The organism is Sphingomonas sp. M1A8_2b (assembly GCF_053345535.1).
On sequence record NZ_JBKFAH010000001.1, the window covers coordinates 1,244,075 to 1,299,642 of the forward strand.

Annotated in this window: 54 protein-coding genes and 1 tRNA gene (2 of these 55 running past the window's edge); 26 read left to right on the forward strand and 29 right to left on the reverse strand. The window is 65.7% G+C overall.

Annotated elements, in window-relative coordinates; genetic code table 11:
- The 3 genes from gcvPA to ACLBWL_RS05760 all read left to right on the forward strand — a co-directional run.
- A protein-coding gene (gene gcvPA, locus ACLBWL_RS05750) for an aminomethyl-transferring glycine dehydrogenase subunit GcvPA (protein WP_447791028.1) crosses the window boundary here: on the forward strand, positions 1–29 show its 3' end. 1,330 nt of this gene lie to the left of the window's left edge; only the last 29 of its 1,359 coding nucleotides appear in the window; its start codon lies beyond the left edge, outside the window; it ends in the stop codon at positions 27–29.
- Entirely contained in the window at positions 26–1,687 is a 1,662-nt protein-coding gene (gcvPB, locus tag ACLBWL_RS05755) for an aminomethyl-transferring glycine dehydrogenase subunit GcvPB (protein ID WP_447791030.1), read from the forward strand. Before gcvPA ends, gcvPB begins: the two co-directional genes overlap by 4 nt.
- A gap of 229 nt (positions 1,688–1,916) precedes the next feature.
- On the forward strand, positions 1,917–2,429 hold the full coding sequence (locus tag ACLBWL_RS05760) for a CcdC protein domain-containing protein (RefSeq protein ID WP_447791032.1): 513 nt from the start codon (positions 1,917–1,919) through the stop codon (positions 2,427–2,429).
- 156 nt (positions 2,430–2,585) lie between these two features.
- On the opposite strand, the gene ACLBWL_RS05765 is transcribed toward ACLBWL_RS05760, so the two are convergent.
- Entirely contained in the window at positions 2,586–3,479 is an 894-nt protein-coding gene (locus ACLBWL_RS05765; protein WP_447791033.1) for a DMT family transporter, read from the reverse strand.
- A gap of 85 nt (positions 3,480–3,564) precedes the next feature.
- Here ACLBWL_RS05765 and ACLBWL_RS05770 point away from each other — a divergent pair, with 85 nt between their 5' ends.
- Together ACLBWL_RS05770 and ACLBWL_RS05775 are read left to right on the forward strand one after the other, a co-directional pair.
- A complete protein-coding gene (locus tag ACLBWL_RS05770; RefSeq protein WP_447791035.1) occupies positions 3,565–5,100 on the forward strand; it encodes an aminoacyl--tRNA ligase-related protein in 1,536 nt (511 codons plus the stop codon).
- A 187-nt stretch (positions 5,101–5,287) separates the two neighbouring features.
- Positions 5,288–5,647 (forward strand): VOC family protein, encoded by a 360-nt coding sequence (locus tag ACLBWL_RS05775; protein ID WP_447791036.1) that lies wholly within the window; start codon positions 5,288–5,290, stop codon positions 5,645–5,647.
- A gap of 543 nt (positions 5,648–6,190) precedes the next feature.
- On the opposite strand, the gene ACLBWL_RS05780 is transcribed toward ACLBWL_RS05775, so the two are convergent.
- A complete protein-coding gene (locus ACLBWL_RS05780; protein WP_447791038.1) occupies positions 6,191–7,261 on the reverse strand; it encodes a PA0069 family radical SAM protein in 1,071 nt (356 codons plus the stop codon).
- A gap of 43 nt (positions 7,262–7,304) precedes the next feature.
- Entirely contained in the window at positions 7,305–8,000 is a 696-nt protein-coding gene (locus ACLBWL_RS05785; RefSeq protein WP_447791040.1) for an outer membrane protein, read from the reverse strand.
- A gap of 170 nt (positions 8,001–8,170) precedes the next feature.
- Here ACLBWL_RS05785 and ACLBWL_RS05790 point away from each other — a divergent pair, with 170 nt between their 5' ends.
- The gene (locus ACLBWL_RS05790) at positions 8,171–8,368 is read left to right on the forward strand and encodes a hypothetical protein (protein ID WP_082470946.1); all 198 of its coding nucleotides are present in this window, start codon (positions 8,171–8,173) and stop codon (positions 8,366–8,368) included.
- A gap of 426 nt (positions 8,369–8,794) precedes the next feature.
- Here the strand turns inward: ACLBWL_RS05790 and ihfB are convergent, their stop codons facing one another.
- Positions 8,795–9,073: an integration host factor subunit beta gene (ihfB, locus tag ACLBWL_RS05795; RefSeq protein ID WP_447791042.1), complete on the reverse strand. Its 279-nt coding sequence runs from the start codon at positions 9,071–9,073 to the stop codon at positions 8,795–8,797.
- Between the two features lie 160 nt (positions 9,074–9,233).
- Positions 9,234–10,952, reverse strand: a complete 1,719-nt coding sequence (gene rpsA / locus ACLBWL_RS05800; protein WP_056060414.1) for a 30S ribosomal protein S1 — start codon at positions 10,950–10,952, stop codon at positions 9,234–9,236.
- Positions 10,953–11,227: 275 nt separating this feature from the next.
- Between rpsA and ACLBWL_RS05805 the strand changes: the two genes are divergently transcribed.
- Positions 11,228–11,485, forward strand: a complete 258-nt coding sequence (locus ACLBWL_RS05805; RefSeq protein WP_056486791.1) for a SemiSWEET family transporter — start codon at positions 11,228–11,230, stop codon at positions 11,483–11,485.
- Positions 11,486–11,770: 285 nt separating this feature from the next.
- On the opposite strand, the gene cmk is transcribed toward ACLBWL_RS05805, so the two are convergent.
- Both cmk and aroA read right to left on the reverse strand, forming a co-directional pair.
- Positions 11,771–12,409, reverse strand: a complete 639-nt coding sequence (gene cmk / locus ACLBWL_RS05810) for a (d)CMP kinase (RefSeq protein WP_332755246.1) — start codon at positions 12,407–12,409, stop codon at positions 11,771–11,773.
- Between the two features lies 1 nt (position 12,410).
- Entirely contained in the window at positions 12,411–13,745 is a 1,335-nt protein-coding gene (gene aroA, locus ACLBWL_RS05815; protein ID WP_447791045.1) for a 3-phosphoshikimate 1-carboxyvinyltransferase, read from the reverse strand.
- Positions 13,746–13,844: 99 nt separating this feature from the next.
- Between aroA and ACLBWL_RS05820 the strand changes: the two genes are divergently transcribed.
- Together ACLBWL_RS05820 and ACLBWL_RS05825 are read left to right on the forward strand one after the other, a co-directional pair.
- Entirely contained in the window at positions 13,845–14,171 is a 327-nt protein-coding gene (locus ACLBWL_RS05820; protein ID WP_031395784.1) for a TIGR02300 family protein, read from the forward strand.
- 82 nt (positions 14,172–14,253) lie between these two features.
- Positions 14,254–14,329: transfer RNA gene (locus ACLBWL_RS05825), tRNA-Ala, on the forward strand.
- Positions 14,330–14,474: 145 nt separating this feature from the next.
- Here the strand turns inward: ACLBWL_RS05825 and ACLBWL_RS05830 are convergent.
- From ACLBWL_RS05830 to ACLBWL_RS05840, 3 genes are all read right to left on the reverse strand, one after another.
- Positions 14,475–16,268, reverse strand: coding sequence for an autotransporter domain-containing protein (locus ACLBWL_RS05830; protein WP_447791048.1), 1,794 nt, complete (start codon positions 16,266–16,268; stop codon positions 14,475–14,477).
- A 107-nt stretch (positions 16,269–16,375) separates the two neighbouring features.
- A complete protein-coding gene (locus tag ACLBWL_RS05835; protein ID WP_447791050.1) occupies positions 16,376–17,374 on the reverse strand; it encodes an anion permease in 999 nt (332 codons plus the stop codon).
- A 168-nt stretch (positions 17,375–17,542) separates the two neighbouring features.
- Positions 17,543–18,661, reverse strand: coding sequence for a DUF47 family protein (locus ACLBWL_RS05840; protein ID WP_447792018.1), 1,119 nt, complete (start codon positions 18,659–18,661; stop codon positions 17,543–17,545).
- A gap of 195 nt (positions 18,662–18,856) precedes the next feature.
- On the opposite strand from ACLBWL_RS05840, the gene ACLBWL_RS05845 reads away from it, so the two are divergent.
- Positions 18,857–19,021: a hypothetical protein gene (locus ACLBWL_RS05845; protein WP_165899569.1), complete on the forward strand. Its 165-nt coding sequence runs from the start codon at positions 18,857–18,859 to the stop codon at positions 19,019–19,021.
- Here ACLBWL_RS05845 and ACLBWL_RS05850 read toward each other — a convergent pair.
- Positions 19,011–20,336 carry an MFS transporter gene (locus ACLBWL_RS05850; RefSeq protein WP_447791052.1) on the reverse strand — a complete coding sequence of 442 codons (1,326 nt, stop codon included), beginning with the start codon at positions 20,334–20,336 and terminating at the stop codon, positions 19,011–19,013. The two genes, ACLBWL_RS05845 and ACLBWL_RS05850, sit on opposite strands and share 11 nt — an antisense overlap.
- 114 nt (positions 20,337–20,450) lie before the next feature.
- On the opposite strand from ACLBWL_RS05850, the gene pgsA reads away from it, so the two are divergent.
- The 3 genes from pgsA to ACLBWL_RS05865 are packed head-to-tail and all read left to right on the forward strand — an operon-like array spanning position 20,451 to position 21,708.
- Entirely contained in the window at positions 20,451–21,002 is a 552-nt protein-coding gene (pgsA, locus tag ACLBWL_RS05855) for a CDP-diacylglycerol--glycerol-3-phosphate 3-phosphatidyltransferase (RefSeq protein ID WP_447791054.1), read from the forward strand.
- 2 nt (positions 21,003–21,004) lie between these two features.
- Complete coding sequence (moaD, locus tag ACLBWL_RS05860) at positions 21,005–21,262, forward strand: molybdopterin converting factor subunit 1 (RefSeq protein ID WP_447791056.1); 258 nt, start codon at positions 21,005–21,007, stop codon at positions 21,260–21,262.
- Positions 21,259–21,708 (forward strand): molybdenum cofactor biosynthesis protein MoaE, encoded by a 450-nt coding sequence (locus tag ACLBWL_RS05865; protein ID WP_447791058.1) that lies wholly within the window; start codon positions 21,259–21,261, stop codon positions 21,706–21,708. The genes moaD and ACLBWL_RS05865 overlap by 4 nt, the downstream gene beginning before the upstream one ends.
- Before the next feature lie 211 nt (positions 21,709–21,919).
- Here the strand turns inward: ACLBWL_RS05865 and ACLBWL_RS05870 are convergent, their stop codons facing one another.
- The 3 genes from ACLBWL_RS05870 to ACLBWL_RS05880 all read right to left on the reverse strand — a co-directional run bounded on the left by ACLBWL_RS05870 (position 21,920) and on the right by ACLBWL_RS05880 (position 24,317).
- Complete coding sequence (locus tag ACLBWL_RS05870) at positions 21,920–22,552, reverse strand: fasciclin domain-containing protein (RefSeq protein WP_447791060.1); 633 nt, start codon at positions 22,550–22,552, stop codon at positions 21,920–21,922.
- Between the two features lie 137 nt (positions 22,553–22,689).
- Complete coding sequence (locus tag ACLBWL_RS05875; RefSeq protein WP_447791062.1) at positions 22,690–23,325, reverse strand: fasciclin domain-containing protein; 636 nt, start codon at positions 23,323–23,325, stop codon at positions 22,690–22,692.
- A gap of 89 nt (positions 23,326–23,414) precedes the next feature.
- Positions 23,415–24,317 carry a hydrogen peroxide-inducible genes activator gene (locus tag ACLBWL_RS05880; protein WP_447791064.1) on the reverse strand — a complete coding sequence of 301 codons (903 nt, stop codon included), beginning with the start codon at positions 24,315–24,317 and terminating at the stop codon, positions 23,415–23,417.
- A gap of 147 nt (positions 24,318–24,464) precedes the next feature.
- Between ACLBWL_RS05880 and ACLBWL_RS05885 the strand changes: the two genes are divergently transcribed.
- Positions 24,465–25,010, forward strand: a complete 546-nt coding sequence (locus ACLBWL_RS05885) for a peroxiredoxin (protein ID WP_132738959.1) — start codon at positions 24,465–24,467, stop codon at positions 25,008–25,010.
- A 46-nt stretch (positions 25,011–25,056) separates the two neighbouring features.
- Entirely contained in the window at positions 25,057–25,575 is a 519-nt protein-coding gene (locus ACLBWL_RS05890; protein WP_056051403.1) for a carboxymuconolactone decarboxylase family protein, read from the forward strand.
- 119 nt (positions 25,576–25,694) lie between these two features.
- Here the strand turns inward: ACLBWL_RS05890 and ACLBWL_RS05895 are convergent, their stop codons facing one another.
- Entirely contained in the window at positions 25,695–26,462 is a 768-nt protein-coding gene (locus tag ACLBWL_RS05895; protein ID WP_447791067.1) for a sulfite exporter TauE/SafE family protein, read from the reverse strand.
- A 174-nt stretch (positions 26,463–26,636) separates the two neighbouring features.
- On the opposite strand from ACLBWL_RS05895, the gene epsC reads away from it, so the two are divergent.
- Positions 26,637–27,329: a serine O-acetyltransferase EpsC gene (gene epsC, locus ACLBWL_RS05900; RefSeq protein ID WP_447791069.1), complete on the forward strand. Its 693-nt coding sequence runs from the start codon at positions 26,637–26,639 to the stop codon at positions 27,327–27,329.
- Positions 27,330–27,342: 13 nt separating this feature from the next.
- Positions 27,343–27,681, forward strand: coding sequence for a DUF2794 domain-containing protein (locus ACLBWL_RS05905; protein ID WP_056051400.1), 339 nt, complete (start codon positions 27,343–27,345; stop codon positions 27,679–27,681).
- Positions 27,682–27,813: 132 nt separating this feature from the next.
- Here the strand turns inward: ACLBWL_RS05905 and pncB are convergent, their stop codons facing one another.
- Positions 27,814–29,118, reverse strand: coding sequence for a nicotinate phosphoribosyltransferase (gene pncB / locus ACLBWL_RS05910; RefSeq protein ID WP_447791071.1), 1,305 nt, complete (start codon positions 29,116–29,118; stop codon positions 27,814–27,816).
- 82 nt (positions 29,119–29,200) lie between these two features.
- Here pncB and ACLBWL_RS05915 point away from each other — a divergent pair, with 82 nt between their 5' ends.
- The gene (locus ACLBWL_RS05915; RefSeq protein ID WP_447791072.1) at positions 29,201–29,809 is read left to right on the forward strand and encodes a cysteine hydrolase family protein; all 609 of its coding nucleotides are present in this window, start codon (positions 29,201–29,203) and stop codon (positions 29,807–29,809) included.
- 87 nt (positions 29,810–29,896) lie between these two features.
- On the opposite strand, the gene ACLBWL_RS05920 is transcribed toward ACLBWL_RS05915, so the two are convergent.
- Complete coding sequence (locus tag ACLBWL_RS05920; protein WP_447791074.1) at positions 29,897–31,192, reverse strand: glycoside hydrolase family 130 protein; 1,296 nt, start codon at positions 31,190–31,192, stop codon at positions 29,897–29,899.
- 52 nt (positions 31,193–31,244) lie between these two features.
- Between ACLBWL_RS05920 and ACLBWL_RS05925 the strand changes: the two genes are divergently transcribed.
- Positions 31,245–31,580: a hypothetical protein gene (locus tag ACLBWL_RS05925; RefSeq protein WP_447791076.1), complete on the forward strand. Its 336-nt coding sequence runs from the start codon at positions 31,245–31,247 to the stop codon at positions 31,578–31,580.
- Between the two features lie 49 nt (positions 31,581–31,629).
- On the forward strand, positions 31,630–32,136 hold the full coding sequence (locus tag ACLBWL_RS05930) for a Spy/CpxP family protein refolding chaperone (protein ID WP_447791078.1): 507 nt from the start codon (positions 31,630–31,632) through the stop codon (positions 32,134–32,136).
- A 47-nt stretch (positions 32,137–32,183) separates the two neighbouring features.
- Here ACLBWL_RS05930 and ACLBWL_RS05935 read toward each other — a convergent pair whose 3' ends face one another.
- From ACLBWL_RS05935 to rpoB, 5 genes are all read right to left on the reverse strand, one after another.
- The gene (locus ACLBWL_RS05935; protein WP_447791079.1) at positions 32,184–32,972 is read right to left on the reverse strand and encodes an EF-hand domain-containing protein; all 789 of its coding nucleotides are present in this window, start codon (positions 32,970–32,972) and stop codon (positions 32,184–32,186) included.
- Between the two features lie 90 nt (positions 32,973–33,062).
- Positions 33,063–34,442: a sensor histidine kinase gene (locus ACLBWL_RS05940; RefSeq protein WP_447791081.1), complete on the reverse strand. Its 1,380-nt coding sequence runs from the start codon at positions 34,440–34,442 to the stop codon at positions 33,063–33,065.
- The gene (locus tag ACLBWL_RS05945) at positions 34,439–35,161 is read right to left on the reverse strand and encodes a response regulator (RefSeq protein ID WP_447791083.1); all 723 of its coding nucleotides are present in this window, start codon (positions 35,159–35,161) and stop codon (positions 34,439–34,441) included. Before ACLBWL_RS05945 ends, ACLBWL_RS05940 begins: the two co-directional genes overlap by 4 nt.
- 250 nt (positions 35,162–35,411) lie before the next feature.
- Positions 35,412–39,698, reverse strand: coding sequence for a DNA-directed RNA polymerase subunit beta' (rpoC, locus tag ACLBWL_RS05950; protein ID WP_447791085.1), 4,287 nt, complete (start codon positions 39,696–39,698; stop codon positions 35,412–35,414).
- 130 nt (positions 39,699–39,828) lie between these two features.
- On the reverse strand, positions 39,829–43,983 hold the full coding sequence (rpoB, locus tag ACLBWL_RS05955; protein WP_056051380.1) for a DNA-directed RNA polymerase subunit beta: 4,155 nt from the start codon (positions 43,981–43,983) through the stop codon (positions 39,829–39,831).
- 379 nt (positions 43,984–44,362) lie between these two features.
- Between rpoB and ACLBWL_RS05960 the strand changes: the two genes are divergently transcribed.
- Positions 44,363–44,860, forward strand: a complete 498-nt coding sequence (locus ACLBWL_RS05960) for a hemerythrin domain-containing protein (protein ID WP_447791087.1) — start codon at positions 44,363–44,365, stop codon at positions 44,858–44,860.
- Positions 44,861–45,058: 198 nt separating this feature from the next.
- Here the strand turns inward: ACLBWL_RS05960 and ACLBWL_RS05965 are convergent, their stop codons facing one another.
- On the reverse strand, positions 45,059–45,805 hold the full coding sequence (locus ACLBWL_RS05965) for a M15 family metallopeptidase (protein WP_447791089.1): 747 nt from the start codon (positions 45,803–45,805) through the stop codon (positions 45,059–45,061).
- 47 nt (positions 45,806–45,852) lie between these two features.
- On the opposite strand from ACLBWL_RS05965, the gene ACLBWL_RS05970 reads away from it, so the two are divergent.
- The 4 genes from ACLBWL_RS05970 (at position 45,853) to ACLBWL_RS05985 (ending at position 48,772) form a co-directional block, all read left to right on the forward strand.
- On the forward strand, positions 45,853–46,572 hold the full coding sequence (locus ACLBWL_RS05970; protein ID WP_447791091.1) for an RluA family pseudouridine synthase: 720 nt from the start codon (positions 45,853–45,855) through the stop codon (positions 46,570–46,572).
- 15 nt (positions 46,573–46,587) lie between these two features.
- Positions 46,588–47,013, forward strand: coding sequence for an alternative ribosome rescue aminoacyl-tRNA hydrolase ArfB (arfB, locus tag ACLBWL_RS05975; protein WP_093399511.1), 426 nt, complete (start codon positions 46,588–46,590; stop codon positions 47,011–47,013).
- 47 nt (positions 47,014–47,060) lie between these two features.
- Complete coding sequence (locus ACLBWL_RS05980; RefSeq protein WP_447792020.1) at positions 47,061–47,549, forward strand: GAF domain-containing protein; 489 nt, start codon at positions 47,061–47,063, stop codon at positions 47,547–47,549.
- A 119-nt stretch (positions 47,550–47,668) separates the two neighbouring features.
- Entirely contained in the window at positions 47,669–48,772 is a 1,104-nt protein-coding gene (locus ACLBWL_RS05985) for an RcnB family protein (protein WP_447791093.1), read from the forward strand.
- A gap of 13 nt (positions 48,773–48,785) precedes the next feature.
- Here ACLBWL_RS05985 and ACLBWL_RS05990 read toward each other — a convergent pair whose 3' ends face one another.
- The 5 genes from ACLBWL_RS05990 to ACLBWL_RS06010 form a co-directional block, all read right to left on the reverse strand.
- Positions 48,786–50,213, reverse strand: coding sequence for a hypothetical protein (locus ACLBWL_RS05990; protein ID WP_447791095.1), 1,428 nt, complete (start codon positions 50,211–50,213; stop codon positions 48,786–48,788).
- Positions 50,214–50,979: 766 nt separating this feature from the next.
- Positions 50,980–52,374 carry a dihydrolipoyl dehydrogenase gene (gene lpdA, locus ACLBWL_RS05995; RefSeq protein ID WP_447791097.1) on the reverse strand — a complete coding sequence of 465 codons (1,395 nt, stop codon included), beginning with the start codon at positions 52,372–52,374 and terminating at the stop codon, positions 50,980–50,982.
- A gap of 16 nt (positions 52,375–52,390) precedes the next feature.
- Entirely contained in the window at positions 52,391–52,780 is a 390-nt protein-coding gene (locus ACLBWL_RS06000) for an acyl-CoA thioesterase (protein WP_447791099.1), read from the reverse strand.
- Positions 52,781–52,784: 4 nt separating this feature from the next.
- Positions 52,785–53,027: a hypothetical protein gene (locus ACLBWL_RS06005; RefSeq protein ID WP_447791101.1), complete on the reverse strand. Its 243-nt coding sequence runs from the start codon at positions 53,025–53,027 to the stop codon at positions 52,785–52,787.
- A gap of 10 nt (positions 53,028–53,037) precedes the next feature.
- Complete coding sequence (locus tag ACLBWL_RS06010; protein ID WP_447791103.1) at positions 53,038–54,381, reverse strand: pyruvate dehydrogenase complex dihydrolipoamide acetyltransferase; 1,344 nt, start codon at positions 54,379–54,381, stop codon at positions 53,038–53,040.
- Between the two features lie 122 nt (positions 54,382–54,503).
- Here ACLBWL_RS06010 and ACLBWL_RS06015 point away from each other — a divergent pair, with 122 nt between their 5' ends.
- Positions 54,504–54,959, forward strand: a complete 456-nt coding sequence (locus ACLBWL_RS06015; protein WP_447791105.1) for a universal stress protein — start codon at positions 54,504–54,506, stop codon at positions 54,957–54,959.
- Here the strand turns inward: ACLBWL_RS06015 and ACLBWL_RS06020 are convergent.
- Positions 54,952–55,568, reverse strand: the 3' portion of a protein-coding gene (locus tag ACLBWL_RS06020; RefSeq protein ID WP_447791107.1) for a PAS domain-containing protein. The gene runs 151 nt beyond the window's last position; only the last 617 of its 768 coding nucleotides appear in the window; the start codon falls outside the window, past its right edge; the stop codon is at positions 54,952–54,954. The two genes, ACLBWL_RS06015 and ACLBWL_RS06020, sit on opposite strands and share 8 nt — an antisense overlap.

A 55,568-nucleotide genomic window follows, 5' to 3' on the forward strand; every position in this document is an offset into this window, starting at 1 on the left:
CGTCCGCTTTGCAGGAGATACTGGCATGAGCATCAACCAGAGCGGCTGGCGCCCGACCTCGCCCGAGGCGAACACGGGCAACGTCCCCGCCAGCGTCACCGGCAACAAGGCGCTGATGCTGGAAGAAGCGCTGATCTTCGAGATCGGCGATACCCACACCACCGGCGTAGACTTCGCTGCTCCCTCTCCCCTACGGGGAGAGGGCCGGGGTGAGGGGCAGCCCAGCAATGCTGCGCCCGGTACGACCCCTCACCCAACCCTCTCCCCGCAGGGGAGAGGGCTATCGCGCCTCGGCAACCTGTCGCGCACCGCACCGATCGGCCTCCCCGGTCTCTCCGAACCCGAAACCGTCCGCCACTACACCCGCCTCTCGCGCCAAAACTACGGCATCGACCTCGGCTTCTTCCCGCTCGGTTCGTGCACGATGAAGCACAACCCGCGCCTCAACGAGAAGATGGCGCGGCTCCCCGGTTTCTCCGACGTCCACCCGCTCCAGCCGGTCGACACCGTGCAGGGCGCATTGGAAGTCATCCACCAACTCGCGCACTGGCTCGTCACGCTCACCGGCATGACCTCGGTCGCGATGAGCCCCAAGGCCGGCGCGCACGGCGAACTCTGCGGCATCCTCGCGATCCGCGCCGCCCTCGAAGCCAAGGGCGAAGGCGCGCGGAAGATCATCCTCGTTCCCGAGAGCGCGCACGGCACCAACCCCGCCACCGCGGCGTTCGCCGGCTATAGCGTCGAGGACATCCCCGCCACCGCCGAAGGTCGCGTCGACACCGCCGCGCTGAAGGCCCGGCTCGGCCCCGACGTCGCCGGCGTGATGATCACCAACCCCAACACGTGTGGACTGTTCGAGCGCGACATGCGCGAGATCTCCGACGCGGTGCACGCGGCGGGCGGCTTCGTCTATTGCGACGGCGCGAACTTCAACGCGATCGTCGGCCGCGTCCGGCCAGGCGATCTCGGCATCGACGCGATGCATATCAACTTGCACAAGACCTTCTCAACGCCGCACGGCGGCGGCGGTCCGGGCTCGGGTCCGGTGGTGTTCTCGGCAGCGTTAACCCCGTACGCGCCGCTCCCGTTCGTCGAGAAGCAGGGCGACCAGTTCGTCCTGATCGAAGAAGAAAACGCCGATGAGCACCACGCAGGCAGCTTCGGCCGCATGGTCGCGTTCCACGGCCAGATGGGCATGTTCACGCGCGCACTGACCTACATCCTCAGTCACGGCGCGGACGGCCTGCGCCAGGTGTCCGAGGATGCGGTGCTCAACGCGAACTACATCCTGCGCAGCCTCGACGACACGCTCGACGCACCGTTCGGCCCCTCGGGTCCGTGCATGCATGAGGCGCTGTTCTCGGACTCGGGCCTCGCCGCCGGTTTCTCGACGATCGACATCGCGAAGGGCCTGATCGACGAGGGCTTCCACCCGATGACGATGTATTTCCCGCTCGTCGTCCACGGCGCGATGCTGGTCGAACCGACCGAGACCGAGTCGAAGGCGGCGCTCGACCAGTTCATCGCCGCGCTCCGCTCGGTCGCCGAACGCGCGAAAGCCGGCGACCAGAGCCTCAAGACCGCGCCCCACTTCGCCCCCCGCGCGCGCCTCGACGAGACGCTCGCGGCGCGGAAGCCGGTACTGGTCTGGAAGGACCCGGCCCCACTGGCGCAGGCGGCGGAGTAGGGGAACGGATGTGGTGTGAAACTCACACCTGAAAAAGAATACCGCCCCGGCGAAGGCCGGGGTCCAATTGGGCGACGCTGCTAACGGATGGCGGCATGTCGTTATTGCCACCTGTCCAATTGGGCCCCGGCCTCCGCCGGGGTGGCATTTCAAATATGGCGCCGCCTCTTTACCCTGGCTGTATTGCTGTCATACTACACCGATTGGGGTTGTGGGGCAGGGGTGAGCAATGCAGGCGCACGAAGCACAAGGCTGGATCAGCTACGCGATTACGGCCGTCATCATCGGCATCGTCTTCGCGGTCCGCTGGCGCCGCATGAGCGTGGTGAAACCGCTCAAGCTCGAACGCCTCTGGGTCTTCCCCGCACTCTACGCCGTCGCGGCGCTCTACATGTTCACGATGTACCCGCCGCAAGGCCTCGCCTGGTTGTTCTGCGCGCTCGCGCTCATGATGGGCGCAGCACTCGGCTGGCAGCGCGGCAAGATGATGCGGATCACGATCGACCCTGACACCCACGCGCTCAACACGACGTCGTCGCCGGCGGCCGTTCTCTTCCTCGTCGCGATCGTCGCGGTCCGCACCGGCGCTCGCGCGGTGCTCGGCGACGGCCACGCGCTTCACCTGAACGCCTTCGCGATCACCGACATGCTCGTCGCGCTCGCGCTAGGCCTGTTCACCACCCAACGCATCGAAATGTACCTCCGCGCCAAGCGGATGCTCGAAACGGCGCGCGTCCGCTAACCCGCCGCTACCGTACGATCCTCCCCCGCCAGGGGGAGGTGGCTGGCCCTTGCCAGACGGAGGGGGAGGAAAGGGCAACGTCGGTTGTGTGTTCCTCCCCCTCCGTCACCTTCGGCGACACCTCCCCCTAGCGGGGGAGGATCGAGAGCGCCGCCGTCAAGCGATCGCCTGCTCGGTCTCTTCCCGCCGCCGCACATGCTCGCGCCACACGATATACAACCCGCTCGCGACGATGATCGGCGCCCCGACCCAGGTCGCCTCCGCCGGCAGCGTGTCGAACACCAGCCACCCCAGCAGCGTCACCCAAAGCAAGCTCGAGTAATCCATCGGCACCACCACCGACACCGGCCCGAGGCGCAACGACGTCGTCATCGCGATCTGCGCCAGCCCGCCGAAGGTCCCGACGCTCGCCAGACACACCCACGCGACCAGATCATGCGACTGCGCCGCCCGCCCATAGAACACGGACAATGGGATCAACGACAGCGCCGAGAACCAGAACACCGTCGTCAGCGCGCTCTCGGTCTTGCCGATCTGCCGCAACAGGATCGACACGCTCGCCGTCCCGAACGCCCCGGCCAGCGCACACCCCGCACCCCATAACGGGAAATGATCCCCACCCGGTTGCGCGACGATCAACACCCCCGCGAACCCGGTCGCCACCGCTGCCCAGCGATGCCACCCGGTCGGCTCGCGCAACACCAGCGCGCCCAGGATCGTCGCGAACACCGGCACCGTGAACCCGATCGTCGTCGCCTCCGCGAGCGGCAACGCGACGATCCCGTTAAAGGTAAATGCCATCGCCGACAGCCCCACGATCGCGCGGACGATGTGCGCGGGCAGCCGCTTTGTAGCGATCGACGGCAAACCCGGCCCCGCAACGATCACCGCCGACACCAAGAGGCACGCCCCGAACTGTCGAAAGAACAGGATCTCCGGCACGCTGGCGCCGTGTCGCTCGGCAAGCTTGATCGCGGTGTTCATCAGCGCGAAGATCACGACCGACAGCAACCGCATGCCGATGGCGGGAAGGATGCGGTCGGTTGGCATGCGCGCCCCCTACGCAAACCACCGCCGCATCGCCACCCCGCAACTCACACGTGACGAACCCCCGCGCACCCGCTATCCGCACCCCATGATAAAGCGCGCACTCCCCGTCACCCGCGAGGCGGATTTCTCCGCCTGGTACCAGGCCGTCATCTCCGAGGCCGATCTCGCCGAGGAATCCGGCGTCCGCGGCTGCATGGTCATCCGCCCCTGGGGCTACGGCATCTGGGAGCGCATCCAGCGCCTGCTCGACGACCGGATCAAGGCGACCGGCCACGAGAACTGCTATTTCCCGCTCTTCATCCCGCTCTCCTACTTCGAGAAGGAGGCCGAGCACGTCGACGGGTTCGCCAAGGAAATGGCCGTCGTCACCCACCACCGCCTCAAGGCTGATGGCTATGGCCGCCTGATCCCCGACCCCGACGCCAAGCTGGAGGAGCCGCTGGTCGTGCGCCCGACCTCCGAGATGGTCATCGGCGCCGCGTTCGCGCGCTGGGTCCAGTCGTGGCGCGACCTGCCGGTGCTGATCAACCAATGGGCCAACGTCGTCCGCTGGGAAATGCGCACCCGCATGTTCCTGCGCACCAGCGAGTTCCTCTGGCAGGAAGGCCACACCGCGCACGCCACCGCCGACGAAGCGCGCGACGAGACGCTCAAGATGCTCGAAGTCTATCGCGATTTCGCGGAGGAATGCCTCGGTATCCACGTCATCGCCGGCGAAAAGCCCGAGAACGAGCGCTTCCCCGGCGCCGTCGCGACCTATTCGATCGAGGCGATGATGCAGGACGGCAAGGCGCTGCAAGCCGGCACCTCGCACTTCCTCGGCACCAACTTCGCGTCGGCGCAGAACATCCGCTTCCAGAATGCGGGCGGCGAGTTCGAGCTGTGCAACACGACCAGCTGGGGCGTGTCGACGCGGATGATCGGCGCGGTCATCATGGTCCACGGCGACGACGACGGCCTGCGAGTGCCACCGCTGATCGCGCCGTGGCAGATCGTGATCGTCCCGATGTTGCGCGACGTCCCCAAGGACGCGGCGATCGTCGACTATTGCAAGTCGCTCCAGGCCGAGCTCGCCAAGCAGTCGGCGCTCGGCGAACCGGTCCGCGCACTGCTCGACCTCAAGCCCGCCAAGGCCGCGACCAAGCGCTGGAGCTGGGTCAAGAAAGGCGCGCCGATCGTGATCGAGGTCGGCGGCCGCGACATGGCCGGCGGCAACGTCACCGTGATCCGCCGCGACCGCCTCTACCGCGAGGACGGCAAGCTGAACAGCAATGCCGTCGCGCGCGACACGTTCGTCGGGGAGGTTTCGGGGATGCTGGCGGAAGTGCAGGCGACGCTCCACGTCGAATCGATGAACCGCGTAAAGGGCAACATCGTCCCCGCCGACGACTTTGCCGCGGTCGAAGCGCATTTCGCCGACGGCATGAAGAACCCCGGCTGGGTCGACGTCCGCTGGTCGAAGCCGACCGGGCCTGCGCTCGACAAGGTCGTCGAGCGGTTGAAGGCGCTCAAACTCACGATCCGCAACGCGCCGATGGGCCAGACCGGCTGCGACGACGGCGCGTGCATCTTCACCGGCGAACCCGCGGTCGAACGCATCCTGATCGGCCGCGCGTACTAGGCGCGCCGATCCGCGGCGGTCGGCGTCAGGCCCAAGGTTCGCCCCGAGTCAGGGGCTGGGTGCCGGACCGGCCCGGATACCCAGCGCCACGGAGCAACCGAAACGGACCGGTCTGTCGGCTGCGTCGCGGTTCCCCGTCTGGTATCGTCGCATCGGCTTTGGGCGGTGCGACCTTTGGGGGGCAGGCATGGGCGTGACGGGGATCGGCGGGTTCTTCTTCCGGGCAAAGGACCCGGAGGCGATCCGCGCCTGGTATGTCGAGCATCTCGGCGTTGGCTCGGTGCCGTACGGGTCATGGGAGACGCAGGCAGGGCCAAGCGTCTTTGCGCCGTTCGCGGTCGACGCCGACTATTTCCCCACGGATCGCCTTTGGATGCTCAACCTGCGCGTCAACGACCTCGACGGCCTGATTGCGACGCTCCACGCGGCGGGTATCGCGGTGATCACCGATCCCGAGTGGGACATGCCCGGCTTCGGCCGCTTCGCCCGCATCCATGATCCGGAAGGCAACCCGATCGAACTCTGGCAACCCGACGATCCTTCATAAGGAAGACGCGCTCAGCCTCGGTCGGTTGAGCGGCGGTGCCACTAGCCGATCGGTCGAGAAAGTGGCGACTGCACGTGCGCGGAGTTCGACCCCCTCCGCATTAGCCCACTCACCGTTTCGCGATTGATCTGCTGTCTGGCCTGCAGGAGGATCGTCGCACGCGCTGCGTTCTTGTGGCAGCTGGGACAGATCGACATTCGACCATTCACCATTGCGAGCGTGCTACAGCGATGATCGCTCTCCGGCCGGTGCCCCGTGTTTCCCCGCGAAGGCGGGGATCCAGACTGGGCTCCCGCCTTCGCGGGAGAACAAGGAGGAGGAGCGTAACTACCGCGTTGGACCGCGTGCAGGTCCGATCGCGATAGTGCCGATAAATTTCGAGTGCCACCGTTCCGCAAACCAGACTTTTTCGTCTCTACGGCACCTGGATGTCGACCAAAGCCCGCCGGACCGTAGCCGAAGGGGTCCGCCATGACGAGAACAGATCAGACGGCACGCGCTGAAACCCAGCCACCGCGCCCTCGCGCACCGATCTCCGGCTCGTCAAAACAACTCCCCCTGCGGCCCCGGCGGCGCCCGGAACAGGTCGTTGCGGAGTGCGATCCGCTCCTGGTTCAGCCCGTGCTTCGCGCACGCGATCCGGAACCGCGTTCCCAGCAATTCCGCCCATGGCCCTTGGCCTCGCATCCGCGTGAAGAAGTTCGGATCATTGTCCTTGCCCCCGCGTAGCGACGCGATCGTTGCCATCACTTTCCCCGCGCGGTCTGGGAAATGTTCGTCGAGCCACGCCCGGAACAGTGGTGCCACCTCGTGCGGTAACCGCACCGGGATGAAGAACGCACGGCTTGCGCCTGCCTCGGCAGCGTGTGCGATCAGATGTTCGATCTCGTGATCGGTGATCGCGGGAATGACCGGTGCGATCGACACGTACACCGGCACGCCTGCATCGGCCAGTTTGCGCACCGCCGCCAGCCGTCGCTCGGGATGGGGCGCGCGCGGTTCGATGGTCGACGCCACCTTGGGATCAAGCGACGTGATCGACATCGCCACCGCCGCCAGTCCCTTCGCCGCCATCGGTGCCAGCAGATCGAGATCGCGTACGACGCGGTCGGATTTGGTCGTGATCGTCAGTGGATGATCGGTTTCCGCCAGCACCTCGATGATACCGCGCGTGATCCGCCAGTCACTCTCGATCGGTTGATAGGGATCGGTGTTCGTCCCCAGCGCCATCGGCGCGCACACATAGCCGCGTTTCCCCAACTCCACCCGCAACAGCGCGGCCGCGGAAGGCTTGACGAACAGCTTGCTGTCGAAATCGAGCCCCGGTGACAGGTCGTGGAACGCGTGGCTCGGCCGCGCGAAACAATAGATGCAACCATGCTCGCAGCCCCGATACGGATTGATCGAGCGGTCGAACGGTACGTCAGGCGACGCGTTGCGGCTGATGATCGTGCGCGGCGTTTCGACTGTCACGGTCGTCTTCAGCCGCGGGGCGATCCCGTCGATCCCCTCGCGCATGTCGAGCCAGTCGCCATCCGCCTCGGTCTGCGGCAAATTGAACCGCCGACTTTCGTCATTGCGGGTAGCACCACGAACCGGGCGGGCCTGTTTCATTCGCTGAAACTAGACACCGCCCTGGAACATAGCAAGAACGATATTAGAAACGGAAGCCGATCCCGGCAACGACCTGGTGACGGCTGAAATCGAGGCTCGCCTTGTCCGACCCATCGACGACTTCGTAGCCGTTGTAGTCGGTATAGACGTATTCGAACTTGCCGTAGAAATTGTGCCCGAACCCGGCCTGGACGCCTGCACCGACGTGGAAGCCGCTCAGGTTGTCCGAAAGGCGGAAATTGTCCTCAGGGAAGGTCGGGTCGGTGTAGTTGAGGCGGATCTGGCCGTTCGAATAGCCGCCCTTTATGTAGGCTACCGTCGTCGGGTTGATCAGAAAGCCACCGCGCACACCGGCCGTCAGGTTGCGGCCGGGCTTCAGGCAGGTGTCGACGCCGTCGCCGCCGTCGAAGCACTGCTTGGCGCTCGACCCCTCGATACCGCCATACACGCCGAGCATGGTGCCGCCGTTGACGACCATATCGTAGCCGACCTCACCGCCATAGGTGACGCCGCTCTTGCCTTCGCTCAGGCGGGCCGAGTCTTCGCCGGCTTCGACGTTCAGTTCGGTGATGACGCGGTCGTAGCCGATCCGCGGCTCGATGCGCAGGCCGCTGACGCCGTCGGCCTGGCCATAAGAGGTCGCAGCGTCGCTGGCGCCATTCGGCCCCATGTCGGACTGGGCGATAGCCGGCGCGGCCGGTGCGGCGGCGAGTGCCGCGATAAGCAGGTACTTGTACATTCGATAGGTCCCCTGTGAACCAGCCCCCTGGCCGATCCAACGGCGCTCTCTCTCCCCGGCGTGTGGTTTCGACGAGGTTAACCCAGCCCGGTTGCATCCATTTCCGATCCGTTTGGGCGGGCTCGGAATGAGCGCTCGCGAAGGGGCGCCAGAACGCCTAGGGCGGTAGCATGACGGAACAGATCACCACCGTGGAGCGAGCATTCGAACTGGCACGATCCGGCGCCTGCAGCTCGGTCAACGACCTGCGACAGCGCTTGCGCCGCGAGGGCTACGATGCGGTGCATCTTCACCTGCACGGCGCATCGATCAACAAACAGCTGGTCGACCTTATGCACGCCGCAAAAGGATCGTCGGGCGCAGAGTGATGCGTGCGGCTGCCGGGTAAACCGCATCGCCGCAGTGGCGTCGCTGGCTTCGACCGACGGGCAGACATTGGTCAGGATGGTGCGGGCGGGGGGACTCGAACCCCCACGGGCCTAGGCCCAACGGATTTTCGTACCAGCTACGGTTTTCACCGCCGCCCGAGGACGTTTGTGGTCTGGACTATCCCTTCACCATGCTCCGGCGAAACCGGAGTGCAGGTGCTGCCCGTCTAGTCTCTACACCTTCCCACGAAACGCTCGCGGGCTTGGCTCGGGATTCCCATTTCACAGGCTTCCCCGAATTTGAGCAGTTCTACGCCGTGGGTTTCCCCGCGGGCACTCAAGCATGTCTAAGTCCGGTGCGTCTACCATTCCGCCACGCCCGCATCCGAGCTCGTCTTACGGCGACTGAACCGCGCCGCCAAGACCTCACACGTTGAGGCGAGCGCGCATTTCCTTGCCAGGCTTGAAATACGGCACGCGCTTGGCATCGACTGCCACGACCTCGCCGGTGCGCGGGTTGCGACCGGTACGGGCATCGCGCGCGCGCGTCGAAAAGGCCCCGAACCCGCGCAGCTCGACCCGACCATCATCGGCCAGCCGCTTAGAGATTTCATCGAAAAACGTGCTGACGATCAGCTCGACTTCGTTCGGTTGCAGGTCCGGATGCGCCTCGGCGATCTTGAGGACCAGTTCAGATCGAATCATTCGTTTTCCCGCTCATCTGGCAATGACGCTTATTGATGTAAGTCAACTTGCGAAGCGTTAGCACTAATTTGGGCGTAATCAAAAACCAAAGTACACCAGGCACAAAAAAGCCCGGCATGTACGGGACATGCCGGGCCAATTTATCGATAAGCCGTTGAGCTTACTTCTTCTCGGCGTCCGTGCGGGCCTTGAGAGCCTCGCCCAGGATGTTGCCCAGAGTCGCGCCGGAGTCCGACGAACCATACTGCGCAACGGCCTGCTTCTCTTCCGAGATCTGCATGGCCTTGATCGAGAAGGTCGGCTTCTTCGAACGATCGAAGCCGGTGACCATCGCGTCGAACTTCTGGCCGACCTGGAAACGCTCCGGACGCTGCTCGTCGCGATCGCGACCCAGATCCGTGCGCTTGATGAAGCCGGTCGCGCCATCGTCGCCCTGCTGCACTTCGAGGCCCGCGTCGCGGACTTCGAGAACGGTCACGGTGACGATCGCGTTCTTGTTCAGCTTGTCGCCTGCTGCTGCGATGCCGCCGGCCGATGGCCCGCCGCGCTCGAGCTGCTTCATGCCGAGCGAGATACGCTCCTTCTCGGCGTCGATGTCGAGCACGACGGCCTCGACGGTCTCACCCTTGCGATGCAGGTTGAGCGCGTCCTCGCCCGAAACACCCCATGCGATGTCGGACATGTGGACCATGCCGTCGACGTCGTTGTCGAGGCCGATGAACAGACCGAATTCGGTCGCGTTCTTGACTTCGCCTTCGACGGTCGAACCGATCGGATGAGCGGCAGCGAATGCCTCCCAAGGATTGGCCTGAGCCTGCTTGAGGCCGAGCGAGATGCGACGCTTCTCGGAATCGACTTCGAGGACCATGACGTCGACTTCCTGCGAGGTCGACACGATCTTGCCCGGGTGGACGTTCTTCTTGGTCCAGGACATTTCCGACACGTGGACGAGGCCTTCGATGCCCGCTTCCAGCTCGACGAACGCACCATATTCGGTGATGTTCGTGACGCGGCCGGTGAGCTTCGCGCCGACCGGGTACTTGACCATCGCGCCATCCCAGGGATCGCTCTCCAGCTGCTTCATGCCGAGGCTGATGCGCTGGGTGTCCTTGTTGATGCGGATGATCTGCACCTTGACGGTGTCGCCGATGTTCAGGACTTCGCTCGGGTGACCGACGCGCTTGTAGCTGAGATCGGTGACGTGCAGCAGGCCATCGATGCCGCCGAGATCAACGAACGCACCGTAATCGGTGATGTTCTTGACGACGCCGTCGATGATCTGGCCCTCGGCCAGGCTGAGGATCAGGCCCGAACGCTGCTCTGCGCGCGTCTCTTCGAGAACGGCGCGACGCGACACGACGATGTTGCCGCGCTTGCGGTCCATCTTCAGGATCTGGAACGGCTGCGGGATGTCCATCAGCGGGGTGACATCGCGCACGGGGCGGATATCGACCTGCGAGCCGGGCAGGAAGGCGACGGCGCCGTTCAGGTCGACGGTGAAGCCACCCTTCACGCGGCCGAAGATCACGCCTTCGACGCGGGTCGTCTTGGAGAATTCGGTTTCCAGCTTGTCCCATGCGGCTTCGCGGCGTGCGCGATCGCGGCTGAGCATCGCTTCGCCGTGGACGTTCTCGACGCGGTCGACATAGACTTCGACTTCGTCGCCGACCTTGAGGTCAGCCTTCTGGCCCGGCGCTGCGAATTCGCGAAGCGGCACGCGGCCTTCCGACTTCAGACCGACGTCGATGACGGCCATGTCGTTCTCGATGCCGGTCACGGTGCCATGCACCACGCGGCCCTCGAAGCTGTCGGCGTCGCCGAGCGTTTCGTTCAGCATCGCCGCGAAATCGTCGCGGGTCGGCATTACCTGGGTTGCCATAGAATTCAGTAATCCTAGTCTGTTTCCGGCCAAGCGGTTGGGTCCGCTGGTCTTGGCCTTCGTTGCCGCGACGACCGAACGCCGGCGCAGCATCCGGACGGCACGAAGCGCGGAGGACGTAGACGCTGAATGCGAAAACGGCGCGTGAGACTCGAGGGTCTCCGCGCCTTCCTCCACGAGCATCGCTCGCCGGACGGTTCCGTATAGCCGAAACCGGGTCTCGGAGCAAGTTCGCCGCTGCTTCGTTAGGGGCCGCTCACAACAGGAGCGAAGATTTGAACGAACGCGGCATTCTCGTGCTGGGCTGGGTCGCCACCGTGACGGCGATCGTGATGTACCTGTCGTACATCGACCAGATCATGCTGAACCTTGCGGGTCAGAAGGGATCGGTGGTCCAGCCTTTCGCGACGATGGTGAACTGCGCGTTGTGGGTGGGGTATGGGTTTCTGAAGGACAAGCGGGACTGGCCGATCGTTGTGGCGAACTTTCCGGGGGTGGTGTTCGGGGCGGTGGCGTTGGTTACTGCGCTTTAGGACTTGCTGATCTCCCCTCGCTGGAAGGGAGGGGCAGGGGATGGGTCGGTTTCCGCATAGGCTATCTGGGGTGACACAAGCTGGCCGACCCACCGCACAAACCCTCACCTTCCAGTGAGGGGAGTGAGATGTAGGGTGCCCTTTCCGTCACCTAAGAGAGCAACCACCCCGGCGAAGGCCGGGGCCCAATTGGGGGACGTTGCTAGCTGAGGATCGCCCTTCGTTACTACGGACGTTCCAATTGGGCCCCGGCCTTCGCCGGGGTGGTAGAGTAGGAGATGTGCTCTAAACCGAAGCCGCCCTCTTCGCCCGCTGCGCCTCGACTAACGCAACCGCTCTTTGCACCGAAGCCTCGATCGACAAAAAACTCGTATCCAGCAACGCGGCATCCGCCGCCATCACCAACGGCGCCGTAGACCGTCCACTATCCCGAGCATCCCGCGCGCGAATATCCGCCAGCACACGATCCTTGCTCGCAGTCCCGCCCCGAGCCTGCAACTCCGCATGTCGACGCTGCGCCCGGATATTCGGCGTAGCCTTCACGAAAAGCTTGGCATCCGCATCCGGCGCGATCACCGTGCCGATATCGCGTCCATCGAGGATCGCGCCACCCTCCTGCGCCGCGAACCGCTTCTGCCGGTGCAGCAACGCCGCGCGCACCAGCGGATGGGCCGACACCACAGACGCCAGCGCACCGATATCGTCGTCACGCAACGCCGGATCGCTCAACAGCGCATCGCTGAAATCGCACGCCGCGACCGCGTCGGCCTCGGTCTCCGGATCGAGCCCCATCCGCGCCACGCTCAATGCCACGGCCCGGTACAACAGCCCCGTATCGAGATACGGCAGCTTGTAATGCTTGGCCAAGGCGCGCGCGATCGTGCCCTTGCCCGATGCCGCCGGACCGTCGACTGCGATGATCATCTTAATTCCCCCGGCCGGTCAGCGCATCGAGCGACCGGAAGAACACGGGATAGCTCGTCGCCACCGGCAATACATCATCGATCGTGACGGGCTCAAGCGCGCCAAGTCCAGCCACGACCATGCTCATTGCGATGCGGTGGTCGAGTTTCGAGGCCACCCGAGCGCCACCGCGAATCGCCGCGCCACCCGAGCCGGTGATCGCCATGCCGTCCTCATACTCTTCGCAAGCCACGCCGCAGGCTTCGAGCGCGATCCGCATCGTCGTGATCCGGTCCGATTCCTTGACGCGCAGTTCGTGAGCGCCGCGCGCGACGGTCGTGCCGGTCGCGAAGGCGGCGGCGACGAACAGCACCGGATATTCGTCGATCATGCTCGGCGCGAGATCGGCCGGCACTTCGATCGCGGTCAGCGGCGCATGCCGTACCCTCAGGTCCGCGACCGGCTCGCCGCCGACGGTGCGCGGGTCGAGTTCGGTAATATCCGCGCCCATCATCCGCAAAGCCGTGACGATCCCGATCCGCGTCGGGTTCAGCCCGACATTGCGCACGACGATATCCGAGCCCGGCACGATCGACGCCGCCACCAGCCAGAACGCCGACGACGACGGATCGCCCGGCACGACGATATCCTGTGGCTTGAGGTCCGCTTCGCCAGTGATCGAAATGATGCGGCCCTGGTTCGTCTCCTCGACGGTCAGCTTCGCGCCGAACCCCGTCAGCATCCGCTCGCTATGATCGCGCGTCGCGACCGGCTCGATGACCCGCGTGATCCCCGGCGTGTTGAGCCCCGCCAGCAAAATCGCCGACTTCACCTGCGCCGATGCGACCGGCAGCGTATATTCGATCGGCACCGCCGGACACATCCCGCGCACCATCAACGGCAGCCGCCCGCCAGGAGAGGACGTAATGTCCGCCCCCATCTGCGACAGCGGCTCGATCACGCGCCCCATCGGCCTACCCGACAGCGACGCGTCGCCGGTAAAGGTGCAGGTGATCGGATGGCTCGACACCAGCCCCATCAGCAACCGCGTCGACGTCCCCGAATTGCCCATCTCCAGCGCGGTTTCGGGCTGGAGCAATCCGCCGACCCCGACGCCGTCCACGGTCCATATACCATCTTCGCCCCGCTCGATCGTCGCACCCATCGCGCGCATCGCGGCGGCGGTGGCGAGCACGTCCTCGCCCTCGAGCAGCCCCTCGATCCGGCTGGTGCCGGCCGCGAGGCTCGCGAACATCAGCGCGCGGTGGCTGATCGACTTGTCGCCGGGGACCGCGATCGAACCGGTCAAAGGACCGCGCGCGACGACGTCGAGCGGCAGGGGGAGGGGGTGTGCCATGGGGCCGGGCTTTTGACAGTGGCCTTGCGCTATGGCAAGGCGCGCCCACTTTGCGAGGGTATCCCCCCGCAATCCATTCATCCGAAAGGTTCTATCGGCATGATCAAGCCGGAATGGGGCACGAAGCGTTCGTGCCCGAAATGCGCGACGCGTTTCTACGACCTCGAAAAAGCCGACCCCGTGACCTGCATCGAATGCGGGTATGCGTGGGAGCCCGAGCCCATCCTGAAGTCGAAGCAGCCGCTGCCGTTCGAGGTCGCCAAGCCCGACACCAAGAAGCCCGACGCGGATCTCGAGGGTGACGAGGAAGAGGACATCGCCTCGATCACCGGCGAGGACGAAGAGCCATCGGCGGACGACGAAGTCGATCTCGGCGGCGACGACGACCTCGGCGTCGAGACGCCGCAGGACGAGCACGAGCGTTAAGTAGAATAAATTTGGCAGGCGGCATTTACGCCGCTTGCCAACCCGGGCGGGTCCGGTTAGTGACCCGCCTCCCAACGGGAATGGGGCCGTAGCTCAGCTGGGAGAGCGTTCGCATGGCATGCGAAAGGTCAGGGGTTCGATCCCCCTCGGCTCCACCATTTCCGTTGATGACCGCTCGACTGGACCGATGTCCCAGATAGCGCGATCGGGCCGGACGGCAACGTCGTTGGTCTATTGTCTTAGCCCGCCTCGAACGGTGTTCGGAATGCGGCACTCCACATCCCGAACACTGTCGCCACGCAGCTAGAACGCGGCTGATAGCCCTGCGAACGCCGACACGCTGTCGCGGTCGTCGCGCAGCGCGTAGCCGGCGACACCGGCGCGAAGCGACAATTGGCCCGCGACATTGCCGTCCACACCCATCGCGTAGCTCATGTAACTGCGATCGGCACGTTCCACCGTGCTCGTGAAGCTGATCGGAGCACCGGTCGGGGTCAGCGTCAGTGTCCGCGGATCGTCGTCGAACTCGCGCTCGTAGCCGGCGCGGGCGAAGAACCGCACCGGCTCGCCCGGGACGGTCCGGACCACGGCGCCGAACCGGCCAGTCAGGCTTTTCACCTCCTGCTTGCCGAACGCCGCCGCGGTCGAGAGCCCGCCGGTCTCCGCATAGCCGGCAATCCGGACACGGTCGTATTGCGCGGCGAGGTCGGGGCCGAACGCCACGCCGCCGAGCGTGATCAGATCGAACGCGGCGGTGACGCGGCCGGCGACGTAGGTGCCGTCGGTTTCTCCCTCGTGCGAGCGGATCGCCGGGCCGAGCTGGACGGTGCGCCGGATGTGGCGATAATCGATCTCGCCGTACGTCCCGTCCGCGAGCAGGCGCACCGGGCCAAGTTCACCGCGCGCGTAGCCGCTGACCGACCAGGCGCGCGGTTTGTAAGTGCCGGCGCCGGCCTTGAAGTCGCCGGTGCCATCCGAATAGCCGCCAGCCACGCCGACTCCCGACGCATCGCCGATCGCGAGGTCGGCGCCTGCGATGCCGCTAAAGCCGCGCTCGGTGATCCCGACGCGCTGGGCGGAATTGCCGCTCGCGTAATAATGATAGCCCGCACTGCCGAACAGCGACAGCGCATGGCCGCTACGCTGCGCGCCGCCGCGCTCGGCGCCTTCGAACAGGTCGCGCTGGCCGCGGAACATCGCCTGCGCTGCATAGCCGAGCCCGGCGATCTGGTCGGGGGCCTGGACGAGGCTGGCCACGGCCTGCCCCTGGATGCGCTGCGTTTTGCCCGAAGGGTGGACGCTATCGGCGAGGATATAGGTCTCGTTGGCGTCGGGCGTGACGAGCGTCGCGCGCGTGCAGGCGAGCGACGACGGTACCGTGCAGGCGACGCCGGTGATATTGGTGTAGCCATAGGTCGCGGGGCTGGCGACGAGTTCGCCGAACAGCCGGTCTGTATCGAAATACAGCGCGTTCACGTTCGCCGCCGCCAAGGCCGCGGCATAGGTCCGGTTGAACAGCTGGAGCCCCGCCGCGCCGCCGGTCTGGACCGCGAGCGTGACGATCCGCGTCGCGCCCGCCGTCTGGAGCCGGCTGACCTGCGCGGCAAGCTGGGTTGCCGCCGTCGTCAGGATCGCGGTGTTGGGGCTGCCCGCCGCCTGGAACGCGAAATAGTCGTTCCCGCCGCCCTGGATGTAGACGAGATCACGCGGCCCGAACGTTCCGCCGGCGGCGAGGAAGTTGCTGATCTGGGTCGTGACCGGGATGGAAAATCCATTGGCCGCGGTCACGCGCGCGCCGCCGACCGCGTAATTGGTCCCGCCCTTGCCGTAGACCGGATCGAGCGGGAGGCCGAGTCGCGCCGCGAGGACTTCGGGCGAGACCGGGTCCGGGTTGGTCGTGAAGCTGCCCGCGTCGCGTGGCAGGCTTGGATCGAGCGCCAGGTAATAGCCGCCGTCGGCGAGGCTGTCGCCGAACACTATCATGCGGTTATAGGGCTCGCTCGCCGCGACGCTGGTCGGGCTGGCGGTCTGTGCCTGGCCCGGACTCGCGATACTCAGCGCGCTCCCGAGCAGCAACGCCGTATAGGTCGTCTTCATGATGTCCTCTCCCTGGCGGCGAGGGATCATTGTCCTTCGCTCGACCGGGAGTGTCGGAGCCGTTTACGTCCGCGTCAATAGAGTGTCTCTTGGGGACATGAGGTCGTTCAGACGAACAGCACGACCAGCAGATACGTCCCCGCGCCGATCAACCCGGCCGCCGGAAGCGTCAGCGTCCAGGCGACGACGATGTTGCTGGCGACGTTCCAGCGGACGGCGGAGAGCCTCCGGGCGGCGCCGACGCCGACGATCGAGCCGGTAATGGTGTGCGTCGACGAGACCGGGATGCCGAGATAGGTCGCGGCGAACAATGTGATCGCGCCGCCAGTTTCCGCGCAGAACCCCTGCGCCGGGGTAAGGCGCGTGATCTTCGAGCCCATCGTGTGGACGATCCGCCAGCCACCCGACAGCGTGCCGAGCGCCATCGCCGCCTGGCAGGACAGCACCACCCAGAGCGGCACGTGGAATTCGCCGCCGAGCAGGCCCTGCGAATAGAGCAGCACGGCGATGATCCCCATCGTCTTCTGCGCGTCGTTGCCGCCATGGCCGAGCGAATAGAGCGCGGCGGAGACCAACTGGAGTTTCCGGAAACGCTTGTCGACGCCGAGCGGGGTGAGCTTGAGGCTGGTCCATGCGACGATCAACACTAACACCAGCGCGAGCCCCAGGCCGATCGCGGGCGACGCGAAGATCGCCAGGACGGTGGCGATCACGCCCTTCCAGACGATCGCGCCGAAGCCGACCTTGGCGATCCCCGCGCCGAGCAGGCCGCCGATCAGCGCATGGCTGCTGCTCGACGGGATGCCGAGCACCCAGGTGATGACGTTCCACGCGATCGCGCCCATCAGCGCGGCGAAGATCACTTGGGCGTCGATGACGTGCGCCTGGACGATGCCTGTACCGACGGTCTGCGCGACGTGGAGACCGAAGACGGCGAACGCGATGAAGTTGAAGAACGCCGCCCAGAGGACTGCGTATTGGGGCTTCAGCACGCGCGTGGAGACGACCGTGGCGATCGAGTTCGCGGCGTCGTGCAGGCCGTTCAGGAAGTCGAACAGCAGCGCTATGCCGATAAGGCCGATGAGGAGGGGGAGGGAGAGGATCATGCGACCACTGCCCTATCCGCCATCATTCCACCCCCCCGGCGAAGGCCGGGGTCCAATTGGAGAGGTTGCAGTAACGGCGCGCGATCCTTCGTTATTGCCGTCCCCCAATTGGGCCCCGGCCTTCGCCGGGGGGGAGCTTCGTGGGAGGTCTTGGACTCAAGCGACATATCAAGCATGGTCGATGACCAGCCCCTGGATCTCGTTCGCGACGTCTTCGAAGCGGTCGACGATCTTTTCCAGGCTGCTGTAGATTTCGCGGTTGATGATGAAGGTCATCGGGTCCGCACTGATCTTCGACGCCTGAAACAGCGCGCGCAGGCCCGTGTCGTGGATGTCGTCGGCATGCCCCTCGATCTGGATCAGCCGTGCGGTCAGGTCATGCAACCGGCCCGCGTTGGTCCCCAGCGACCGCAGCAGAGGGATCGCCTCTGCCGTAATCCGTGCGGCCTCGACGATGATTCCCGCCATGTCGCGCATCTGCGGCGAGAATTCGGTGACCTCGTACAGCGCGATCGCGTTGGCGGTGCCGTTCATCTGGTCGATCGCGTCGTCCATCACGCCGATCAAATCCGTGATCGCGCTGCGGTCGAACGGCGTCACGAACACGCGGCGAACGTCCTGGAGGACCTCGCGCGTGATATCGTCGGCCTCGTGCTCGCGCTTGACGATCTCGGCGATCTGGCCCTCGATCGAGCCTTCGCCGTGGAGTAGCCGTGCGAGCGCATCGGCGCCGGCGACCAAGGTCGCGGCATGCGCGTCGAACAGTTCGAAGAACCGTCCCTGCTTCGGCATCAGCGACTGGAACCAGCCCAGCATCGGAATTCTCCTTTTCGCACTCGTGCGTACGACGGGTAAGATACGTTGCGCGAGCGATGCCGGGATCGGCGGCTCGCGGAAAGCAGCGATCAGCGCCTTCAGGCCGGGCTCATTGACAGCCTCCGCCGCGCGATCAAGCGTAAACCAGCGTGTGTCGCGCTGATGACGCTCGGGCCAGTCGTCGACCTGCTCGACGAACGCGAGCGGAAACACGGTGACGATCATGTCGCGGTAGCGGCCGGTGCGGCGGCGCTTGCGGTACGCGAATTGTCCGACCGGGGAGGGGCAGGGGATGCCGCGGATCCCGGCTTCCTCATACGCTTCCTGCGCGGCGGCCTCATGGCTGGCGAGCCCGACGATCGGGTTGCCCTTGGGGATCACCCAGCGACCGGTATCCCGCGAGGTGATCAGCATCACCTGCGCATGGCCGTCGGCATCGATCACATAGGGAAGGGCGGCAATCTGTTGGATGCGTCTGGTCCTGGACCCGACGAAATCGCGGGCGATGTCGGCAGCTTATACGCGTCATGGCTGCAAATACAGCGTCGTACGGCGTGGCTCTCCGGGTGGTTCCGAACCTGCGATTCCGTCCCATTCCCGGACGGCGCCGGTTTAACCATTTTTGAGGCTGGGCGATTTGGTAAACGCGACGTTAACGGTTGCACCATGACCAGACGCCTAGTCCTCACCAACGAAGCTGCCCGCCACCCGCTGCGCCGATCGCTGCCGCCGCCGGTGGTCGCCAGCGCGAAGAACGACGATCACGACGTGAAGCTGTTCCTGCTCAGCTTCGCGGCGTTCTTCACCTGTTTCTACAGCTTCATTTTCTGAGAACCGGAAGACAGCTGTCGGCATCGTCGTCGCAGGCGCGGTGCAGTCGCTGTGCGAGCCATGCCGAGACGAGGCACATCGCCGCGACGAGGAACAGCATGTCCTCCGGCGAGACGCCCATCGATGTGATGCCGATGACCAGGATCGAGCCGATCGTCATCGCCCCCGAATTGACGACGTTGTTGGCCGCCACGGTGCGCGCGGTCTGGTCCTTCTCGACCGTCGTGGTGAGGAACGCATAGAGCGGCACCACGAACATCCCGCCGGTGACCGCGATCGCCAGCAGGCATCCCAGCACCGGGATCGCGCCCGGCTGGCGGATGAAGCCCGCCCAATCGTAATATTGACCCGGTGGCGCCGGCGTCCAGTTGCGCGCGAGGAACGAGAACAACACGACGAAGCCGCCCATCGCGATCACCGACGCGGGCGAGAACTTCGCCGATATGCGCCCGCGCAGCATCGAGTTGATCACCACCGAGCCGATCGCGACGCCGATCGAGAACACCGCGATCACGAAGCTGGCGACTCGCTCGTCGGCGGTCAGCACGTTCTTCACCAGCGGTGGAAACACGATGATCAGCACCGCGCCGATCGTCCAGAAGAAGCTGATCGCGACGATCGCGAGGAACAGGCGTGGAATGTGCAGCGTCGCGCTGATCAGTCGCCAAGACGCCGTGAACGGGTTGTAGTCGAGCTTCAGCGGCGGGCCTTCGCGCGGCGCCGGCGGCACCTGGCGGCCGGAGAACCAGCCGATCACCGCGACGATCAAGACGCTGGCGGCGGCGCCCTCGATCGGGATCCAGCCGGCCGTAACCGTGCCCAGCAGGATCGCGAGATACGTCCCCGCCTCGACCAGTCCGGTGCCGCCTAGCACGTCGCAGGGTTTGAGATGCTGCGGCAGGATCGCGTATTTGATCGGGCCGAAAAAGGTCGAATGAACGCCGAGACACAGTACCGCGCCGAGCATCAGCCCGATGCCCAGCGACGGATGCCCGGCGCGCGCGACCATCAGCCCAGTCGCACCCAGGATCATGATGCCGATCTCGACCGTCTTCACGATCCGGATGATCCGCGCCTTATCGTGACTGTCCGCCAATTGCCCGGCGAGCGCGGACAGCAGGAAGAACGGCAGGATGCCGAGTCCCGTCGCCAGCGCGTTGAAGTTCGCCTCCATCTTCGGGTCGTTGAAGACCGCATAGGTGGCGAACAGGACCATCGAAGTCTTGAACAGGTTGTCGTTGAACGCGCCGAGAAACTGCGTGGTGAACAGGGGCAGGAAGCGACGTTGCTTCAGCAACCCGAGGGCATTAAGCATGCGAGAAATCGCCCAGATCGTTGCGAAAATACGCTAAACCCTTAGCCCAGCGCCATGCTCACGCCAACGCTTAAACCGGTTTCGCCGCGCGACCGACCGGTATAGAGGTGGTGGGTGCTGAGCTTGCCTAACCTCCTGACATTGTCGCGGATCGTCGCGGTGCCCCTGCTGGTCTGGTTCCTGTGGTGGCCCGACTGGGAGGCGGGGTACGGCATCGCCTTCGTGCTGTATTGCCTGATGGGCATCACCGATTATTTCGACGGCTATCTAGCGCGATCGAGCGGCGCGGTGTCGCGATTGGGGATCTTCCTCGATCCGATCGCCGACAAGATCATGGTCGCCGCAGTCATTCTGATCCTGGTCGGAACGCGCGATATCGCCGGCATCCACGTCATCGCGGCGCTGGTGATCCTGCTGCGCGAGATCGCGGTGTCGGGCTTGCGCGAATTCCTGGCGCAGGTGCAGGTCTCTGTACCCGTGTCGCAGCTCGCCAAGTGGAAGACGACGCTGCAACTCGTGTCGCTCGGCGGCATCATCCTTGGCGGGTCGGTACCGGACATGGTCTGGGTCCACACCGTGGGGATCGTCGCGTTGTGGGGTGCGGCCGTGCTGACGCTGCTGACGGGGTGGGATTATCTCCGCGTCGGCCTGAAGCACATGGACTGATCATGGCGCTGCGAATGGTGTATTTCGCCTGGGTGCGCGAGCGGATCGGTACCGGCGAGGAGACGGTCGAGCCTCCTGCGAGCGTGGTGACGGTGGCCGATCTGGTCGACTGGCTGGCCGAGACGAGCGCCGCGCATGCCGGCGCGTTCGAGAACCGGGCGCGGTTGCGGGCGGCGATCGACCAGGATTTCGTCGGCCTCGATACGGCGATCGGGCGGGCGACGGAGATCGCTATCTTCCCACCGGTGACGGGCGGATGATTCATATCTCGGTCCAGCAGTCGGCGATCGATATCGCGGCGGAGATGACCCGCGCCGAGGCGGCGGGCGCGGGGGCGGTCGCGACCTTTACCGGGCTGGTTCGGGCGGACGACGGTGTCGCCACGCTGGAGCTCGAGCATTATCCGGGCGCGACGGAGGCGGCGCTGCTCAAGGTCGCCGAGACTGCGATCGCGCGATGGAACCTGAGTGCCGCGGTGATCGTCCACCGGGTCGGGCCGATGCAGCCGGGGGAGCGGATCGTCTTCGTCGCGGCGACGGCGGCGCATCGCGGCGCGGCGTTGGAAGCGTGTGCGTATCTGATCGATCGATTGAAGACGGACGCACCGTTCTGGAAACGCGAGACGCGCGGTGTGGACGCGCGGTGGGTCGAGGCGCGGGATGGCGACCATGCGGCCGCAGCGCGGTGGGAAGCGCGGGATAGCTGACCGCTTTTGGCCCGACAACAACACACGGTTTGCTGATATCGTCGGGATGGCAGACCGAACTCGTCCGTCCAAAATCTGTTCTCCCGCGAACGCGGGAGTCCAGTCTGGGTTCTAGCTTTCGCGGGGAAACAATCTTTAACGGCCTATGCAATTCGGGCCGCCGCCTCCTTAGTAGACAGCGGCCCGCAAACTAATCAGACTGACTTCGTGATCAGCCGAGCTTCGGGACGCTCATGCCGTTAGTCAGGTGGACGATCCCGTTCGTCTCCTTGATATCGGCGGTATCGACGAACGACTTGATCCCGGCGGTATCCGTCAGCGCGATGTTGCCATTTGCCTCGAGCGAGGCGATCAGCGGCTGGCCGGCAAGCGTCGTCAGCGTGGCCTTGCCACCACCTGCGGTGATCTGCGCCTTCAACTGCTCGGCGGTCAGCGCGCCAGCGACGACGTGATACTTGAGGATCGTCGCGAGCGTCGGTGCCGATTCCGGCTTCAGCAGCGTGTCGAGCGCACCGGCCGGCAGCCGCGTGAAGGCCTCGTCACTCGGTGCGAACACCGTGAACGGGCCCGGCCCTGCGAGCGTGGTCTGCAGCTTGGCCGCGGTCACCAGCTTGGTCAGCGTGGCGCGGTTCGGCAGCGTCGGCAGCGCAGCGGCAATCGTCATCGTCGGTGCCGCGGTCGAAGCCGCCGGCGCGCCCGGAGCAGCGGTGGTGGCCCGCGGTGCCGTCGTCGTTGCGGGCGTCGTTGCGGGCGCCGCGGGTGCGGTCGTCGTCTGCGCCGTCGCGCCGGCGGCCAGCAACAGCGTCGAGGCGGTAGCGATCATGAGAGTGGTCTTGATGGTCATCTGTAGCTCCAGAGATCATGGATGGGACAGGCGGAAACTGTAGCGGTGGAAAGTAGGTATTCGGCCGAGGCGGGTTCAACGTTTCGCCCGATAAGGCGCGGCATTGCCGAGACGAACCGAGCCCGGGATCGCGCCGATCAGCTCAGTTTCGGCACGATCACGCCGTTGACGACATGGACGATGCCGTTCGACTGGCGGACGTCCGCGGTTTCGACATAGCTCTTGTTGCCGTTGACGTCGGTCAGCGTGATGACCGCACCGACCAGCGTCGCGGTGATCGGGTCGCCCTCGACCGTCGTGAGCGTCGCGGTGCCGCGACCCGCGGCGATCCGCTTGCGCAGATCGTCGGCCGTCACCACACCGGGGACCACGTGATAGGTCAACACCTTGGTCAGCGACGCCTTGTTCTCCGGCTTCAGCAACGTGTCGACCATACCGGGTGCGAGCCGTCCGAACGCGTCGTTGGTCGGCGCGAACACCGTGAACGGGCCCGGACCCGACAGCGTCGGCACCAGGCCGGCGGCCTTCACCGCGGCGACCAGCGTCGAGAGATTCGGCGCGGCAGAGGCGTTGTCGACGATCGTCTGCGTCGCCATCATCGGCACACCGCCGACGGTTGGATTCGAGACGGCGGGGGGGCCGTTGGGGACTGCCAGCGCCGCGGTCTGCGCGGGGGTGGTCGACGCACTGGCCACGTCGTCCTTCGATTTGCCACTGCACGCAGCGAGCGCCAGCGCGCTCGTGATCAGCAGCAAGGGAAGCGTCTTCGACATTATCGGGTCTCCAGCGGGAACTGCGAAAGATACGATCGAACGCGGAGTTGGTTGCGCATCCGTGCCAATCTCCCGTCGAGTGGAGCCGGTCACTGGACGTCGGCCAGTGCCTTCGCCATCAACCGGAAATCCTTTTCGCGCGGGCTCGCACGGCGCCAGACGAGCGCGATCTTCCGCACCGCGTTGATCTCGTCGAGCGGCCTCGCGGTGATGTTGGTGTTATCGAGAATGCCCGCCTTCAGCGCCATCTCGGGCAGCATCGTGATGCCGAGCCCGTTGTCGACCATCTGCACGATCGTGTGCAGCGACGTGCCCAGCATCGTCGCCTCGGCGCGCAACTCGGGCCGGTTGCACGCGCCGAGCGCATGATCCTTCAGGCAATGCCCGTCTTCGAGCAGCAGCAGCCGGGTCTCGTCGATCGCCGACGCCGGGATCGCCGGCAGCGCCGACGGCACCTCGCCCGACGGATACGCGACGAACAACCGATCCTCGAACAGCGTTTCCGAGGTCACCTCACCGCACGCATAGGGCAGGGCGAGCAGCACGCAATCGGTCCGCCCGTTATGCAGCCCTTCGCAGGCCGGGCCACTCGGCTCCTCGCGCAGGAACAGCTTCAGGTCCGGATAATCTTTCCGCAGCCGCGGCAGGATGCGGGGCAGCATGAACGGCGCGATCGTCGGGATGACGCTCATCCGCATGTCGCCCGACAGCGGCTGGCCGGCGGCACGCGCCATGTCGCCCAGCTCCTCCGCCTCGCGCAGCACGCGCCGCGCCTTGTCGGCGATCGAATCCCCCAATGGCGTGAACCGCACCACCCGCCGGGTGCGCTCGACGAGCACCACGCCGATCAGCGTTTCCAGCTCGCGCAGGCCCGCCGACAGCGTCGATTGCGTCACGAAGCACGCCTCGGCCGCCCGCCCGAAATGGCCGTGGTCCTTCAGCGCAACCAAATATTGCAACTGTTTCAACGTGGGGAGGTAGGTGGCCGCCATTAATCGTCTCTATCGATCATCGGATGATAAATAGCCCGTTGGATCGATAACGCCAGTCCCCATATACCGCATTGCACAACGAACGAGCGGAACACCCGCCGCCTGCGAGGATGTCTGGAGCCAAAGATTTTTCAGGAGGCTTCCATCATGTTGACCATCGGCGATCAGTTCCCCTCGATGACCATTCCCGTCCAGCAGGGCGTTGCCGCGCTGCCCGCCGGCGAGACGCTCGACCTGACGACTGCCTACCCCGGCAAGTGGAAGGTGTTGTTCTACTGGCCGAAGGACTTCACCTTCGTGTGCCCGACCGAGATCGTCGGCTACAGCGACATCCGCGGCGATTTCGAGGATCGCGACGCCGTGCTGATCGGTGCGTCGACCGACACCGCGCACGTCCACCTCGCCTGGCGCAAGTCGGACGCGGACCTGGCCGCGGCGGACTTCCCGTGGCTGGCGGATAATGGCGCGAAGCTCGCCGACGCGCTCGGCATCGTCGACAAGAACGAGCATGTCGCGTTCCGTGCGACCTTCATCATCGACCCGGACAATGTCATCCAGGCGGTCCAGGTCAACGGCCTGAACGTCGGCCGCAACCCCGCGGAGACGCTCCGCGTGCTCGACGCGCTGCAGACCGACGAGCTCTGCCCGTGCAACTGGAACAAGGGCGACGACGTCCTCCAGCTCGCTGCGTAACTGAAACTCCCCTCCCGCAAGCGGAAGGGGAGCAGAAGGAATTATCATGTCGCTCAAGGAATTCGCAGGGCAACTGCCCGACTACGCCAAGGACATCCGCCTCAACGTCGGCTCGCTGCTGAACGAGACGCATCTCACCGACCAGCGCAAATACGGCCTGCTGCTCACCTGCGCGCACGGCTCTGGCTACAAGCCGCTGGTCGAGGCCGCCGAGGCCGAATGCGCGCCGAAGCTCTCGCCCGAGGCCGCGAACGCAGCCCGCGCAGCTGCCGCGGTGATGGCGATGAACAACGTCTACTACCGGTTCACGCATCTCGCCGGGAACCAGGAATACCGCAACATGCCGGCCAAGCTGCGGATGAACGTGATCGGCCAGCCGGGCATCGACAAGGTCGATTTCGAGCTGTTCAGCCTGGCGGTGTCGGCGATGAACGGCTGCGGCATGTGCATCGACAGCCACGAGCAGATTTTGAAGAAGGCCGGCGTTACGGCGGAAGCGATTCAGACCTCGGTGCGCATCGGTGCCGTGATGGCGGCAGTCGCGACGGTCCACGCCACGCTGTGACCTTCTGTTCCCCTCCCGCCTGCGGGAGGGATTAGGGGAGGGGCTTCTCTTCGAACCGCGCCGGCGTAGTGAAGCCAGCCCCTCCCCCGACCCCTCCCGCAAGCGGGAGGGGAGTTCCGTTAGTGCCAGATCGCCCGGTATAGCCCGAACAAGCTTGTGATCGTCAGGATCACACCAACCAACACCATCAGCGTCTTCGCCGGCACGCGCTTGGCCAGCATCGCCCCGAACGGCGCCGCCAGCACGCCGCCGATCAGCAAGCCCACCGTCGCCTGCGTGAACGCCGCCCAGCCGAGCTGCGTGATGAACGTCGCCGAGATCGTCGCGGTCAGGAAGAACTCGGCGGTATTCACCGTCCCGATCGTGGTGCGCGGCGATGCGCCCTGGACCAGCAGGTTCGACGTCACCACCGGCCCCCAGCCGCCGCCACCCGCCGCATCGAGAAACCCGCCGATCAGCCCGAGCGGCTCGACGATCTTCGGCTCCTTCTGCTTCGGCGGATAGCGCAAGCCCCGGTACAGCAGGTACACGCCGATCGACGTCAGATAGGCGAGGATGAACGGTTTCGCCGTGCTCGCGTCGATGTTCGACAGCACGTACGCGCCCAGCACGCCGCCGATCACGCCCGGGATCATCAACCGCAGGAAGAGCGTCCAGTTGACGTTCTTGTGCAGCACATGGCTGATCCCCGACACCGCGGTCGTGAACGTCTCGACGGTATGCACGCCCGCCGACGCCGCGGCGGGCGGCACGCCGACCCACAGCAACAGCGTGTTCGAGATCACCCCGAACGCCATCCCCAGCGCGCCGTCGACGATCTGCGCGGCAAACCCGACCAGGATGAATGGTAACAGCGTTTCGAAACTCACGGTCGTCAGGTCGAACATCGGCATCCCCCGGTGATGGCGCGGCCAGACTGCAACGCGCCAGCTAATCCCACAACAAAGATAGGCTTTACCCCGATCCCGCCGGCGCTCTCCCCGTGCCAGCTAAGCGGTGACCCGGTTCTGGAAATCGACCGGCCGATGTCTTAGATACGGGGTTCGCGTAGGGGATTGCGGATGTCGAGCGGACTGTTGGCCTATCTGGATTCGATCCGTGCGCGCGATCCTGCCCCGCATTCCCGTGCCGAAATCATGCTGTATCCCGGCGTCTGGGCGCTCGGTTATCACCGTATCGCGCACCGCCTGTACAAGGCGAAGCTCTATTTCCTCGCGCGCTGCGTCAATCACTGGTCGCGCTTCACGACCGCGATCGACATCCATCCGGGCGCGACGATCGGCCGTAATTTCTTCATCGACCACGGTTTCGTCGTGATCGGCGAGACCGCCGAGATCGGCGACGACGTCACGATCTACCAGTGCGTCACGCTCGGAGGCACCAGCCCCGACAACGGCGTCCAGGGCAAGCGCCACCCGACCATCTCCGACGGCGCGATCATCGGCTCGGGCGCGCAGGTGTTGGGACCGATCACGCTCGGCAAGCGCTCGCGGGTGGGCGCCAACGCGGTCGTGACGCGCGACGTGCCCGAGGGGACGACGGTGGTCGGCATTCCCGCGCGCGCGACGACGATCGAGGGCGGCAACGCACCCGAAGTACCGCGCTTCGTGCCGTACGGTACACCTTGCAGCGAGATGTTCGATCCGGCGACGCAGAAGATGGAAATCATGCGCTGCGAGCTGGAGACGATGCGCAAGCGGCTCGACGCGCTGCTCGCCGACGAGCATCCAGAGGACCGTCGCGACCGCGCATGATGGTGGATAACTGATGGGCGTCGTCCCTTTTCCCACACCGTCCAAGGCGACGCAGGTCGGCTTCGAACGCCTCGAACTGAACCGGATCCTGGACCTGTACGGCCGGATGGTCGCGGCGGGCCACTGGCGCGATTATGCGATCGATCTCGGCAAGGACGCCGCGGTGTTCGCCGCCTTCCGTCGCGCCGCCGAACGACCCGAGTTCAGGATCGAAAAACGGCCGTCGCTGCGCAACAAGCAGGGCATGTGGGCACTGATCGGGGAGGCCGGCGCGGTGGTGAAGCGCGGCCACGAACTGGGGCCGGTGCTGGCCCCGGTCGAGCGGCGGTTCATGAAACTGGTTGAGGATTAAGCAGGATGGTGCTCCCCTCCCTGAAAGGGAGGGGCTGGGGGTGGGTAGGCCGGCTCGTGCCGCAACGTCGCCCGTTACGGAAGCCGACCCACCCCCGCCCCCTCCCTTCCAGGGAGGGGAGTTGACAAGCAGTCATACCAAAACCGGCGCCGTCTCGCGGTCCGCTTCCCCGAACACCCGCAGATACCGCGCGATTTCGCTCGGCTCGCCGGTCGCCTTGGCCGGATTATCCGACAGCTTCACCGCCGGCCGCCCGTTAGCCTCGATCACCTTGCAGACGAGCGAGATCGGCTCCAGCGCGGTCGCCTCGTCCGGATCGCAGCCGCGGAAGTCGTTGGTCAGGTTGGTCCCCCAGCCGAAGCTCATCCGCACCCGGCCGTGGAAATGGCCATACACCTGCTCGATCGTGTCGATGTCCATCCCGTCGGAAAAGATCAGCAGCTTGGTCTTCGGATCCACGCCCTGTTCCTCCCACCAGCGGATGATCTGGTCGCCACCCGCGATCGGCGGCGCGCTGTCGGGGCGAAAGCCGGTCCATTCGGACAGCCAGTGCGGCGCGTTGCGCAGGAACGCAGTCGTGCCGAACGCGTCGGGAAGCGCGATCAGCAAATTGCCATTATAATGTTGCCGCCAATGCTCCAGCACGCGGTACGGCGCCTCGGCCAGCTCCGCATCGCTCTCGGCCAGCGCGGCGGCGACCATCGGCAGTTCGTGCGCGTTGGTGCCGATCGCCTCCAGATCCGCGTCCATCGCCAGCAGCACGTTCGACGTACCGATGAACCGATCGCCCAGGCCTTCCTTCAACGCTTCGACGCACCAGCGCTGCCACAGGAAACCGTGCCGCCGCCGCGTGCCGAAGTCGGACAGCACGAGATCGGGCAGTTCGCGCAGCCGCTCGACCTTCTCCCACAGCTTCGCCTTGGCGCGTGCGTAGACGATGTCGAGCGCGAAGCGGCCGCGGTCACGTAAAGCGGCACGTGATTTCAGCTCGTTGATGATCGTCAGCGCGGGAATTTCCCACATCGTGGTGTGCGCCCATGGCCCCTCGAAATGCAGCTCGTACTGACCGTCGACCTTGCGCAGATCGTAGGCGGGCAACTGGAAATCGGCGAGCCAGGCCAGGAAGTCGGGCCCGAACATCTTCTGCTTCCCGTAGAAGCTGTTGCCCGCGAGCCAGATCAGCTCCTTCTTGGCGAACCGCAGCGTGCGCGCATAATCCAGTTGCGCGCGCAGTTCGGCCTCGTCGACGATCTCCGCCAGTCGTACCGTCTTCGTCCGGTTGATGAGCGCGAAGGTAGCGGTCACGTCCGGATATACCTGCCGGATCATCTGCAGCATCAACAGCTTGTAGAAATCGGTATCGAGCAGGCTGCGCACGATCGGATCGAGCCGGAAATTGTGATTGTACGTCCGGGTGGCGATATCGGTCACGGCCATGCGCGCGGGCTCCTGCGTTGCGAGTGCTGCGGGTGTCCGAGAAGACGCGAGTGTGTCAAGCAGCGGGCAAAGGAGACGGGCGATGGCGCGGTTCGTGGTCGTGGTGGATACGCAGTGGCATTTCATGGCGGCGGACGGTGCGCTGAGCGTCGCGGGGGCGGCGGCTTTGGTCGCGCCGATGCAGGCCTGGCTGTCCGCGCTGGAGCCCGGCGATGTGGCGGGCGTGCTGTTCACCTTCGATACGCATTTCCGCGAAACCTATGCGGCGTCGCCCGAGGCCGAGATGTTCCCGATCCACTGCGTGCGCGGGACGGAGGGCTGGGGGAACATGCTCGACGTCACGCTGGTCGATCCGGCGATCCCGGTGTGGCGGATCGAGAAGGGGGTGTTCGATATGTGGGCAGAGCCGGGGCTGATGATCGAAAGCGCGCGCGATGTGGCGGAGCCGACCGTCGCGCGCGACAGGTTCTTCGCCGATCTCGCGTCGCGGGGTGTCACCGATGTCACGGTGATCGGGGTAGCGGCGGATTATTGCGTGCGTTGGGCGGTCGAGGGGCTGATCGCGCGCGGCTTCGCGGTGACCGTTCCGGGAGGGCTCACGCGCGGGATCGAGCGTCAGATCGATGCCGTTGCCGCGGAAGACTTCGCCGGGACGCGGCTGATCGTGCAACCGGCCTATCCCGCGGGGTAACGTCGATTCCGTCGCCCCGGACCGATCCGGGGCGACGGTGCATGGGGAACACGCCGCGCAACACGCTGCCGAGCGGCTGAAAAGGCGTCAGGCCATCGCCGCTACCAGCCGCCCGACATCGACCGTCGCGAACGAGGCGAAGTTGTCGGCCACGCCGTAGGGCAGCAGCAGCGTGCGGTCGTGGACGATTCCGCCGCAGCTGTAGACGACGTTCGGGACATAGCCGTCGCGTTCCGCCGGGCTCGGCACGATCAGCGGGTCGGTCAGCCGTGCGAGCAGCTTGGTCGGGTCGTGCTTGTCGAGCAGCGCCGCGCCGACGCAATAGTTGCGGACGCTGCCGACGCCGTGGGTCAGCACCAGCCAGCCCTCGTCGATCTCGATCGGCGATCCGCAATTGCCCATCTGGATGAACTCCCACGGCCATTTCGGCTCGATGATCTTGGTGCCGCCGTTCCACGTCAGCAGATCGTCGGAGGTGAGATACCAGATATTCTCGTTGTCCTGCCGCCCGAGCATCGCATAGCGGCCGTCGATCTTGCGCGGGAACAGCGCCATGCCCTTGGTCGCGGCGACGGTGCCGCGCATGGGCTGCATCTCGAACGTCTTGAAATCCTCGCCGCGGAGCAGCTCGCAACGTGCCTCCGACCCGCTGAACGCGGTGTAGGTGCCGAGATAGTGGACCGCGTCGCCATCGACGAACCGGACCAGCCGCAGATCCTCGATCCCCTGACGCTGGCTCGGCAGGATCGGGAACAGCACCGTCTCCGACACCTCGCGACTGCCACCGCATTGCAGCCGGGTCGGACCACCGTCGACGGCGCCCCGATCCGACGGCTCGATCCGCGGCGGCACCGCGGTCTGGCTGGCCGGATCGATCGAAAAGCCCTGGCTCTGCGACCAGCTGCCGGTCCGGAACGTCACCGACGAGACATGACCCTCGCCGATCCCGCGCAGCGACAGGATGAAGCGCAGCCCATCGGCGGGCGCACCGTCCTGTTCGGGATGCAGCACCATGCTCGGGTTGAACAGCGCGGCGGCCTCGAACGAATATTCCTCGCTGAGATAGGCGCCGATCAGCAGTTGCTGGTCGTGATCGATCGGCCGCGGGTCCTTGAGCACCGCCATCACCTCGCCGAAGCGGTGCAGCAGCAGATCGTCGACATCGCGGTGACGCTCGTCGAGCGACACGATGACGCGCTTGCGCTCGGCATGGCGCTCCTCGGCGGTGAGCGACAGCACGCGATCGATCACGCGTTCGGCACGCGGGTGGCCGTCTACCTTGAAGGGGCCGGGATATTCGACGTTGAACGGGCGGATCACCGTCCGCGACGGATCGGGCCTGAGTTGGATATCGGAGAACGCGACGAGATCGGATTCAGCCATGCTGGGCTCCACTAGGGCGAGCGACGGCGCTCGGGAAACAGAACGCCGAACCGTGGCAGAAGGCGTCACCAGAATCGACTACGCCGCGCAAATGCCAAGCTTGGCTCGATCCGGCGGCAGCCTGCGGCCCGCTCTGTGGCAACGCCGCCGACACATCGGGGAAAACTTCGCCAGCCATGATGATGCTTCGATCCATCGGCAGGGGGCCACCATGCAGATCCGCGTTTCACGATCACCTGATTGCGCCGTCGGCCTTCACGCGCCGCGATCGCGTCACCGCGACGTCGCGAATCAGCACGTCCAGCGCTCTGCGTGCCGACGCTGCGGCGCGGCGATCGTCAAATCCGCGGTCAGCCGCCGCTGGATCGTCTCGGGCGTGCTGGGATGATCGGGCGCGTGTTTTGGAAGAGGGGACTATGATGACGACGAGATCAAGGATGACCGGCTTGGCCGGGCTCGCATTGCTTGCGACGACGGTGGGGGTGTCGCACGGGGCGCAGGCGCAAGGCCCGGGAGACGGACCGCCGCCGCGTGCCGATTTCGCGAAGATGCAGGCGCGGGAGGCCGACGACATAGCGCTCTTGCTGGCACTGCGCGCGGACCAGCGACCGGCGTTGACCGCATTCCTTCAATCGATGGCGCCGCCGCCGCCACCATCCGCCGGCGATCGGGCCCCGGGCATCGGAGACGATGCCGCGAGCGACGGGTTCGCTCACCGGCTGGATCGGATGGCGCAGGATTCGGCGCGGCGAACCGAAGAGGATACGCGCAGGATCACCGCGGCACGGACGTTCTACGCGAGTCTCGACCCAGCACAGCGGCGGTCGTTCGAGGCGTTGATGCGGCTGCGGCAAGGGCCGGGTCGGGGGCCGGGGCTGCACGGACCGATGCATGGCGGGGACGGTGATCCGCCACGAATGGGCGGGATGCCGCCCCGCCCCTGACCGCAGCCCAACGATAGAGACGCCGTGATCGTGCCGGCGACGGCAGATCACGGCGTCTCGCGATCCTCGGCCGATTGGGACTGCGGAGGCGGGGGAGCGGGGCGATCCGACCCGTTCCGCCAGGTTTCGGCGCCCGCCCTGGGCAGTTCGCCGCGAGTCAGGGCGCCGTCGTGGTTGCGATCGAGCGCGGCAAACCGGGTAGCGGCGGCCATCGCGAATTCGGATCGATCGACGCCGCGGTTCAGGTTGCGATCGGCGGCGATGACGGGTTCGGGAAGATCGAAGAAACCGAACCGCGCCGCGCCCAGCCGTTCGTGGACGGTGGCATCGGTTTTTTTGCCGTCGTCGCTGCCCATGTGCATGCCCTGACCGCCGCCCCCGCGTCCACCGCCTCCGCCGCGCCCTCGACCACCGCCCGAGCGGCGGCCGCCGCCTGCGCCGGACGCGCCACGGCCGCCGGATGCGACGCGGATCTCCGGGACCAGGATGTTTTCATAATAGGCGATGTCGTCGGGATCGATTTCGCCGTCCTTACCGCGATCGAGTACCGCGAAGAAGCGCATCGCATCGCGCTGAAATTCGGCTTCGGTGATCCGGCCGTCGCTATCGGCATCGGCGCCTGCGAACCATAGTGCCTGCGCGGCGCCGGGATGTTGCGATGCCCGGAACGGCTCGCCCATCGGACTGATGAACAACTGGCCGCGGCCACGGTCGGCACCCTCGCCGTCGCCGCGATGCGGCCCCTGTCCCGGACTGCCTGGTCCGCGGTGCCGGGGCAGGTCGGCCGCGCAGCCCGCGAGCGCGCCGGCCAACCCAATCAGAAACACTGTACGCATGAAGCCTCCTCGGAAATCGTCGAGCGGCATCAGGCACGCAGATCGTTGCCGCGATGTGTCGGCGTGATCGGTGGGTGCATGGGGAGTGCCTCAGACCGGCAGGGTCACGCGCACCAGAAGCCCGCCTTCGACGCGGTTTTCGATCGTCGCCTCGCCGCCATGGCCACGGGCGACGGCGCGGACGCTGGCGAGGCCGAGCCCGCTGCCGCCGGTATCGCGGTTGCGCGACTGTTCGGCGCGAAAGAACGGCTCGAACGCGCGCGCCAGATCAGCGGGCGCCATGCCGGTGCCGGAATCGGACACTTCGAGCACCGCCATGCCGCCGACGCGGCGCAGCTGGACGTCGGCGTTCCCGGCATAATTGACCGCATTGCCGACCAGATTCGCGAGCAGGGCCTTCAGCGACGGCGTATCGCCTTCGATCGTCAGCGGCGGGCCCGGATGCAGCACCACCCGATCGCCGCGATCGGCGAAATCGTCGGTGACGCTCTCGGCCAGTGACCGGAGGTCGAGCTTCTGGCGGCGGACATGACGGGTCATGTCGCGGACGAACGCCATCGCCGAGCCGATCCGCTGGCTCATCTCCTGGATATCACCTTCGCTGGCGACGCGGATATCTTCGGGCGCCTTTTCGAGCCGCAGCGACAGCCGCATCAGCGGTGTCCGCAGGTCATGCGCGACCGCCGCGATCAACGTCGTACGATCCTCGACATAGCGGTTGAGCCGCTCCTGCATCAGGTTGAAGGCGCTGGCGGCCTCGGCGATCTCGGGCGGGCCGGTGACGGGCAGGGGATCGGCGCGCGGATCGCGGCCGAGCCGTTCGGCGGCGGCGGCAAACCGACCGATCGGTTTGGCGACGCGCCGCGCCAACGCCCAGGCGATCGGTGCGACCACCGCCATCGCAACCAGGAACCACAGCACGATCCGCGCGCGCCACGGGCCGATCGTGCCGTTGGTCGGGCGGATCACCAGCCACCGCCCGTCGCGTCGTTCGATCGACACCACGAACGGACCGAACAGCGCATTCTCGAACGATTGCGGGTGATTGCGAGGCCGACCCATCCCCATCGGCATCGGTGGCCGTAGCGCGCCCGCGAGCATCGGCATCGCCGATCGCTCGGTTTCGACGGTGACCCGTTCGGCGGGCAGCGCGAGGTCGCTGGCGATCAGCTTTGCGAGACGAAGGTCGCGCGGATTGTCGGTCGGCTGCGGCGGGCCGCTGGTGATCTTCATCGTCAGCAGCTTGGCGGGGTCGCTGCCCGACCGGACCACGCCCGCAACGCGTGCGGTCGTATAGATCACCGGCATCGGCGGCGGCATCAGCAGGACGATCGCGAAGTTGAGGACCTGGACGAGCAATACGGTCGTCAACAGCAGCGCGAGGATGCGGACGAACAGCGACCACGGGCGAAGCCCGGGGGATTGGACCAGCGCGTTCCGCTTGCCGCTCGCGGTCGTCGACGCGGTCACTGGCGTACCACGCGGGGGACGAAGAAATAGCCTTCGTTGCGGATCGTCCGGATGATCTCGTCGCCGCGCGAGCGCAGCTTGCGACGCAGGCGGCTGACCTGGACATCGATCGCGCGGTCGAACGCATCGGTATCGGGCCCGCGCGCCGCCTCGAGCAGCGCATCGCGCGCCAGGACGCGGCGGGGCCGCTCGACGAATGCCCTCAGCACGGCGAATTCGCCATCGGTCAGGTCGATCAGGGTGCCTTCGGGATCGAACAGCTCGTGTGCGGCAAAATCGACCCGCCAGCCGAGAAACCCGAACGACCGGCTTTCGCCCGAGTCCTGAATTTCGCGAGCCCGCAGCGCCGCGCGGACGGTCGCCAGGATTTCGCGCGGACTGCAGGGCTTGGAGAGGTAATGGCTCGCGCCGATCTCCAACCCGAGGATGCGATCGGGCTCGTCGCCGAGCGCGCTGAGCATCACCACCGGTGGGGCGCCGACCCGCGACAACCGGCGACAGACCGACAGCCCGTCCTCGCCCGGCATCATCACGTCGAGCAGGATCAGCGAGACGGGGCACCGCGCCAGCACGCCGTCCATTTCCTGCGCGTTGGTCGCTGTCTCGACCTGATAGCCATGCATCCCCAAGCTCTGTGCCAGCAGCGTCCGGATCGCGTGATCGTCGTCCACCACGAGCAGCACGGGTTTGGTCATTTCGTCGGCGGAAGCTGAAGTCATCGGAAGATCCTACGCCAGCGATGTGTTCGGGATGTTTCAGCGCGGGGCTTCTGCGCGACGAATGAATGCCATGACGCTGTAAACGTACCTTGTTTGATCACAAGCGAAGCCCGGTTGCGGGCAACCGCGAGTGGTCGTGTGCCGTTCGTCTTGAACCGGCGGCCTGCACCGTCAGGTCACCCAACAAAAAAAAGCCGCCGCCCGGTGTCCCGGACGGCGGCCTTTCAGCGCCAGTAGCTGACGAACCTGATTACTCGGGCGTGTTCAGATACTCGCCGGCATCCGCATCGGTGCCGGTGCCCGAGGTCACGACCGCAGCGAGCGGGTCTTCACCCGTGCCGCCTGCGTCGCGCGCCGAGCGGGCCAACTCGGCGTCATGCTCTTCCTTCGCGTCCTTGGGCGCGACGATCGAAGCTTCGGCCATCTTGCGCTGGGCGACGCGCATCGAGGCGTCGCGGCTGTTGGCCACGACACGCAGGCGGTTGAGACCTGCACCGGTGCCTGCCGGGATAAGCCGGCCGACGATCACGTTCTCCTTCAGGCCCATCAGCATGTCCTGCTTACCCTGCACGGCTGCTTCGGTGAGCACCCGGGTGGTCTCCTGGAACGATGCCGCCGAGATGAAGCTGCGGGTCTGCAGCGACGCCTTGGTGATGCCGAGCAGGATGGGCTTGCCCTGTGCGCGGGTCTGCTTCTTCTCGAGCTTCTCGTTGGTCGCGTCCATTTCCTCGCGATCGACCTGCTCGCCCTTCAGCAGCGTGGTGTCGCCGCCGTCCGTGATCTCGACCTTCTGCAGCATCTGACGGACGATCGTCTCGATGTGCTTGTCGTTGATCTTCACGCCCTGGAGACGATAGACCTCCTGGATTTCCGACACGAGATACTCGGCGAGGGGTTCGATACCCATCGTCTCGAGGATGTCGTGCGGATCGGGCGAGCCGCCGATCAGGTTATCGCCGCGCTTGACGTAATCGCCTTCCTGGACGTCGATGACCTTCGACTTCGGCACCAGATACTCGACGACGTCGCCGCCGTCCTCGGGCTGGATGCCGATCTTGCGCTTCGCCTTGTAGTCCTTGCCGAACACGACACGGCCCGAGATCTTGGCGATGATCGCCGAGTCCTTGGGGATACGCGCCTCGAACAGCTCGGCAACACGCGGCAGACCACCGGTGATGTCGCGCGTCTTGGCGCTCTCGCGGCTGACGCGGGCCACGACGTCGCCGCCGAACACCTGTGCGCCATCCTCGACCGACAACGTCGCGCCGATCGCCAGCATGTAACGACCGGTCTCGCCCGACGTCTCGTCGAGCAGGGTCATGCGCGGACGCAGATCCTCCTTCGACTTGGTCGCCGCACGATATTCGATCACGACGCGCTGGGCGATGCCCGTGGCTTCGTCGGTCTGCTCGGTCAGCGTCTTGCCCTCGATCAGGTCGACATACTTGATCGTGCCCGGGTTCTCCGTGATCACCGGCATGGTGAACGGATCCCACTCGGCCATCCGGTCGCCGCGCGACACGATGTGACCATCGTCGAACAGCACGTACGCACCGTAGGGGATGCGATCGACCGAGAGCTCGCGGCCGTCCATGTCGACGATCGCGATTTCGCCCGAGCGGCTGAGCACCACGCGACGGCCACGCTGGTCGACGATGATACGCAGATCGCGGAACTGCACCGTACCGTCGGCGTGCGCCTCGAGGTTCGACGTTTCGTTGAGCTGCGCCGCACCACCGATGTGGAACGTACGCATCGTCAGCTGCGTGCCCGGCTCACCGATCGACTGCGCGGCGATGACGCCGACAGCTTCACCGATGTTGACCGGCGTACCGCGGGCGAGATCGCGCCCGTAGCACTTGCCGCAGACGCCGATCTTCGACTCGCAGACCAGCGGGCTGCGAATCTTGCACGACTGCGTGCCGAGGCCTTCGATCGTCGTGATCATCGGCTCGTCGAGCAGCGTGCCCGACGGGATGACGACCTTGCCGGTCTTCGGATCGACGATGTCCTCCGCGGTCGTACGACCGAGGATGCGCTCGCCGAGGCTTGCGATCGTCGAACCACCCTGGAGAATGGCCTTCATCTCCAGCGCGCGGGTCGTGCCGCAATCCGGTTCGATGATGACGCAATCCTGCGACACGTCGACCAGACGACGCGTCAGGTAACCCGAGTTCGCGGTCTTCAACGCCGTATCCGCGAGGCCCTTACGAGCGCCGTGGGTCGAGTTGAAGTACTCGAGGACGGTGAGACCCTCCTTGAAGTTCGAGATGATCGGCGTTTCGATGATCTCGCCCGACGGCTTGGCCATCAGGCCGCGCATACCGGCAAGCTGCTTGATCTGCGCCTGCGAACCACGAGCACCCGAATGGGCCATCATGTAGATCGAGTTGATCGGCTTTTCACGGCCGGTCTCTTCGTCGACCTTCACCGCACGGATTTCGTCCATCATGGCGTTCGCGACCTGGTCACCGCAACGGCTCCAGGCGTCGATCACCTTGTTGTACTTCTCCTGCTGCGTGATCAGACCGTCCTGATACTGCTGCTCGAAGTCCTTCACGAGCGCCTTGGTGTCGTCGACCAGACCAACCTTGGCGTCCGGAATGATCATGTCGTCCTTGCCGAACGAGATGCCGGCGCGGAAGGCGTGGCGGAAGCCGAGCGACATGATCGCGTCGGCGAACAGCACGGTCTCCTTCTGGCCGGTGTGACGATAGACCTCGTCGATCACGTCGCCCACGTCCTTCTTGGTGAGCAGGCGGTTGACGGTGTCGAACGGCACCTTGTGGCTATGCGGCAGACACTCGCCGAGCAGCATGCGGCCCGGGGTCGTCTCGTACCGCTTGAGGTACTGCTTGCCCTTCTCGTCGGTCTGCGGAACGCGGCTGATGACCTTGGTGTGCAGCGTGACCGCCTGAGCGTTCAGCGCCTGGTGCACTTCGGCCATGTCACCGAGCAGCATCCCCTGGCCCGGCTCGTTCTCCTTCATCATCGACAGATAATAGAGACCGAGGACCATGTCCTGCGACGGAACGATGATCGGCTTGCCGTTCGCTGGCGACAGGATGTTGTTCGTCGACATCATCAGGACGCGTGCTTCGAGCTGCGCTTCGAGCGACAACGGGACGTGCACGGCCATCTGATCGCCGTCGAAATCGGCGTTGAACGCGGAGCAGACCAGCGGGTGAAGCTGGATCGCCTTTCCCTCGATCAGAACCGGCTCGAACGCCTGGATGCCGAGACGGTGAAGCGTCGGCGCACGGTTCAGCATGACCGGATGCTCGCGGATCACCTCGTCCAGGATGTCCCAGACTTCCTTGCGCTCCTTCTCGACCCACTTCTTCGCCTGCTTCAGGGTCATCGACAGACCCTTCGCATCGAGACGCGCGTAGATGAACGGCTTGAACAGCTCGAGCGCCATCTTCTTCGGCAGGCCGCACTGGTGCAACTTCAGCTCAGGCCCGGTCACGATGACCGAACGACCCGAGTAGTCGACGCGCTTGCCGAGCAGATTCTGACGGAAGCGGCCCTGCTTGCCCTTGAGCATGTCGGACAGCGACTTCAGCGGACGCTTGTTGGCGCCCGTGATCGTGCGACCGCGGCGACCGTTGTCGAACAATGCGTCGACGGCTTCCTGGAGCATGCGCTTCTCGTTGCGGACGATGATGTCCGGCGCGCGGAGCTCCATCAGGCGCTTCAGGCGGTTGTTGCGGTTGATCACGCGGCGATACAGATCGTTCAGATCCGACGTCGCGAAACGACCACCGTCCAGCGGCACCAGCGGGCGCAGCTCGGGCGGGATGACCGGAACGACCTCGAGGATCATCCACTCGGGGCGGTTGCCCGAATCGATGAAGCTCTCGACGACCTTCAGGCGCTTGATGATCTTCTTGGGCTTCAGCTCGGACTTGGTGACCGCGAGCTCTTCGAGCAGCGCGGTACGCTCACCGACGAGATCGAGCGACTCGAGCATGATGCGGACCGCTTCGGCACCGATACCGGCCGAGAACGCGTCCTCGCCATACTGGTCCTGCGCGTCGAGGAGCTCGTCCTCGGTCATCAGCTGATACTTCTCGAGCGGGGTCAGTCCCGGCTCGATGACGATGTACGCCTCGAAGTACAGCACGCGCTCGAGCTGCTTCAGCTGCATGTCGAGCAGCAGGCCGATACGCGACGGCAGCGACTTCAGGAACCAGATATGCGCGACCGGGGCGGCGAGCTCGATATGGCCCATCCGCTCGCGGCGAACCTTCGAGACGGTAACCTCGACGCCGCACTTCTCGCAGACGATGCCCTTGTACTTCATGCGCTTGTACTTGCCGCACAGGCACTCGTAATCCTTGATCGGACCGAAGATGCGCGCGCAGAACAGGCCGTCACGCTCGGGCTTGAACGTGCGGTAGTTGATAGTCTCGGGCTTCTTGATCTCGCCGAACGACCACGAACGAATCTTGTCCGGGGACGCGATGCCGATCTGGATCTGGTCGAACGTCTCGGTCTTGGCGACCGGATTGGCGAAGGGGGTCATCTCGTTCATTTTATTCTCCATTCCCCTTCCGCATGGCGGGAGGGGCTAGGGGAGGGGATGTCGTAGCCTCTCGGGGTGGTGCCTGCGGGGACAGGCCCTCCCCCGACCCCTCCCGCAAGCGGGAGGGGAGGAGCGAGGCTTACTCCGCCGCGATCTGGATGCCGTCGCTGTCGAAGCCGGGCTCCGACTGCTTCAGGTCCACATTCAGGCCGAGCGAGCGCATTTCCTTGACGAGCACGTTGAAGCTCTCCGGAATGCCGGCCTCGAACGTATCGTCGCCCTTGACGATCGCCTCGTAGACCTTGGTGCGGCCGACCACGTCATCGGACTTCACCGTCAGCATTTCCTGCAGGGTGTACGCCGCGCCGTAGGCCTGGAGTGCCCAGACCTCCATCTCGCCGAAGCGCTGCCCACCGAACTGCGCCTTACCACCCAGCGGCTGCTGCGTGACGAGCGAGTACGGCCCGATCGACCGTGCGTGGATCTTGTCGTCGACCAGATGGTGAAGCTTCAGCATGTAGATGTAGCCCACCGTCACCTTGCGATCGAACTGATCGCCGGTGCGGCCGTCGAACAGGTCCGACTGACCCGACGTGTCGAGGCCCGCCAGCGCCAGCATCGCCGACACATCCGCTTCGCGGGCACCATCGAACACCGGCGTCGCCATCGGCACGCCGCCCTTCAGGTTCTTGGCCAGCTCGACGATCTCGTCACCCGTGCGGGCGTCGATCTCGGCGTGATACTGCTCGCCGTACACCGTCTTCAGGCGATCGCGGACCGCCTCGGGCATCGCACCCGGCTTGGCGTCCGGATTCTCTTCGCGCCACGTCTCGAGAGCCGCGGTGATCGACTGACCCAGGCCACGTGCGGCCCAGCCTAGATGCGTCTCGAAGATCTGCCCGACGTTCATGCGCGACGGCACGCCCAGCGGGTTGAGCACGATATCGACCGGCGTACCGTCGGCGAGGAACGGCATGTCCTCCGCCGGCAGGATGCGGCTGATGACGCCCTTGTTACCGTGACGGCCGGCCATCTTGTCGCCCGGCTGCAGCTTGCGCTTCACCGCGACGAACACCTTGACCATCTTCAGCACGCCCGGCGACAGTTCGTCACCACGCTCCAGCTTCTCGCGACGATCGTGGAACTTGTCCGTGATCAGCTTGGCTGCATCGTCATACTGGATCTTGACCGCTTCCAGATCGCTCTGGACCTTGTCGTCGGCGACCGCGAACTTCCACCACTCGTGGCGGTCGACGCTGTCGAGCAGATCCATGTCGATCACGACGCCCTTCTTGACGCCCTTCGGCGCCGAGGTGGCGGTCTGGTCGAGCAGCATCTCGCGAAGACGCGACCAGGTCGCACGGTTCAGGATCGAACGCTCGTCGTCCGAATCCTTCTTCAGGCGCTCGATCTCCTCGCGCTCGATCGCCATCGCGCGCTCGTCCTTGTCGATGCCGTGACGGTTGAAGACGCGAACGTCGACGACCGTACCCGACACGCCCGGCGGCAGGCGAAGCGACGTATCGCGCACGTCGCTGGCCTTCTCGCCGAAGATCGCGCGGAGAAGCTTCTCCTCTGGCGTCATCGGCGATTCACCCTTCGGCGTGATCTTGCCGGCGAGAATATCGCCCGGCTCGACCTCTGCACCGATGTAGACGATGCCCGCCTCGTCGAGGTTGCGCAGGGCTTCCTCGCCGACGTTCGGGATATCGCGCGTGATGTCCTCAGGCCCGAGCTTCGTGTCGCGCGCCATCACCTCGAACTCGTCGATATGGATCGACGTGAACACGTCGTCCTTCACGATCCGCTCGGAGATCAGGATCGAATCCTCGTAGTTGTAGCCGTTCCACGGCATGAACGCGACGAGGCTGTTGCGACCCAGCGCCAGCTCGCCGAACTCGGTCGACGGGCCGTCGGCGAGCACGTCGCCTGCACGAACCGCATCGCCCACCTTCACCAGCGGACGCTGGTTGATGCAGGTCGACTGGTTCGAACGCTGGAACTTCATCAGCGTGTAGATATCGACGCCCGACTTGCCGGCATCGATCTCGCCGGTCGCCCGGATCACGATACGCGCCGCGTCGACCTGGTCGACGATGCCCGCACGCTTTGCCGAGATCGCGGCGCCAGAGTCACGCGCAACCGTCTCTTCCATGCCGGTGCCGACGAACGGCGCCTCGGCCTGGACGAGCGGCACGGCCTGACGCTGCATGTTCGAGCCCATCAGCGCGCGGTTGGCGTCATCGTTTTCCAGGAACGGAATGAGCGATGCGGCGACCGAGACGAGCTGCTTGGGGCTGACGTCCATCAACGTGATGTTGTCGGGCAGCGCCATCAGGAATTCGCCAGCCTGGCGCGACGACACCAGCTCCTCGACGAAGCCGTTCGACGAGTCGAGCTCGGCGTTAGCCTGCGCGATCGTGTGCTTGGCCTCTTCCATTGCCGACAGGTAGACGACGTCGTCGGTGACCTTGTGGTCGACGACCTTGCGGTATGGCGTCTCGATGAAGCCGTACTTGTTCACCCGCGAGAAGCTGGCGAGCGAGTTGATCAGACCGATGTTCGGGCCTTCCGGCGTCTCGATCGGGCAGATGCGGCCGTAGTGCGTCGGATGAACGTCGCGGACTTCGAAGCCGGCGCGCTCACGCGTCAGACCACCTGGTCCAAGTGCGGACACGCGACGCTTGTGGGTGACTTCCGACAGCGGGTTGGTCTGATCCATGAACTGCGACAGCTGCGACGAGCCGAAGAATTCGCGGACCGCGGCAACCGCAGGCTTCGCGTTGATCAGGTCGTTCGGCATGACGGTCGAGACATCGACCGACGACATGCGCTCCTTCACGGCGCGCTCCATGCGGAGCAGGCCGACGCGGTACTGATTCTCGAGCAGTTCGCCGACCGAACGGACACGACGGTTGCCGAGGTTGTCGATATCGTCGATTTCGCCCTTGCCGTCCTTGAGGTTCACGAGCGTCTTGATGACCTCGAGAATGTCCTCGGTGCGCAGCGTCGTCACGGTGTCCTCGACGTCGAGGTCGAGACGCATGTTGAGCTTCACGCGGCCGACGGCCGACAGGTCGTAGCGATCCGGATCGAAGAACAGACCCGAGAACAATGCCTCGGCGGTCTCCAGCGTCGGCGGCTCGCCGGGGCGCATCACGCGGTAGATGTCGCTGAGCGCCTGCTCGCGCTCCTCGGCCTTGTCGACCTTGAGCGTGTTGCGGATCCACGGACCCGTCGCGACGTGATCGATGTCGAGCAGGTCGAGACGCTCGATGCCTGCCTGGTCGAGCAGTTCGAGGTTCTCGGCGGTCACTTCGTCACCGGCTTCGATGTAGATGCGGCCGGTCGACTCGTCGATCAGATCGTACGCCGAATAGCGGCCGAAGATTTCCTCGGTCGGGATCAGCAGGTCGGTCAGGCCATCCTTGAACGCCTTGTTGGCAGCGCGTGGGGAAATCTTCTGGCCGTTCGGGAACACGACTTCGCCGGTCTTCGCGTCGACGATGTCGAACATCGGCTTCTGGCCACGCCAGTTCTCGACCTGGAAGGGAACGATCCAGCCACCCTGGCCGCGGACGAACGTCACGCGGTTGTAGAAATAGTTGAGGATTTCCTCCGACGTCATGCCAAGCGCGTAGAGCAGCGCCGTGACGGGCAGCTTGCGCTTGCGATCGATGCGGACGTTGACGATGTCCTTCGCGTCGAACTCGAAATCGAGCCACGAACCGCGATATGGGATCACGCGCGCCGCGAACAGATACTTGCCCGATGCGTGCGTCTTGCCGCGATCGTGATCGAACAGGACGCCCGGCGAACGGTGCATCTGCGAAACGATGACGCGCTCGGTGCCGTTGATGAAGAACGTGCCGTTCTCGGTCATGAGCGGCATGTCGCCCATGTACACGTCCTGCTCCTTGATATCGATGACCGACTTGGCCTCGGTATCGGGATCGACCTCGAACGCGGTCAGACGCAGCGTGACGCGCATCGGCGCGGCATAGGTGATCCCGCGCTGGCGGCATTCCTCGACGTCGAACTTCGGCGGCTCAAGCACGTAGTCATCGAAATCGAGATAGGCGGTGCCGGCGAAATCCTGGATCGGGAACACGCTGCGCAGCGTCTTCTCGAGACCCGAGACGTGGCCGATCGACTTGTCGGAGCGCAGGAACTGTTCATAGCTCTCGCGCTGGACTTCGATCAGGTTCGGCATCTGCACGACTTCGTGGATGTTGCCGAAAACCTTGCGGATACGGCGCTTTGCAGTGCCGTGTTCGATCGCCTTGGAAGCCATAGGTTTTGTTTCGCCCTATAAAAACTGACGGATCAGTCGTAATTTCGTGCTTGGGAACCCCCAAGCGGGACGCACGTTCACGCAAAAAGGCCGCGCGCATCAGGTGCGGCGGCTCTCAGCGTATGAAACCTCGGTATCCAATACGATCGACACGCTGCGCGACGGCATGTCATTTCCCGGATGCTGTGGTGAGAGGCGGATATAGGCGCGTGGGGGCGTCATGTCAAAGGGCGCGCCGCCAGATCGAGCCGCGCCAGCGAGAAACGGGTTGTTTTGAAACATCGATAGTGACGAAAATACTATAGATTATGAGCCGTCTGCAACGCTAGGCGCATCCGCGGTAACGCGTCGATCGTATACGTACGGGGGATACGGCAGGATGAACGACAAGGTGGCAAGCGACAGGGTGATGGTCCCCGCGGCCTCGGACGAGGATCGCGCGAACTGGGCGCAGTTGATCGACGATCACAGGCGGATCGCCGAACAGTGCATCGATCTCGCCGACTTGGCGCAGGGCTCGCGCGAGCAGAGCGACGTTGCATCGCGAAAGCTGATCGAGCTCGCGCTCACCGTCGCCAAGCATCTCGATCTCGAGGACGAGGTGATCGATCGCACGGTGATGGCGATGGAGACGAAATATTCGCCCGACACGATCGCGACGATGGAGGAGAATCTCGACATCCTCCGTTCCGACTGGAAGGCGTTCATCGGTCGCTGGCTGCCGGTCATCATGCCGGGTGACTGGGAAAAGTTCGGTGTCCAGGCCGAGTCGATGCTTGATCGACTGTCGAGCCAGGTGATGCTCGAAACCGAAATCCTGTACGATCATGCATTGCAGGACGGTGTGGTCCGACCGGGCGGCGCGGTGCTGCACTAATCGGCGGCGCCGGCGACCGACACGACATCGTGATCCGCAAGTAGTTCCGCCAAACGATACCCCCCCGGCGGAGGCCGGGGCCCAATTGGTGAGGTCGTCGTAACGGAGCGCTGCGCTAAACCAGCGGCGTCACCCAATTGGGCCCCGGCCTTCGCCGGGGTGGCGCCGTAGTTACTGCTAGCGAGGCTTCGACGCAGGCTAGCGACGCTTCTTCTTCGCGGGCAAAGCAATCGGCGCAGCCACCGGCACCGGCGGTTGCGCCGAAACCTTCACCACCAGCGGCACCACCGCAGGATCCGCCGGATATAACCTGCGCGCCCGCGCAAACACGAACCGCGCCTTCGCCGCCCCGGGCGCACTGCCGCTCGTGCCCACCCAGCGCCAGTGCCAGGGCTCCCACTTCACGTTCTGCTTGTTCCCGCCGGGAAAGCTCTGCTCGAACCCGAACCGCGGCGCGTTCGACCGAAGCCAGCGTGCAGCTGGCGTCGCAGCCATGCACGCTTCCGCATCGGGACACCCGTTCGTCGGACGGACGGCGAAGTCCAGGGCATAGCCCGTCGAATGCTCGCTATAGCCCGGTGGCGCCACCGAGATCGCGCGGTCGGCGGCATCGCTGCCACCGCCCCGACAGAACACCGCACGCTGCCGAGCGATCGAGCGCTGGCACGACAATGCCTTCAGCTGGCCCATCACCGACGGATCGCCCTGCGCCGCCGCGAACAGCCGCAACAGGTCGGGCAGCATGTCGGCACGCACCACGCAGGGGTTGCCTACCGAATACTCCGATGGCAGCGTGACCAGCTCGGTTTCCGCGGCGTCGCCATACGGCAGATGCCCGAACGCGCGGCCATCCGCGGAGAGCACCGGGCTCTGGCCTTCGCACAACTGCGCCTCGGCAACGGTCGGGGCCAGCAGTAGGATAAGGGCGAGTGTGCGGTGCAACATCGCGACGGCTCTGGCACGCAGGCGCTAATGATGGCAAGGGCGGCGGCATGCATGGTGAACGCGTACTCTTCCTCGACGGCGAGGCCCTGGTGATCGACAAACCCGCAGGGCTGCCGGTCGATCCGCCCCGCGATGGCTCGCTGAGCCTCGAAAATCATCTCGAAAGCCTGAAGTTCGGCTTCCAGCGCTGGCCGAAGGCGGTGCACCGGCTCGACCGCGACACGAGCGGTTGCCTGCTCCTGTCGCGCAACCCGAAGGCACACGCCCGGTTACAGCAGGCGTTCGAGCAGGGCCTCGTGTCGAAGCGCTACGTCGCGCTGCTCGACGGCGTGGTCGAAGGCACGTCCGGCTTGATCGAGATGGCGCTCGGCAAGGTCAGCACCGCCGAGACCGGCTGGCGGATGGTCGAGGACCCGAACGGTAAGAAGTCGCGGACCAAGTGGCGCATTCTCGAGATCAAGGACGGACGCTCGCTGGTCGAGTTCCTGCCCGAGACCGGCCGCACCCACCAGATCCGCGTCCACGCCGCGAGCGGCCTCGGCGCGCCGGTGGTCGGTGACGGGGTGTACGGCAAGGCGGACGGCCTCGGCATGATGCTCCACGCGCAACGCCTGATCGTGCCGCGTCCGGGCAAGCCCGACGTGCTCGCCGAAGCGCCGCTGCCCGAGCGGTTCGCGAAAGCCGGTTTTGCGGACGAAGCTGCTCGGGTCGCCAACGTCGCTCCGGCTGCCGATGCGGTAACGACGCCCGACGCTGCCGACGACTGAGCGGGCGAGGGGCTTATGGTCGCGATCCCGATCACCCGGTCGATCTCGATCGACGACAGCGAACTGATCGAAAGCACGACCCGCTCGGGCGGTCCCGGTGGTCAGCACGTCAACACTACCGACAGCGCGGTGATCCTGCGGTTCGACGTCGGCCTCTCGCCGGGCCTGCCGCTGGCGGTGAAGAACCGTATCGCCGTGCTCGCGGGCTCGCGCCTCACGCGCGACGGCGTCCTGGTACTGCGTAGCGAAGGCTCGCGGTCGCAGTTGCTCAACCGCCAGGAAGTCCGCGAGCGCTTGGTCGCGCTGATCAAGGAAGCGACGATCGTCCCCAAGGCCCGCCGCGCGACCAAGCCGTCCAAGGCGGCGAAAGCGCGGCGGGTCGATACGAAGAAGGTGCGGAGCGGGGTCAAGGCCGGACGGGGCAAGGTCCGCGACGATTGATCCTGTCCGCAACCGCCCCATTTATGCGGCCGACCAAGGAAGACATCATGTACCAGTTCGATATTGCCGTCGGCAGCAAGGCCGATCTCTACCGCGACCTGCTCGCCGCGCTCGACGCGCTGACCGCGGACGAGCGTGATCCGATCGCCAACATGGCGAATGCGGCGGCGCTGGTGTGGGAATATCTGCCGGATCTGAACTGGGCAGGCTTTTACCGGGTCCTCCCCGAAGACGCAGGCGAACTCGTGCTCGGGCCGTTCCAGGGCAAGGTCGCGTGTATCCGCATCCCGGTAGGCAAAGGGGTTTGCGGTGCCGCTGCGGCGACGTTGACCACGCAGGTGGTGGAGGACGTCCACGCATTTCCCGGCCATATCGCGTGCGATGCCGCGAGCCGGTCGGAGCTGGTGGTGCCGGTGACCAAGAACGGCGCGCTGGTCGCGGTGCTCGATCTCGACAGCCCCGAGCCCGCGCGGTTCGATGCCGAAGACGCTGCGGGCTGCGAAGCGCTGGCGGCGTTGCTCGGCGAACGGCTCTAGCCACCTGATCCGTTTCGGGACAGCACGCTTGCTGGCGACCGACCCGCGGCTTTGGTAAGCAACCCGTTAAGACATCCCGCGTTTGCGCGGGATCGGGTGGCGGAACCGGGGAGACGGACATGCGGAGCGTTTTGATTGCAGGCGCGGGACTGGCGCTGGTCGGCGCCGGCACGGCCGAGGCACAGCAGCGGCCGGGCGCAAGCTACGGCATGCCGGGGGCGGTGATGCAGGCACCGATGGCCGACGCACGCAGGCCGGGTCCGATTGCGGCGACCCCTCCCGTCGTCCGTACATCGACACAGGCTTTGCCGCACCGCCAGCCGCGCTGGGGCAGCAAGATCGGCGGTCGCTGGTGGGGCGGTGCCAATGCGCCCGGCGGCTGGGCCGGATATCGCCGGCCGCATCGCGGCTGGGCGGTGCCGGGCTATTGGAATGCGCCGCGCTTCTATGTCGGCGACTGGGCGACCTACAGCCTTCCGCAACCGCCCCAAGGGTATAACTGGGTACGCTATTACGACGACGCGGTGCTGATCGACGCGCGGGGATCGGTCTACGACACGGTCGGCAACGTCGATTGGGATCGCCCCGATTCCGGTGGGTATCAGGCGATTAGTCCGCGGGACTATGCGGCCGATGACTCAGTTTATGCTGGGCCAAGCGATCGCGCGTATGACGGTCGGCCCGTACCCCGCCGCGACAATGGTCTGGGTGGCGCGGCGATCGGCGCGGTCGCCGGCGGCCTCGCCGGCAACGTCATTGCAGGGCGCGGCAATCGTCTTGGCGGGACGCTGATCGGTGCGGGCGTCGGCGCGGCGGCGGGCTATGCGATCGACAAGACCGAGGACCGTGGCCGTCGTGCGCCGCAACCGCCCCCTCAAAGATCTGCGCGTTCGGACGACGCGCGGTCGGACTACCAGCCCCGTTCGGACTACGGGGCGACCTATGCGCCGCCGCCCGCCTATGCTGCCGATTATTCGCCACAGCCGCCGCCTCCCTATCGAGCAGACGATCGTCAGCCGCGCAGCTACACCGTCGCACCCGGCGCCAACTGGGTGTCGCCGGACGGATTGACGACCGTCACGACTGCCAGCGGCGGCGCGTATCCGGCGGGGTCGACGACGGTGGTCGTGCAGTCCGCACCAGTGACCACCACCACCACGACGACCACCGAATATTACGAGACGGTGGCGTCGCCGCGGCGGAAGCTGCGTCGGCGGCGCTAACGACAGCCGCGCTTCAGCCGAGCATGCCGGCGTAGGTTTGTGGCGGTAGCGGCAGCGTCAGGCGCGCCGCCAGCCCGCCGACGATGACGATCGCGAGCACCGCCGTGCCGATTGCCAGGGGCTTCCTTGGTGGCGAACCGTCGGCGAGCACGACGACGGCCAGCGCGGTCGCGATCATCGACCATAGGTGATAGCGCAGGTCGGAAGCGATGCTGAGCACGCCGAAACTCGCCTCCAGCGCGACTGCGGAGACGAGCAGCGCAAGCGCGAAATCGCGCGTCGGGCTGCGTGGGCGCGACATGCACGCGGCCAGCGCGGTGATCGCGACGACGATCCAGGCGATCGGCCAGCCCAGCGGCGTCTCGACGATCGTGCCGGTTGCCGTCTCCCACGCTACCGCTGCGGCGTTGGGATTGGGTAGGCCGAGCGCGTTCGGCTCGGACGACGTCGGCGGCGCGGCGCTCGGCCAGTGGAACGGGACCAGCCAGCGGTCGGTAGAATTGAGATGCGCGAACCGGTGCTCGGCATAGGCGATCGGGTGGTGCAGCGCCGATCCGGCGAGCGTGACATAGAGCGTGCCGATCGGCAGAGTGCGCAGACGGTCCATCGTCGTCTCGCAGTGCGCGTCGTCGCCGAGCGGATCCCAGAAGAACGGCGAGGCGCAATGGCGCGCGATCACGGTGGCCGCCTCGGCGCGGGTCAGACCGATCGCATCGCCGTCGGGGACGCGCGCGGCGATCCCGGCGAGATCGAACAGCGCCTGCGTCGATTCCACGCCGCTGCGTTGCGCGCGAAGGATCTGGTGGTTGATGATCGGCGCGATGCCGAGGACGAGGACTACCGCGATCGAGCCGGTGACGATCTTGGCGATGAGACCGGCAGGGCGCGGCGCTAACGCCACTACCAGCGGCACGACGATGAACACCGCATTCGCCCGCACCAGGACCGCATAGACGAGCAGCAGCGTGACCGGGATCAGCGCCGCGCGCGAGAGGGGGCGTCCGGCAAGTCGATACCAGCCGACGATGCCGAGCGCCGCGAGCAACGCGCCGGTGAGTTGCGCGTCCTTGAGGACGACGCCCTGCCAGCCGAGGAACGGCGGCAACAGGCCGATGACGAGGATCGCGACGGCGCTGCGGCCCCGCCCGGTTCGCGCGAGCACGGCGGCGATCAGCCCGAGACCGAGCCAGTAGGTGGCAAGTTGCAGGACGATCATCGGCCTCGCGCCGGCGCCAAGCGGGGCGAGCAGCACCCACAGCCGGACCATCGCGGGGGGGTGCCAGTCGTCGTAGACGCGCGACAGCACCTGCGTATATTGCGCGACGGTGTCGTACATCGCGATGCCCGGCCAGAAGAGTGCGAGCGAGGCGAGGCACAACGCGGCCGCCATGATGCCGATGCTGCGCGAGGAAATGCGGGGCAGTCCAGTGTCGATCGGCATTGGAGTTCCCGTACTAGGTTTGGCTGTTGCGGCCTTTCGGCAGCGCGGGCGACGGGTCAAGCGAATTAGGGCCGAAACGAGACGGTTCGCGTGCAGGGGGCGATGGGATGGGAGCTGGATGCTCGGTCGACAGCTGTTTGGACGGCGCAGCACCACCACCATATCGCCCGTCATCGACGAAAGTCAGGACCCACAGTCAAAAGCGTTTCGGGTGGTAGGCTGGGTCCCGACGTTAGTCGGGATGACGAGAAGAGAGCGCACGCTCCGACTTTGATCCTCCCCCGCCAGGGGGAGGTGGCTGGCGCTTGCCAGACGGAGGGGGCGGTAAGGGATAACCCCTGTTCCCGGGTCCTCCCCCTCCGTCGCCTTCGGCGCCACCTCCCCCTGGCGGGGGAGGATTGAGCGTTAGGATCGGTAATGCACCGCCCGACCATGCGCGGAGAGGACGCTTTCGTGCATCATCTCGTTGAGCGTCGGATGCGCGACCACGTCTCCATCGGTTCGGCTTCGGTCGGTTGGGTCTGACGCAACGTCATCGTGACGACAGGCAGGGTCCAGAACCAAAAGCACTTGTGGTAGCGTGGGTGCCGACGCTCGTCGGGACGACGGGACGAGGGCGCAAGCTCCGACTCTGATCCTCCCCCGCCAGGGGGAGGTGGCTGGCGCTTGCCAGACGGAGGGGGCGGTAAGGGATAAGCGCTGTTCCGTGTCCTCCCCCTCCGTCACCTTCGGCGCCACCTCCCCCTGGTGGGGGAGGATCGTAGGGTCAGTAGTGGATGGCGCGGCCGTAGGCGGCGAGGACGCTCTCGTGCATCATCTCGCTGAGCGTCGGATGCGCGAACACCGTCTCCATCAGTTCGGCTTCGGTCGTCTCGAGCTGACGCGCGACGACATAGCCCTGGATCAGCTCGGTCACTTCCGCGCCGACCATGTGCGCGCCGAGCAGTTCGCCCGTCTTCGCGTCGAACACCGTCTTCACGAAGCCTTCCGCCTCGCCCAGCGCGATCGCCTTGCCGTTGCCGATGAAGGGGAATTTGCCGACCTTCAGCTCGTAGCCCGCTTCCTTCGCCTTCGCCTCGGTCATGCCTACGCTAGCCACCTGCGGCCGCGAATAGGTGCAGCCGGGGATGTTGGCCTTGTCCATCTGGTGCGGCGAGCCGCCGGCGATCTTCTCGACCGCGATGATGCCCTCGTGGCTCGCCTTGTGCGCCAGCCACGGCGCACCGGTGACGTCGCCGATCGCCCAGATGCCGTCGACGTTGGTGCGGCCGTATCCGTCGGTCTTGATGTGACCGCGGTCGGTCTCGACGCCCAAAGCCTCGAGCCCGATATTCTCGGTATTGGGGACGATGCCGATCGCAATGATCGCGTGGCTGAAGGTCTCTTCCGAAACCTTGCCGTCCTTCGCCTTGATCTTGGCCGTGACGCCGTTCGCCGAGGGTGCAAGACCTTCGAGACCGGTCTGGGTCAGCAGCTTGATGCCCTGCTTCGACAGCGCCTTGTCCATGAACGCGGAGACTTCCTCGTCCTCGACGGGGAGGATCCGCGGGAGCATCTCGACGATCGTCACGTCGGCGCCCATGTCGTTGTAGAAGCTGGCGAATTCGACGCCGATCGCGCCCGAGCCGATGACCAGCAGCTTGGTCGGCATCTCGGTCGGCACCATCGCGTGGCGATAGGTCCAGATCCGCTCGCCGTCGGCCTTGGCGAACGGCAGGTCGCGGGCGCGGGCGCCGGTCGCGACGATGATGTTCTTGGCTTCTAGCTCGACGGTCTTGTCGCCCTGCTTGACCGAAAGCTTGCCCTTCGCCGTGACGGTGCCGACGCCTTCGACGACGGTCACCTTGTTCTTCTTCATCAGGCCCTTCACGCCCGCATTCAGCTGGCCCGCTACCTTGCGCGACCGGTCGACGATCTTGGCGAGGTCGAACCCGACATTGTCCGCCTTGAGCCCATAGCTCTCGGCGTTCTGCATGTAGTGGTAGATTTCCGACGTCCGCAGCAGCGCCTTGGTCGGGATGCAGCCCCAGTTGAGGCAGATGCCGCCCAAGCGCTCACGCTCGATGATCGCGACCTTGAGGCCGAGCTGCGACGCACGGATCGCGGCGACGTACCCGCCGGGGCCCGAGCCGAGGATGACGAGATCATAGGTATCAGCCACGGTAGAGTCCTTCAGATTAATTGGTTTCGGGCGGCACGGGCCGCGGTTTGCGGTCGTCGCCGACCGCCACGAAGATGAAGCGCGCCTGCGTCACCTTGCAACTGTCGTTGCTGTGGCGCGCGCGGCGCCAGGCCTCGACCTCGATCGTCATCGAGGTGCGGCCGACCGCGATCAGGTCCGCATAGACCGACACCTCGTCGCCGACGACCACCGGCATGTGGAATTTCATCGCGTCCGCGGCGATCGTGACGGCGCGGCCGCCACTACGCCTGGACGCGACCGAGCCGGCCGCGAGATCCATCTGGCCCATCAGCCAGCCGCCGAAGATGTCGCCATACGGATTGGCGTCGGCGGGCATCGCGGTGACGCGGATCGTCGGTGCCTTGTTGGGGGGCAGGTCGGTCATGCTCTTACTCCTGCTTGCGGCGATCGGTGCCCCGGCTCGCATGCTCGCGCGTCCAGGCACGGCGCAGCGGCCGGATTCCCATCGCCACGGTCGCGACCATCGCGGCGCTGCCACACCACCAGATCACGTCCTGACCGAGCGGATAGGACCATGCCGCCGCCCCGGTGATCGCCGCCGCCGCCATCAGACCCACAAGGATATGCAGGATCTCGATGGTGGTGGCCGACAAAGCCCGGAACGACGACATCAGGCGCATCTCAGGCCAGCATGCCCAGCGGGTTCTCGACCAGATGCTTGAACGCCTTCATGAACTGCGCGCCGTCGGCCCCGTCGATCGCGCGGTGATCGAAGCTGCCGGTCGCCGACATAACGGTCGCCACGGTCAGTTCGTCGCCGACCACGTACGGACGCTTCTCGCCGGCGCCGACCGCGAGGATCATCGCCTGCGGCGGGTTGATGACCGCATCGAACTGCGTGATGCCGAACATGCCCATGTTGCTGATCGAGGCGGTACCGCCCTGATATTCCTCGGGCTTGAGCTTGCCGTCGCGAGCCCGCGCGGCGAGATCCTTCATCTGCGTCGAGATCGACGACAGCGAGGCGGTATCGGCACCGACGATGATCGGCGTGATCAGGCCCGACGGCGTGCTCACCGCGACCGAGATGTCGGCACGCTGGAAGGTAATGAGCTGGTCGGGCGTGAACATCACGTTGCAGGTCGGTACCTGCATGAGCGCGACGGCCTGCGCCTTGATCAGCAGGTCGTTGACCGACAGCTTCACGCCGCGCGATTCGAGGCTCTTGTTCAGCTCGCCGCGCAGCTTGAGCAGCGCGTCGAGGCGGATGTTCACGGTCAGGTAGATGTGCGGGACGGTCTGCTTCGACTCGGTCAGGCGACGCGCGATCGTCTTCCGCACGTTGCTGAGCTTGGTCGCCTCATGCGGAATATCCGGCACGGTCGCAGGCTTCGCGGCAGGGGCCGGAGCCGCGGCAGCCGTCGGAGCAGCAGCTTCGGTCGTCGCGGCAACGGGAGCCGCACCGGGCTTCGCGTTCTCGACGTCGGCCTTGACGATGCGACCCTTCGGCCCCGAACCCGACACCGCGCCGAGATCGATACCCTTGTCCGCGGCCAGGCGGCGGGCGAGGGGGCTCGCCTTCACACGGTCACCCGACGAGGCCGGGCCGGCACCTGCGGGACGACCGTGATCCTCGGCCGAAGCCTCGGTGCGCTCGACCGGCTTGGCCTCGCTACCCGTGTCGTTCGGATCCTTGGGATCGGGCTTGGCTTCCGACTCCTTCGCGGCAGGCTCGGGCGTCTCGCTCTTTGCAGGCGCCGACGAAACCGACGACGCGTCCTCGCCCTCTTCGGCGATGATCGCAATGACCGTGCCGACCTTCACGTTGTCGGTACCCTCGGTGACGAGGATCTTGACCACGGTGCCTTCGTCGACGGCTTCGAATTCCATCGTCGCCTTGTCGGTTTCGATCTCGGCCATCAGGTCGCCGGATTTGACGACGTCGCCTTCCTTGATCAGCCACTTGGCGAGGGTTCCCTCCTCCATGGTGGGGGACAGCGCAGGCATCTTGATCTCGATCGACATGGATTTCCCCAGGGCGTGACGTAACGGCATGCCTACTCGCGCCCTCGTCCGCTCGGGTCAACCCCGCCGCACTTGCGAACGGCCACGCATCGGCCCAATTACCGGCAATAACGGGGGCGAAAATGCGCATTTATCTGGTGGTGATCGACGACAGTCCGGAGGCGGGCATCGCGCTGCGTTTTGCCGCACGGCGGGCGGTGAAGACCGGCGGCGGCGTCGAGATCCTCACCGTGATTCCCCCGCAAGAGTTCATCGCGTTCGGCGGCGTACAGGCGACGATCGAGGAAGAGGCGCGACTGCATGCCGAGGGGCTCGTCACGGGCGCAGCGGGCACGTTGCTGGAGGAGTCCGGTCTGCGGCCATCGATCACCGTGCGCGAGGGCGAAGCACCGAAGATCATCCGCGAGATGATCGCGGCGAACCCCGACATCGCCGCGCTGGTGCTGGGCGCTGCCGCGATTGGCGCACCGGGCCAACTGATCGCGCATTTCGCGGGCACCGATGCTGGCGCCTTGCCGGTCCCGGTCATGATCATTCCCGGTTCGTTGACCCGCGAGGCGATCGACCGGCTTAGCTGACGTCCGCCATCGCGCGCGTCGCCAGCAGGCGTTCGACCCCGTCGATACCGGGTCGCGTCAGTTGCAGCGCGTCCCGTTGCAGATCCTCTGGCGGTTCGACCAGCGATTTTGCCTCCAGCACCCGGATCCAGCGATCCAGGGTCCCGCGATTGAGACCCATTTGCCGGGCGATCGAATCAGCGGTGGCGATCCGGCTCTCGGCCTCCGCCACATACACGCTCAGCAACAGGCCCCAGGCGTGATCCGCGAAGAGATCGCCGCCCAGCACCCGGTCGCGCGCCTGCATGACGGCGAGCAAGTCCTTGGCACGGCGCCAGAGATTATGCGGCAAGTCATCGGCGGTGCGCGGCGCGTCCTGTTGCAGACCATCTTTCGGCAAGCCGGCCTCGGTCGTGGCTGGGGCGGGCACGGTCGACATCGTGCCGACCAGATGACTCGTGTCGCCACTGCCGAATCGCGACACATGAACGTCCAGCGTGATGACGCTGCCATCGCCGGTGATGTACCTTTTGCGGATCGATTGCGACGGGCCGTTCGGGCGAAGAGCCTCGACCTGCGACACGTTCCGCGCAAGATCCTCGGGGTGCGTGATCGCCGTATAGGACATGC

What these genes read in the sequence shown, in the direction of transcription:
- gcvPB (WP_447791030.1), top strand. Translation starts at nt 26, where the DNA reads ATGAGCATCAACCAGAGCGGCTGGCGCCCGACCTCGCCCGAGGCGAAC.
- ACLBWL_RS05760 (WP_447791032.1), top strand. Translation starts at nt 1,917, where the DNA reads ATGCAGGCGCACGAAGCACAAGGCTGGATCAGCTACGCGATTACGGCC.
- ACLBWL_RS05765 (WP_447791033.1), bottom strand. Translation starts at nt 3,479, where the DNA reads ATGCCAACCGACCGCATCCTTCCCGCCATCGGCATGCGGTTGCTGTCG.
- ACLBWL_RS05770 (WP_447791035.1), top strand. Translation starts at nt 3,565, where the DNA reads ATGATAAAGCGCGCACTCCCCGTCACCCGCGAGGCGGATTTCTCCGCC.
- ACLBWL_RS05775 (WP_447791036.1), top strand. Translation starts at nt 5,288, where the DNA reads ATGGGCGTGACGGGGATCGGCGGGTTCTTCTTCCGGGCAAAGGACCCG.
- ACLBWL_RS05780 (WP_447791038.1), bottom strand. Translation starts at nt 7,261, where the DNA reads ATGAAACAGGCCCGCCCGGTTCGTGGTGCTACCCGCAATGACGAAAGT.
- ACLBWL_RS05785 (WP_447791040.1), bottom strand. Translation starts at nt 8,000, where the DNA reads ATGTACAAGTACCTGCTTATCGCGGCACTCGCCGCCGCACCGGCCGCG.
- ACLBWL_RS05790 (WP_082470946.1), top strand. Translation starts at nt 8,171, where the DNA reads ATGACGGAACAGATCACCACCGTGGAGCGAGCATTCGAACTGGCACGA.
- ihfB (WP_447791042.1), bottom strand. Translation starts at nt 9,073, where the DNA reads ATGATTCGATCTGAACTGGTCCTCAAGATCGCCGAGGCGCATCCGGAC.
- rpsA (WP_056060414.1), bottom strand. Translation starts at nt 10,952, where the DNA reads ATGGCAACCCAGGTAATGCCGACCCGCGACGATTTCGCGGCGATGCTG.
- cmk (WP_332755246.1), bottom strand. Translation starts at nt 12,409, where the DNA reads ATGATCATCGCAGTCGACGGTCCGGCGGCATCGGGCAAGGGCACGATC.
- aroA (WP_447791045.1), bottom strand. Translation starts at nt 13,745, where the DNA reads ATGGCACACCCCCTCCCCCTGCCGCTCGACGTCGTCGCGCGCGGTCCT.
- ACLBWL_RS05820 (WP_031395784.1), top strand. Translation starts at nt 13,845, where the DNA reads ATGATCAAGCCGGAATGGGGCACGAAGCGTTCGTGCCCGAAATGCGCG.
- ACLBWL_RS05830 (WP_447791048.1), bottom strand. Translation starts at nt 16,268, where the DNA reads ATGAAGACGACCTATACGGCGTTGCTGCTCGGGAGCGCGCTGAGTATC.
- ACLBWL_RS05835 (WP_447791050.1), bottom strand. Translation starts at nt 17,374, where the DNA reads ATGATCCTCTCCCTCCCCCTCCTCATCGGCCTTATCGGCATAGCGCTG.
- ACLBWL_RS05845 (WP_165899569.1), top strand. Translation starts at nt 18,857, where the DNA reads ATGACCAGACGCCTAGTCCTCACCAACGAAGCTGCCCGCCACCCGCTG.
- ACLBWL_RS05850 (WP_447791052.1), bottom strand. Translation starts at nt 20,336, where the DNA reads ATGCTTAATGCCCTCGGGTTGCTGAAGCAACGTCGCTTCCTGCCCCTG.
- moaD (WP_447791056.1), top strand. Translation starts at nt 21,005, where the DNA reads ATGGCGCTGCGAATGGTGTATTTCGCCTGGGTGCGCGAGCGGATCGGT.
- ACLBWL_RS05865 (WP_447791058.1), top strand. Translation starts at nt 21,259, where the DNA reads ATGATTCATATCTCGGTCCAGCAGTCGGCGATCGATATCGCGGCGGAG.
- ACLBWL_RS05870 (WP_447791060.1), bottom strand. Translation starts at nt 22,552, where the DNA reads ATGACCATCAAGACCACTCTCATGATCGCTACCGCCTCGACGCTGTTG.
- ACLBWL_RS05875 (WP_447791062.1), bottom strand. Translation starts at nt 23,325, where the DNA reads ATGTCGAAGACGCTTCCCTTGCTGCTGATCACGAGCGCGCTGGCGCTC.
- ACLBWL_RS05880 (WP_447791064.1), bottom strand. Translation starts at nt 24,317, where the DNA reads ATGGCGGCCACCTACCTCCCCACGTTGAAACAGTTGCAATATTTGGTT.
- ACLBWL_RS05885 (WP_132738959.1), top strand. Translation starts at nt 24,465, where the DNA reads ATGTTGACCATCGGCGATCAGTTCCCCTCGATGACCATTCCCGTCCAG.
- ACLBWL_RS05890 (WP_056051403.1), top strand. Translation starts at nt 25,057, where the DNA reads ATGTCGCTCAAGGAATTCGCAGGGCAACTGCCCGACTACGCCAAGGAC.
- ACLBWL_RS05895 (WP_447791067.1), bottom strand. Translation starts at nt 26,462, where the DNA reads ATGTTCGACCTGACGACCGTGAGTTTCGAAACGCTGTTACCATTCATC.
- epsC (WP_447791069.1), top strand. Translation starts at nt 26,637, where the DNA reads ATGTCGAGCGGACTGTTGGCCTATCTGGATTCGATCCGTGCGCGCGAT.
- ACLBWL_RS05905 (WP_056051400.1), top strand. Translation starts at nt 27,343, where the DNA reads ATGGGCGTCGTCCCTTTTCCCACACCGTCCAAGGCGACGCAGGTCGGC.
- pncB (WP_447791071.1), bottom strand. Translation starts at nt 29,118, where the DNA reads ATGGCCGTGACCGATATCGCCACCCGGACGTACAATCACAATTTCCGG.
- ACLBWL_RS05915 (WP_447791072.1), top strand. Translation starts at nt 29,201, where the DNA reads ATGGCGCGGTTCGTGGTCGTGGTGGATACGCAGTGGCATTTCATGGCG.
- ACLBWL_RS05920 (WP_447791074.1), bottom strand. Translation starts at nt 31,192, where the DNA reads ATGGCTGAATCCGATCTCGTCGCGTTCTCCGATATCCAACTCAGGCCC.
- ACLBWL_RS05930 (WP_447791078.1), top strand. Translation starts at nt 31,630, where the DNA reads ATGACCGGCTTGGCCGGGCTCGCATTGCTTGCGACGACGGTGGGGGTG.
- ACLBWL_RS05935 (WP_447791079.1), bottom strand. Translation starts at nt 32,972, where the DNA reads ATGCGTACAGTGTTTCTGATTGGGTTGGCCGGCGCGCTCGCGGGCTGC.
- ACLBWL_RS05945 (WP_447791083.1), bottom strand. Translation starts at nt 35,161, where the DNA reads ATGACTTCAGCTTCCGCCGACGAAATGACCAAACCCGTGCTGCTCGTG.
- rpoC (WP_447791085.1), bottom strand. Translation starts at nt 39,698, where the DNA reads ATGAACGAGATGACCCCCTTCGCCAATCCGGTCGCCAAGACCGAGACG.
- rpoB (WP_056051380.1), bottom strand. Translation starts at nt 43,983, where the DNA reads ATGGCTTCCAAGGCGATCGAACACGGCACTGCAAAGCGCCGTATCCGC.
- ACLBWL_RS05960 (WP_447791087.1), top strand. Translation starts at nt 44,363, where the DNA reads ATGAACGACAAGGTGGCAAGCGACAGGGTGATGGTCCCCGCGGCCTCG.
- ACLBWL_RS05965 (WP_447791089.1), bottom strand. Translation starts at nt 45,805, where the DNA reads ATGTTGCACCGCACACTCGCCCTTATCCTACTGCTGGCCCCGACCGTT.
- ACLBWL_RS05970 (WP_447791091.1), top strand. Translation starts at nt 45,853, where the DNA reads ATGCATGGTGAACGCGTACTCTTCCTCGACGGCGAGGCCCTGGTGATC.
- arfB (WP_093399511.1), top strand. Translation starts at nt 46,588, where the DNA reads ATGGTCGCGATCCCGATCACCCGGTCGATCTCGATCGACGACAGCGAA.
- ACLBWL_RS05980 (WP_447792020.1), top strand. Translation starts at nt 47,061, where the DNA reads ATGTACCAGTTCGATATTGCCGTCGGCAGCAAGGCCGATCTCTACCGC.
- ACLBWL_RS05985 (WP_447791093.1), top strand. Translation starts at nt 47,669, where the DNA reads ATGCGGAGCGTTTTGATTGCAGGCGCGGGACTGGCGCTGGTCGGCGCC.
- ACLBWL_RS05990 (WP_447791095.1), bottom strand. Translation starts at nt 50,213, where the DNA reads ATGCCGATCGACACTGGACTGCCCCGCATTTCCTCGCGCAGCATCGGC.
- ACLBWL_RS06000 (WP_447791099.1), bottom strand. Translation starts at nt 52,780, where the DNA reads ATGACCGACCTGCCCCCCAACAAGGCACCGACGATCCGCGTCACCGCG.
- ACLBWL_RS06005 (WP_447791101.1), bottom strand. Translation starts at nt 53,027, where the DNA reads ATGTCGTCGTTCCGGGCTTTGTCGGCCACCACCATCGAGATCCTGCAT.
- ACLBWL_RS06010 (WP_447791103.1), bottom strand. Translation starts at nt 54,381, where the DNA reads ATGTCGATCGAGATCAAGATGCCTGCGCTGTCCCCCACCATGGAGGAG.
- ACLBWL_RS06015 (WP_447791105.1), top strand. Translation starts at nt 54,504, where the DNA reads ATGCGCATTTATCTGGTGGTGATCGACGACAGTCCGGAGGCGGGCATC.